Source organism: Streptomyces sp. NPDC058773 (genome assembly GCF_042746015.1).
Lineage (GTDB): Bacteria > Actinomycetota > Actinomycetes > Streptomycetales > Streptomycetaceae > Streptomyces.
This window is the reverse complement of record NZ_JBHYPE010000019.1, coordinates 82,005-133,970: the sequence shown is the minus strand read 5'-3', so window position 1 is coordinate 133,970 and position 51,966 is coordinate 82,005. Positions and strand designations below refer to the sequence as shown.

Sequence of the window (51,966 nt, the reverse complement as noted above, 5' to 3'; positions counted from 1 at the left end):
CAGTACACACTGTGTGTATACGTGGGGTGTGTACGCGAAGGATGCAGGCGGATGTGCGCGCGGGAGGGGGAGCGGGCGGCGGGGGCTGCGGGAGCGGGCGGACGGCGGGACCGCGGGGGCGTCCGCGGCCACCCCGATCGGACGCGTCCGGGGCGACACCCCGCCCCCGCCGCGATGGACTCGTACCGTGACCGCCCCGCCGCCGGACGACTGCCTGGCGCACAACGACTGGATCTGCGGCGACTACCTGAGCACCCGTCGGCAGATCCTGCTCGACGCGCTCGCCCAGCACCTCCAGCTGACGGTGCTCTCGGTGGGGCTCGGGCTGGTGATCGCGGTCCCGCTGGCGCTGCTGGCCCGCCGCCGACGCTGGACGGTCGGGCCGGTGCTCGGCATCACCACTGTCCTCTACACGATCCCGTCGCTGGCGATGTTCTCGCTGCTGCTGCCGGTCTACGGGCTGTCCGCCACCCTCGTGGTGGTCGGCCTCGCGCTGTACTCCCTCACCCTGCTGGTACGGAACATCCTGGCCGGGCTGGACGGGGTCCCCGCCGAGGCCAGGGAGGCCGCCCGGGGCATCGGGTACGGGCCGACGCGCCAACTGCTGACCGTCGAGCTGCCGCTGGCCCTCCCGGCGGCGATGGCCGGGCTGCGGATCGCCACGGTCTCGGCGGTCGCGCTCACCACCGTCGGCGCCATCGTCGGCTACGGCGGACTGGGCAACCTCATCTACGCCGGCATGAACACCTTCTTCAAGGCGCAGGTGCTCACCGCGTCCGTGCTCTGTGTGCTCATCGCGGTCGTCCTCGATCTGCTGCTGCTCGGCGTGGAACGGCTGCTGACCCCCTGGCGCCGGGCCGAGCGGCGGGCGCGGGGGCGGAGCCGGGCCGCCGCCGGGCCCAAGCGGCCGGCAGCGGTGCTCGGGCGGCGGACATGAGCACCGTCTCCGCGGTCTGGCGATGGCTGACCACCGCCGCCAACTGGTCCGGTGAGAACGGCGTCTGGCACCGCCTCGAACAGCACGTCGTGCTCACCTTCGCCTGCCTGGCCCTCAGCGCCCTGATTGCGCTGCCGGTCGCCCTGACCCTCGGCCACCTCGGCCGCGGCGGCGCGCCGGCCGTCAACCTCGCCAACGCCGGTCGTGCGGTGCCGACCTTCGCGGTCCTCGTTCTGCTGCTGCTCACCCCGATTGGACGGCACGGGCAGTGGCCGACGATCATCGCGCTCGTGTTGTTCGCGATCCCGCCGCTGCTGACGAACGCGTATGTCGGGATGCGTGAGGTGGACCGGAACGTGGTGCGGGCCGCACGGGGCATGGGGATGACCGGCACCCAGCTGGTGTGGCGGGTCGAGGTGCCGCTCGCCTCCCCGCTCATCCTGACCGGCGTCCGGATCGCCGCGGTCCAGCTGGTGGCCACCGCCACGCTCGCCGCGCTGGTGGGCGGCGGCGGACTCGGCCGGATCATCACCGCAGGGTTCAACCTGGCCAGTACCCCGCAGGTGGTCGCCGGGGCGGTGCTGGTCGCGGTGTTCGCGCTGCTGATGGAGGCCGTCTTCGAGCTGGCGCAGCGGTGGGCACCGGAGTGGGCGGGCGGACGGAGCCGATGAGGGCCGCCGTCGCGGCTGTCGTGGGCGCCGCCGTGCTCGGGCTCGCGGCCTGCGGCGGCGGCCCCTCCCTGGAGACCCGCTCCGCGATCACCGCCTCCCCCGGTGGCCGTGAACTGGTCATCGGCTCGGCCGGGTTCACCGAGAGCGAGCTGCTCGCCCAGATGTACGCGGCGCTGCTCGACCATGCCGGGTACCGGACCCGGGTGGTGACCGTCGGGAACCGGGAGCTGTACGAACCGGCGCTGGAGGCCGGGCAGATCGATGTCGTACCCGAGTACGCCGCCACCTTCGCGGACTGGCTCAACGCCAAGAACAAGGGCTCCAAGGCGCCCCCGGTGGCCTCGCCCGACATCGGTGCCACCATGGCCGCGGTGCGCCGGATCGCCGGCCCGCGCGGCCTGACCGTGCTCCCGGCCGGCCGGGCCGTCGACCAGAACGCCTTCGCGGTGCGCGCCTCCTACGCCCGCGAGCACGGCCTCACCACCCTCAGCGAGCTGGGCCGCGCCAAGCTCCCGGTGCGTCTCGCCGCGGGCGACGAGTGCGTCCAGCGGCCGTTCTGCGCGCCGGGGCTGAAGAAGCGCTACGGGATCAACGTCACCGCCCTTGACCCGAAGGGCGTCGGCACCACACCCGCCAAGCAGGCGGTGCAGAACGGGCAGGACCAGATGGTGCTGACGACCAGCACCGATGCCACCCTCGACCGGTTCGGCCTGGTGCTGCTGACCGACGACAAGAAGCTGCAGAACGCGGACTACGTCGTCCCCGTCGTCAACCGTGCCCGTGCGGGCGGCGAGGGGCCGGCCGCCGCGCTCAGCCGCCTCAACGAGGTGCTGACCACCGCCGACCTGGCGCAGCTCAATGAACAGGTGGACGGCTGGCGGCGGCTGCCGGCGGATGTGGCGCGCAACTACCTGAAATCCGAAGGGCTGTTGCCCCGGCACTGACCCGGGAGAGGGCGGGCGCGGCGTTTCACGTGAAACGCCCACCGTGGCTCCTCGCAGGCGTTTCACGTGAAACCGGTCGGCACCCTCACGCCGTGGGCACCGAGTCCACCTCGGCCCGTTCCCGCGACACCCCCTGCTCGCCCGAACCGATGGTGCGGCGCAGCGCCTCATGGAGCTTGGTCGGGGTGAGGACGCCCAGGAACCGAGGGCCGTCCAGTACCGCGATCCAGCCGGCGTCGTGTTGGAGCATCTCGCTGAACGCCGCTTTGAGGGTGCCGGTCACCGGCACCCAGGCCTCCATCCGGCGGGCATGACCGGCGACCGTGCCCTCCCCGCCCGCCAGCTCCTCCGTGCCCACCCAGCCGTGCAGTGCGCCCTCCTCATCGAGCACCACCGCCCAGCGGGCGCCCTCGGTCCGCAGCCGGGCCAGGGCGTCCGCGGCGGGTTCGCCGAGCCGGACGAACGGCGGGTGTTCGAGGTCACCGCGGTCGATACCCGTGACCGCGAGCTGCTTCAACGCCCGGTCGGTACCGACGAATTCGGCGACGTACGGGGTGGCGGGGGCGCCGAGGACACCGGCGGGGGTGTCGTACTGCTCGATCCGGCCGGCGCCGTAGACCGCGATCCGGTCGCCGAGCCGAATGGCCTCCTCGATGTCATGGGTGACCAGCAGCACCGTCTTGTGCAGTGTGGCCTGCAGCCGCAGGAACTCCTTCTGCAGCCGGTCCCGGACGACCGGGTCGACCGCGCCGAACGGCTCGTCCATCAACAGCACCGGCGGATCGGCGGCGAGCGCACGGGCCACCCCGACCCGCTGCCGCTGGCCGCCGGAGAGCTGCTCGGGGTAGCGCCGGCCGTGCACGGCCGGGTCCAGGCCGACCAGCTCCAGGAGTTCGGCGGCCCGCGCACGGGCCCTGGCCTTCTTCCAGCCGGTCAGCACGGCCACGGTCGCGGTGTTGTCGAGGACGGTGCGGTGCGGAAAGAGGCCGGTCTGCTGAATGACATAGCCGATCCCGCGGCGCAGGGTGACCGGGTCGACGCCGGCGATGTCCGCGCCGTCGACGCAGATCCGCCCGTGCGTGGGGTCGATGAGCCGGTTGACCATCATCATGGTCGTCGTCTTGCCGCAGCCGGACGGCCCGACCAGCGTCACCAACTCCCCCTTGCCGACCTCGAAGGAGAGGCCGTCGACGGCGGTGGTCCCGTCGGGGTAGCGCTTGGTGACGGACTCGAACCGGATCATTGCGCCATTGAATCCCGTGGCCCGCGGCCGGACCCGTCATGCGGGCAATCGGGTGGGCCCGGAGAGGGCGGAGCCGCGCCGCCTCAGACGGGCTCCCGCCGTGCGCCGGACTCCGCCTCGCCGCCCGCCCCCGGTCCGTCGGTCATCCGGTACCCGGCGTCCGGCACGGCCTCGATCACCGGCGGCTCACCGAGCTTGGCGCGCAGTGCGCCGAGGGTGACCCGGACGGCGTTGCCGCCGTAGCTGGTGTGCTCCTCCCACACCTCCTCGATCAGCTCGTCCCCGCTGACCACCGCGCCCTGTGCGCGCAGCAGCACTTCGAGCACCCCGAACTCCGTGCGGGACAGCGCCAGCGGCCGGCCGTCGCGGGCCGCCAGCCGGCGCGCGGTGTCGACGGTGACCCCGGCCCGCTCGATCAGCTGCGGCTCCGCGCGGCGGGCGGGCCGGCCCAGGGCCAGGACCCGGGCGACCAACTCCTCAGGCGCGACGGGCTTGGTCAGCCAGTCATCGGCGGCCGGACCCGGGTCGGCCGCCCGGTCGTCCGGGCCAAAGCCGCCGTCGGTGAGCAGCAGCACCCGGGTCGGCAGCCGCTCCTCCACCACGTACCGGCGGAGGACGCCGGAGTGCGGTGCGGGCAACTCGTGGTCCAGGACGAGCACGTCGTACGCGCAGACCCGCAGCCCGGCCAGCGCCGCGCGGCCGTCGTGGGCGATGTCCACCACGATCGCCGCCCGGCGCAGCTCCGCAGCGATCATGTCCGCGAGGCACTCCTCGTCCTCCACCACCAGAACGCGCATGGCGTCATATGTACCCGAGGCGGACCTTCCGGCGAGTGGAACTCCCTGCGCCGCGGCCCCCGGGCCGGGGAATTCACCAGGCTGGAGCCGAGCGGCGTCGCCGCGCCGGACAGCCGTGGCGTGCGGGCCGTACGAGTTGCTTCCGCCGCACCGCCTCTCCTCCTGCCGCCTCCCGCCCGGCCGGCGTGCTTACGATCCCCTTCGGCCACCGGTCGCAAGGGTGGAAGGGAGCGCCACGATGAGAGCCGTAGCAGTCAGCGCATTCGGTGCACAGCCGCAGCTCATGGACCTGCCGCAACCCGAACCAGGGCCCGGTGAGGTCCTGGTGCGGCTGTCCGCCGCCGGGCTCAACCCCGTCGACTGGAAGATCGCCGACGGGATGTTCGGCGATGCCGTGCCGGCCGTGTTCCCGCTCGTCCTGGGGTCGGACGGGGCGGGTGAGGTGCTCGCCATCGGGACCGGGGTGCGGCGGTTCACCATCGGCGACGCGGTGTTCGGCCAGTTCCAGCGGCCGGATCAGGGCGGCGGTTCGTACTGCGAACTCGCCGTCGCCGACGAGGACCGCATCGCGCACGCCGCCCGCAGCGTCACCTACGCCACCTCCGCGGCCCTGCCGACGGCCGGCATGACCGCGTACAACCTGGTCGAGGAGACCCGGATCGCCGAGGGCAGAACGGTGCTGGTCGTCGGCGCGACCGGCGGTGTCGGCACGTTCGTCACCCAGCTCGCGGCCGGCCGCGGCGCCGAGGTGATCGCCACTGCGCGCCCCGCGAAGGCGGAGCTGATGCGCACCCTGGGCGCCGCCGAGACCGTCGACCACACCGCGGGACCGCTCGCCGACCAGGTCCTCGCGCTCCATCCGGAGGGTGTCGATGTGCTGATCGACATGACCAGCGGTCCCGCGGAGTTCGCCGCGCTGACCCGGACCGTGCGCGACGGGGGCACCGCCGTCTCGCTGATCGGCTCGGCCGACGCGGACGAGCTCACCGAGCACAACCTCCGCGGCTTCAACTTCGTCAACCGCCCCTCCCCACAGCTGCTGGAGATCCTCGCCGGCCTCGCCGACGCGGGCCGGCTGACGGTCCTCGTGGGCCGGGAGGTCTCCCTGGAGGAGGCGCCGCAAGCCCTGGAGGCCAGCCGCACCGGCCGGGCACAGGGGAAGACGGTCCTGACGATCTGAGCGGCGGTCAGGAACCGGCGTCGGCGCGGGCGGCGCGCCGGCGCGTCCGCAGCGTCCGCAGGGCCGGCGGCCCCGCCGCGGCCAGCGCAGCGGTGAGCGCGCCCGCGCCGATGACCAGCCAGACCCCGGTGCGCAGCGGTCCGGTGAGGGCGTCGGCGTAGGCGCCCGCGGCCGGCCGGGACACCATGGCGGGCAGCGCGTCCAGGGTGCGGCTGCGGGCCAGCGCGAGCGCCCCGGCCAGCAGCCCGCCGGCCGCCGCACAGCTCAGCCCCGCCCAGATCAGCGCCCGCCGCCGGCGCCGCGCCAGCAGCAGCCCGCCGGTCAGACACAGCGCCGCGGCCGGCGGCAGCAGCAGCGCCCCGGTGCGGACGACCTTGTAGACGGCCCGGATGCGGGGCACGTCCGGGGCCTTCAGCAGGACGATCTCCACCCCGGCCCGCGGCACCCGCCGGACGATGTCGAGCCCCATGCCGTTGTGCGACACCTGACGCTTGACCCGTTCCACGACCGGGGTGAGATCCAGGGTGACCGCGGCGCGGCCGGACGCGGCCAGCCGGCCGTCCAGCCTCCGGTGGGCGGTCCGGTGCACCCCGTTCCACACCGCGGGGAATCCGCGTCCGGTGACGACCTGCCGCACCTGCTTGGCCACGAACTGGCGGATGCCGCGGGTGAAGTGCCGGCGCACCGCGGGACGCTCGGCGCGCGGCACCGCCTTCAGCAGCCCGTCGAGCCGGACGTGCGCCATCACGGCGTCCGTCACATCGTCGACGACCGCCTGCTGCACGGCGGCGTTCCCGGCCAGCGGCGCCACCGCCGCCACATAGCCGTCGGTCTCGGTCAGCTCGGCCCGGGCCCGGACCGCGGCCAGGCTCAACGGCAGCAGCAACGCCCCCACCAGCAGCAACACCCCGCCGGCCAGCGCCCGTCCGGGCCGTCGCGGCCGGTGCGGCGGCCGCTCCCCCTCCGCCACCCGCCCGTCCGGCAGCACGGGTGCGCTCGCTGACATCGCGTCCGGTCCTTCCTGCGCGGCGGGCGGGGGCGCGTCGCAGGGACCGGCCGGGCCGGAGGAGATCCGCAGGACGCGCGCTACGGCCACCTCCCAGGCAAGTGGGAACCGCCGCGGCCCGCGACCGGAGCCGGTGCCAATGGGTGACCGGCCGCGCGGGCCCCGCCCGCAGCCCGCCCGCGCCCCCGTCTCAGCCCGCCCGCACCAGGCGCCGCCGCCGGACCGCCCGTACCACCCCCGGCCCGAGCAGCGCGGTGGCCCCGGCGGCCACCGCCCAGCCCACCCAGCCGATGCCCCCGCTGTCCGGTTCGGTCTCCGGCAGGTCGTCCACATCGCCCGAGCAGGCCGTGGGCGCGTAGGACGTGCCGACGTAGACGCAGACCGTGGCGGCGGCGCGCAGGGTGCCGGGCGCGGCGGGGCCGGCGGTGGCGGCGACCTCGGCCCGGCCGCCGAGCACCGCGGTGGCGGTGAAGACCTGGATGTCGTGTGCGGGCAGATCGGAGCGCCAGATCACCTTCTGTTCGCCCACCCCGCGCCCTTCGACGGTGCCGCGGGGTGCGGTCGCCGAGGTCGTGGTGGCCGGCATCCGCTGTTCGATCCGGGCGTCGTGGACGTCGGTCGCGCCCAGGTTGTGCACGGTGATGCGGTAGTCGAGCCGTTTGCCGGACTCGGTGTCGTCGACGCCGTCGGTCACCGTGACCGTGACCGAGACGGCGGGCGGCGCCTTCGGGGCGTACGCGGCGGCGGGCGGTGCGGGGAGCGTGGCGGCGCACAGCAGCGCGCAGACAGCGGCGGTTCTCATGCCGTCATCCGAGCATCGCGGCTGCCGCCACCGGCGGCAGGCGGCTCCCTCCCGGCCCGGGTTCACCCGAGCGGCGCGCTGCCCCGGTCACGGCCCCGGAGTACCGCACCCCGCCCGGCCGCTCAGTGCCGGTGCGGCCCCGGCCGGTGCACCGGCCCGTGCGCGTCCTCGCAGTGACCGGCCGCCGGCTCCGGGCCGGGTCCGGGCCGCGGACTCAGGGTCAGCAGCTCGTCGGGCGCGCCCTGTTCGCCGACGTGATCGACCTGGAGGGTGGCGTGGGTGATGCCGTACTGGCCGCTCAGCAGCTCCTGGAGAGTGCGGCGGACCTTGTGGCAGTCGCCGCCCGGCGCCACCAGGATGTGCGCGGACAGCGCCGGGTGCCCCGAGGTGATCAGCCAGATGTGCAGATCGTGCACCTCGACGACCTCGTCAGCGGCCGCCAGATGATCGCCCAGCGCGTCCGGGTCGAGGCCGGCCGGTGCGGCCTCCAGGAAGATCCGGCCGGAGTCCCGCACCAGCCCCGTACCGGCCCGCAGCATCAGCCCGACGACCACGAGCGAGGCGATCGCGTCCGCCCGCTCGAAGCCCGTCGTCAGCACGATCAGACCGGCGACGGCGGTGGCCACGAACCCGAACAGGTCGGTGAGGATGTGCTGATAGGCGCCCTCGACGTTCAGGCTGGAGCGGTTCGCCCTGGACAGCAGCCAGGTGCAGATCAGATTGACCACGATCCCGGCCAGCGCGGTCACCAGCACCAGCCCGCCGGTCACCTTCGGCGGGCTGATCAGCCGCTCGACCGCCTCGTACGCCAGCCAGACCGACAGCAGCAGCAAGGTGATGCCGTTGGCCTGCGCGGAGAGGATCTCGGCGCGCTTGAGCCCGTAGGTGTACCCGCCGCGGGCCGGCCGTGCGGCCAGCCGCATCGCGATCAGTGCCAGCACGATCGAGACCGCGTCGGTGAGCATGTGCGCGGCGTCCGAGATCAGCGCCAGGGACTGCGCCACCACACCGATGACGACCTCGACCGCCATGTACGCGGTGAGCAGGGTCAGCGCGGCCCGCAGCCAGCGCCGGTCCGCGTCCGGTGAGACACCGTGCGTATGGCTGTGGCCGTGCCCGTGGCCGTGGGCGTGATCGGTCATCGGCGCGCTCCTTCCTGGCTCCTCGCTGCGAAGCAAACCGCACTTCGGCGAAAGATCCAAAGGCTGCACCGGTGACCGTTGTCATTACCGTCGAACGGACGATCGTGCCTGGTCAGAGCGGTGCGGAGGAGGCGGGGGCGGTACCGGGAAAACGGAGCCCGGTCATCCGCTCCCGGCTGGCGTGGGGAGCCGTCGGCGCTCCTCCTGCCGGGTAGCATCCGGCGCCATGAGCAACGCTACGGGGGACACCCGGCGGCCCGCACCCGGCAGGGGACAGCTCCTGGCACCGCTCGGCCTGCTGGGTGCCGTCGCCGTCCTGGCCACCCACCACGACGGCCTCCCCTTCTGGCTCGGCGCCCTGCTCGGCACCGTCGCCGTCCTCGGTCACCTGGCCTGCTTCGACTCCCCGCGCGGCCTCTGGCAGTGGCTTCCGGCGCTGGTGGGATTCTGCGCGGCGTTCCTGTTCGCGGGGCAGTTCCTGAGCGCGCTGCTGACGTGAGGGCGGGGTGCCCGGAGCGCCCTCACGGGTGAGCCCCGGAGGGCGTGGGTCCGGACGGCGGGGGCCTCCCCGCGGGACGGTGCGGAGCGACCGGTCAGTAAAGTTCGCCACCCGTCCCCAGGGCCGGTCATCGCCCCCGGGCCGGTCCCCGTCCCTTCTGACCTCCGAGGTATCCGGCAGTGAGCCCCGCACCACCCGCCCCGGCCGCTCCTGAACCCCTGACCGTCGTCGGCATCGGGGCCGACGGCTGGGACGGACTGCCCGGCGCCTCGCGGCAGGCGCTGTGCGTCGCCGAGGTGCTGATCGGCGGTGCCCGGCAGCTCGCGCTGCTGCCCGGGGAGTGCGCCGGGGAGCGGGTGCCGTGGCCGTCGCCGCTGCGCCCGGCCGTCCCGGGGCTGCTCGCCGCGCATGCCGGACGCCGGGTGTGCGTACTGGCCAGCGGGGACCCGATGTTCTACGGCATCGGGCGGACGCTGACCGAGGTGATCCGGGAGCAGGCGGCCATGGCGCCCGGCGGGCTCCCGGCCCCCGGACTGCGTATCCTCCCGCACCCCTCCTCCGTCTCCCACGCCTGCGCCCGCCTGGGCTGGCCGCTGGAGGACACCGAGGTCGTCACGCTCGTCGGACGCCCCGCCGGCAACCTGGTCCGCGCGCTGTACGACGGCCGCCAGGTGCTGGTGCTGTCCGCCGGGGCCGGCACCCCCGCCGAGGTCGCGGCCCTGCTGCGGGAGCACGGCTTCGGCCCGACCCGGATGCGCGTACTGGAGCAGCTCGGCGGCCCCCGTGAGCGGACGGTCGAAGGCACCGCCCAGGACTGGGACCTACCGCCCGGCGACCCCCTCAACGTGCTCGCCCTCGACTGCCGCCGCGCGCCCGGCACCCGGCCGCTCGGCACCGTCCCCGGCCTCCCCGATGACGCCTACGAGCACGACGGCCAGCTCACCAAGCGCCATGTCCGGGCCGCCACCCTCGCCGCGCTGGCGCCCGCCCCCGGTGAACTCCTCTGGGACGTCGGCGGTGGCTCCGGCTCCATCGCCGTCGAGTGGCTGCGGGCGCACCGTAGTTGCCGCGCCGTCAGTGTCGAGCGCGACGCCGTACGGGCCGAGCGGATCGGCCGGAACGCGCGCACCCTCGGCGTACCGGGTCTGCGCGTCGTCTCCGGTGCCGCGCCCGCCGCGCTGGACGGTCTGCCGACGCCGGACGCGGTCTTCATCGGCGGCGGGCTGACCGCCCCCGGTCTGCTGGCCGCGTGCTGGGCGGCGCTGCCCGCGGGCGGCCGGATCGTGGCGAACACCGTGACGCTGGAGTCCGAGGCGCTGCTCGCCGACTGGTACCGCCGGCACGGCGGCGAGCTGGTGCGGCTCGCGGTCGCCCACGCCGTGCCGGTCGGTGGTTTCACCGGCTGGCGGCAGGCGATGCCGGTCACCCAGTGGGCGGCCGTGAAGCCGCCGGCCGCCGCCCCGTCCCCGACCGCCCTTCCTCAGGAGACCGAGCAACCATGACCGTCCACTTCATCGGCGCGGGTCCCGGCGCCGCCGACCTGATCACCGTGCGCGGCGCCCGTACGCTCGCTTCCTGCGGGGTCTGTCTCTACGCCGGCAGCCTGGTGCCGCGCGAGCTGCTCGCCGAGTGCCCGCCCGGCGCCCGGCTGATCGACACCGCGCAGCTGGACCTCGACACCATCACCGCCGAGATGGTCCGCGCCCACGAGGAGGGTCACGACGTGGCCCGGCTGCACTCCGGCGACCCGTCCGTCTTCAGCGCGGTCGCCGAGCAGATGCGCCGGCTGGACGCGGCCGGTGTGCCCTACGACGTGGTGCCGGGCGTCCCCGCGTTCGCCGCGGCGGCGGCCGCGCTCAAGCGCGAGCTGACCGTCCCCACCGTCGGCCAGACCGTCATCCTGACCCGGGTCGCCCAGCGGGCCACCCCGATGCCCGAGGGCGAGGACCTCGCCACCCTCGGGCGCAGCGGTGCGCTGCTGGTGCTCCACCTGGCGGCGATGTACGCCGACCGGGTCGTCGGCGAACTCCTGCCCCACTACGGCGCCGACTGCCCCGCCGCGGTCGTCGCCATGGCCTCCCGCCCCGACGAACTCGTGCTGCGCGGCACCCTCGCCGACATCGCCGACCAGGTGAAGGCCGCGGGCGTGGTCCGTACGGCCGTCATCATGGTCGGCCGCACCCTGGGCGCCGAGCAGTTCCGCGACAGCCATCTCTACTCCACGGAACGGGAGCGGCCGCATCTGCCGTGCGACGCGGCGCCGTCGGACCCGGCGAGGCCGTAGCCGACGCGTACGGACCGAGACCCGTTCCGGGCGGACGTACGGCCGCCCGGGAGGCGGCCGGAATTCCGCCCGCAACTCCGGCCGGACATGCGAGAACCCCGGAACTGGAGGTTCCGGGGTTCGTCGATATCAGCCGCGGCCGGCCTCGCTCAGAGGCTGGTGATCCCCACCGTGGCCATACCGCCGACCTGCCCGAGGGGCGTGTTCGCCGCGAGGGACCCGCCGGCCTCGACGGCATGGCCGATGCTCACGCCGGCGCCGTGCCCGGCGATCTCGGCACCGGCGCCGGCGTTCCCACCGGCGATGTTGTCCAGCTCGCCGTCGGCGATCTCGCAGGTGTCGATCTCAGGGGTGAAGCCGTCACGCATGGCGTGCCCTTCCTTCGGAGCTATGGGTTCTGAACTCACACGGGCCGAAATGCCGATAAAGCAAATACGGCCGTAATGGGCCGTCCGGCGCCCGAATTGACACCCGTAATGACGGTCCGTGTGCTCGCAGAATGCAATCACGCTCAAGCGTCACCCGGCAACTTGCCGTTCATTTTTCAACCTGTATGTAATTGAGCGCCACTATCGCCTTGAGCTGCAGGTTTGCCCATTTCTTGGCGGTGCGGCGAGCGTGTGGCGGCTATCGGAAAGCTGTCCCGGAAAAGCCCTGCATGCGCATCCGGCAGGCATATTTGCGGGTACTGTCCACCGAACCCGCGGCGAGTGGCATGGGGGACATGTCTGCCTTCCCGGTATTCCTCTCCATCGGGTGTGCTTGGCGCCGGCCGACGGGCGGCGAAATGTGGAACACAACCGCTCCGTGAAGCCGTCGCCATGTCGGATCGCACTCCGCGGGGACCCCCATCCGCTGCCCCGATCACCGGCCACCACTACCGCTAGGGCCGGGCGACGCCCCACCGGGCGCCCTGAGGGCCGGCCCGGCACCCGGCCGGGCACCGTGCACCCCGGCCGTGAGACACCGGCGGAGGGAACGGAGCACACGGTCCGGACGGCACCGGCTCCCCCCGGGCCCGTCCGGATGGCTCTCCGACCGCATCAGGGTGAATACCCGTTAGCCCGCCACCGGGCGCCGGTAAGGAAGCTGCGACACCCTAGGGGGGCCGAAGCAAAGGAGTACGCCACGATGCGTACCAGACTGGCCGCCGGCGTCGTCGGCGCCGCAGCCCTGCTGACGCTCCTCGGCGGCAACGTCGCCGCGGCCGACGGCAAGGACCACGTCGCACAGGCGACGGACACCCCGGGGCAGATGCACGACAGCTCGCCGTGGATGCACGACAGCCCGCTCCGGATGAACGACCGGCCGGGCCGGCTGCACGACCGCCGGGAACGGCGCCACGACCGCCGGGAGGGCCGCTACGAGCGCCCTGGGCAGTTCCGCGAGAACCCGCTGCGGCTGACCACCTGTGCGCTCGGCACGGCGCTGGGATCGCTCACCGGCAGGACGGACGACTGCCTGGCCGAGCGGTCCGGCCGCAGCTACCGCGGCTGACGGCCGGCGAGGGGAAGCCCGTCACCGCTGAGGGCTTCCCTGCCGGGTGTCCCCCGGCCCGCGCGGCTCCGCCCGGCCCACCACCATCCCCGCCCGGTCGATACAGATGACATCGACCGCGACCGGCGCGCCCCGCAGCACGGCCAGCGACTCGTCCCGCGCGGTCGCCGCCACCAGGTCGCCCAGCGGGACCCCCGCCGCGCTGCACAACTGGAGCGCCGCCAGGCCCGTGTTGGCCTCCGCGACCGCCGCGGCGAGCGCCCCGTCCGCGCCGCCCCGCCGGGCCAGCTCCGCCAGGAACCCCTTGTCCACCTGGGACCGCGCCGAGTGCAGATCCAGATGCCCGGCCGCCAGTTTGGACAGCTTGGCGAACCCGCCGCAGATGGTGAGCCGCTCCACGGGATGCCGCCGGATGTACTTCAGCACCGCCCCCGCGAAGTCGCCCATGTCCAGCAGCGCGTCCTCGGGCAGATGGTGCAGCGCGACGGCGACCTTCTCGGACGTCGATCCCGTGCACCCGGCCACATGCCGCCGGCCCGCCGCCCGCGCCACGTCCACTCCCCGCCGGATGGAGTCGATCCACGCCGAGCAGGAGTACGGCACCACGATCCCGGTGGTTCCCAGGATCGACAGCCCGCCCAGAATTCCCAGCCGCGGGTTCCAGGTGCTGCGGGCGATCTCCTCGCCGTGATCGACCGAGATCTCCACCTCGGCATCGGCCGTCGCGCCGCTCCGGCCGTACCGCGCCGCGACCTCCGCCAGATGCTCCCGGATCATCTGCCGCGGCACGGGGTTGATCGCCGGTTCCCCCACCTCCAGCGGCAGACCGGGCCGCGTCACGGTTCCGACGCCCGGCCCCGCCTTGAAGACCACGCCCGACCCGGTGGGCAGCGCCCGCACCGTTGCCCGGACGAGCGCCCCGTGGGTGACGTCCGGATCGTCGCCCGCATCCTTGACGACACCCGCCATGGCGGCCGTCCGCCCCGGCGCCAGCTCCTCCACCGCCAGCGCGAACGCCGGCGTCTGCCCCTTCGGCAGCGTGATCGTCACCGGATCGGGGAACGCGCCGCTCAGCAGCGCCGTGTACGCGGCCGTGCTCGCCGCGGTCGCACAGGCACCGGTCGTCCAGCCCGGCCGCAGCCCGGTGTGCGCGAGCTGCGCACTGCGCCCGCCCGCGGCCTTCCCCGTGCCCGCCGACCCCGTACCCTGCGGTTGCGCCTCAGCCACGGAGGAACCCACATCCCATGCCCGACACACCCCGCCCGCCACGCCACGTACTGATCCTCGGGGGTACGACGGAGGCCCGGCGATTGGCTGCCGCGCTGACGTCGGGGGCCGCGCAGGTGCCAGGGGCCGCCGGGGCGGCGGAGCCTGCGCTGATGCCGGAGTCCGCCCTGCCACCGGTGTCCGCCGGGGCGCCCGAGCACGCCCTGACGCCGGCGCCCGCGCTCCGCATCACGACCTCGCTCGCCGGCCGGGTCGCCGCCCCGCGGCTGCCCGCCGGGGAGGTGCGCATCGGCGGGTTCGGCGGCCCCGAGGGCCTCGCCCGCTGGCTGCGCGCGCACGCGGTGGACGCGCTCATCGACGCCACCCATCCTTTCGCCGGCACGATCAGTCACAATGCGGCGCTGGCCGCCGCCACCGCCCATGTTCCCCTGCTCGCCGTCCGCCGGCCCGGCTGGGTGCCGGGACCCGGCGACAACTGGCACCGGGTCACCTCCCTGGACGAGGCCGCCGCGGCCCTCCCCGCCCTCGGCAGCCGTATCTTCCTCACCACCGGCCGCATGGGCCTGGCCCATTTCGCCCACCTCACCGACCCCTGGTTCCTGGTCCGCTCCGTCGACGCCCCCGAGGCACCGCACCCGCCCCGTATGGAGGTGCTGCTCGACCGCGGCCCCTTCACGGTGGAGGGCGAACGCGCGCTGCTCCGCGCCCACCGCATCGACGTCCTCGTGACGAAGGACAGCGGCGCCGCCGCGACGGCCGCCAAGCTGACGGCCGCACGGGAGGCGGGGCTGCCGGTGGTGGTCGTACGGCGCCCTCCGGTGCCCGCCGGAGTGCCGGTGGCGGCCGATCCGGACGACGCCGTGAACTGGCTCCGCGCCCTTTTCAGCGCGGCCGATTCACACTGAGCCGATTCGCTTGCCTAACCCTTTCCACTAATTCCTCCCGCCGCTTTGCGGATTCCTCCTGCTCCTCCTCGTCACCGGCCTCGCGGGCGGCGCCGGGGTGGGCCGTCTCGTCGCTCACGTCACGCACGTCCCCACCGCCTGCGCGAGCTTCCGGGCGAGCTGCGGCGTACACCGCCCGAGGTCCACCAGGGGGCGCGGAAAGTCCCCCACCAGCGACACCCCGTCCAGAGCCAGCGACGGCAGGGTGATGCCCGCCCCCTTCAGCGCCGCCCGCAGCTCGTCCCGCGCCTGCTCCGCATCCCTGATCCTCCCGGCCGCCGGACTGCGCTCCGCCAATCCCATTTCTCTTCTCCGTTCGAGTCCTGACTGGGCTGTCAATGCCCTTTCCCCGTCCTGGAGTTGTCACTCCGATCGGCTCCCGAAAGGGAGTTGACGTTGTCGTCGGCACGGGCAACAGGGGGTTCGGAGAATGGTCGAAAAGAATTCCGAGGAGGGCGATGAGGGCTCGGCCCGCTGGGTCCTCGCTGCGAACTCCGCCGCCTAAGGCAAGCGTCCGGCAGATCCCTGGCCCAACTGGCCGAAGAGGTCAACTACGACCGCACCTCCCTGCACCGCCTGGAAACCGGCGAACGCCTCTCGAAGCTCCCGGCCATGGAGGCCCTGGACACGGCGTACGGGACGGGGGGACTGCTGGTACGGCTGTGGGGGCCGGCGCGGCGGTGGCGCAATATCGGCTGGCCTACGACCGGCTCCGGGATGCGGCGCCCTCGCCGCCCGATTCGGCAGCATTCATGCGGCAGTTGGTGGAGGACAGCAGACCATGACGACATTCCCGTGCCTTGTCGGTGCTGCGTGGCGCAAGAGCAGCTACAGCGACGGCGGCGACAACAACTGCGTCGAGGTCTCCGACGGCTTCCCCGGCGCCGTGCCGGTCCCCGCCGAGGCATGGTCGGCGTTCATAGGTGGTGTGAAGGACGCTCGACTCGGCTGACCTGGCCGTTCGGGTACGAGTACAGGCGACCGGCGGGTGAGCGAGGGGCTCACCCCGGGGCGCGCTGTCGTCGGGTGGCCGCCACGATCACGAACGTGACGCTGATCAGGAGCGCCCATGAGCCGAACTTCTCCGGGGCGACCGGCTGCCAGCCGTGGAGCTGGTTCGGGTAGCGCCATGCGCCCAGGTAGGTGGCGATGTTCTCGGCCAGCCACAGGAAGAATCCGATCAGTGCGAAGGACAGGGCCAGCGGCATGCGGTAGCGCGTCGTTCCCACACTGAACCGGACCGACGTACCTCCCGTGACCGCGACGAGCAGCGCGGCGAGGAGCCAGCGCAGGTCGGGTAGCCAGTGGTGGCTGAAGAAGTTCACGTAGATGGCCACGGCCAGGGCCGTGGTGGCGCGGGGGCGGTAGCGGATGAGTTCCAGGTCCATCAGATGCCAGGCGCGGCAGACGTAGCTGCCCACCGCGGCATAGAGGAACCCGCCGTACAGGGGCACGCCCGCGACCTTGAACACCGCGGGCTCCGGATAGCTCCACGAGCCGAGCGAGACCTTCACGAGCTCGAAAGCCAGCCCGATCGCGTGACAGACGGCGATGACCAGGACATCCCTGCTGCTTTCCCACCCGCGTAGCCGGAATACGAGGGTGAGCAGCAGCCCGTAGACGAGCAACAGGTCGTATCTGGCCACGGGCAATTTCGGCAGCACGGTGGACAGCGCGACGCCCGAGAGCAGGGCGACGGCGAACGCGCAGCTGCTCGTCTGGAGCCGGGTGAAGATCAGTAGTTGCTGTACGCGGGCCAGATTCGCGTGCATGTTGCGGGAGACGCTGCTGTGACGGGAGGGGTTGCGAGAGGGGGCTGGTCTGCCCCCCCGGCCGCCCCCTGGACGGGGCTCCGGACCCGCATGGCGCGAGCCGGAGCCCCTGACTGGCCGCCGGCCTCACCCCTCCGGGTACCTCCGCGGTGTCCACACGACCTCGGCCCCGTTGTCGCGCCGTACTGCTTGCGTCTGGGACGACCCGACGATCAGGAGCGTCCGCATGTCGACCTGGTGCGGGTCGAGGTCGGCGAGGTGGACCGTGCGGACGGACTCCTCGGGGCCGCCGATGTCGCGGGCGAGGATGACGGGGGTGTCGGGGGCGCGGTGTTCCAGGAGGAGTTCGCGGGCCTTGCCGACCTGCCAGGTGCGGCTGCGGGAGCCGGGGTTGTAGAGGGCGAGGGCCAGGTCGGCGCCGGCCGCGGCGTGCAGGCGTTCGGCGATGATCTCCCAGGGCTTGAGCCGGTCGGAGAGGGAGATGACCGCGTAGTCGTGGCCGAGCGGGGCACCGGCGCGGGCGGCCGCCGCGTTGGCGGCGGTGACGCCCGGGAGGACCCGTACGGGGATGGCGCGGTAGGGCTCCTGGCAGGCGACCTCCAGGACGGCGGTGCCCATCGCGAAGATGCCCGGGTCGCCGCCGGAGACCACGGCCACCCGGCGGCCGCGCCGCGCCAGGTCGAGGGCGAGTTCGGCGCGTTCGGACTCGACCTTGTTGTCGGAGGCGTGGCGGCGCTGGCCGGGGCGCAGCGGGACGCGGTCCAGGTAGGTGGTGTAGCCGACGAGGTCCTCGGCGGCGGCCAGGGCGCCGCGGGACTCGGGCGTCAGCCACAGGGGACCGGCCGGGCCGGTGCCGACGACCACCACTTCGCCCAGGCCGGACGCAGAGGAGGGGGACGAGGGGGACGACGAGGACGCCTCGGCTGGTTCGGGCAGGCCGGATGGTTCGCCGGCCGTAGTAGCCGTAGCCGTGGTCGTACCGGGCGGGAGGTCGGCGATGCGGCTGGGGACGACGCTGACGGAGAAGTACGGAACGGTCTCCGCGTCGATGGCGGCGAGCTTCTCGGTGCGTTCGCCGGACATCGTGGCACGCTCGACGTAGTGGGCCTCCGGGAGGCGGCCGGAGCGTTCCATGGCGCGGCGGACCGTGGGGAAGGTGCGGCCCAGCTTCATGACGACGGCGGTGTCGGTGGAGGACAGGCGGGCGGTCAGTTCCTCCTCCGGGAGCGTGCCGGGGAGGATCGTCAGGACCTCGTCGGCCTCGGCGAGCGGCTTGCCCAGGCGGGCCGCGGCGGCGCTGATGGAGGTGACGCCGGGGATGACCTCGGTCGGATAGCGGTGAGCCAGCCGCTTGTGCATGTGCTGGTAGGAGCCGTAGAAGAGCGGGTCGCCCTCGGAGATGACGGCGACGGTGCGGCCGGCGTCGAGATGGGCGGCGAGGCGGGCCGCCGCGGTCTCGTAGAACTCGTCCAGCGCGCCCCGGTAGCCGCCGGGGTGATCGGTCGACTCCGTGGTGACCGGGTAGATCAGCGCTTCTTCGATGTGGTCGGCGCGGAGGTGCCGGGCGGCGATGGAGCGCGCGATGGAACGTCCGTGCCGGGCGCTGTGGTAGGCGATGACGTCGGCCTCGGCGATGACCTCGACCGCCCGGACCGTCATGAGGGACGGGTCGCCGGGGCCGAGGCCCACTCCGTAGAGGCGACCGGTCAGCTGCTGCTCGCTCACGCTCACTCTTCCTCGCTTGCCATGGCGTTGATCGCGGCGGCGGCCATGGCGCTGCCGCCCCGGCGTCCGCGCACCACGATGTGGTCCAGCTCCGACGGGTGGGCGATCAGCGCGTCCTTCGACTCCGCGGCGCCGATGAAGCCGACGGGTATGCCGATGACGGCGGCCGGACGGGGCGCGCCCTCCTCGATCATTTCGAGGAACCGGAAGAGGGCGGTGGGGGCGTTGCCGAACGCGACCACGGCGCCTTCCATCCGGTCCCGCCACAGCTCCAGGGCGGCGGCGCTGCGGGTCGTCCCCATACGGGCGGCGAGGTCCGGGACCGACGGGTCGGCGAGGGTGCACAGGACCTCGTTGTCGGCCGGCAGCCGCTTCCGGGTGACGCCGCTGGCCACCATGTTGGCGTCGCAGAGGATCGGCGCACCGGCGCGCAGCGCCTCGCGGGCGCGGGCCACCACCTGGGGGGTGAAGGCCAGATCGCGCACCAGGTCGACCATGCCGCAGGCGTGGATCATCCGGACCGCGACCCGGCTGACGTCGGCGGGCAGGCCGGCGAGGTCGGCCTCGGCGCGGATGGTGGCGAAGGACTGGCGGTAGATCGCCGCACCGTCCTTCTCGTAGTCGAACGCGGTCACTGTGGCCTCGGGGGTGTCGGGTACGGGGCGGTGGTGGGGCTGCTGGGACATGGAGCGGTGAGACATGGAGCCGTGAATCATGTAGCGGTGGGTCCGGGGTGGTTCATGAGGAGGCGGGGGTGGGTGTTGTCGCTGTGTGCGGTGGTGCGGGTGCGACAGTGGCTGCCGCCGGTGCCTGGTGCGGGGCGGGTGCGGTCTCCGGCCGTACGACCGTGACCCGGTAGCCCTCCGCCGTCGCCAGCACATCGACCCAGGCGCCGTGCGGGTGGCCACAGCGGCGTTCACAGCCGGACCAGTACACGGGCAGGTCACGGAGGGCGGTGGCGCTCTGTCCCGATGCGCCGGAATGCGAACCGGGGTTGGGGGCGAGGCCGGGGCCAGGGGCGGGGACGGGCGTGCCCGCCGTGACCGCGGCCGTCGCGTCGGCCCGTACGTCGGTAAGGGACTTGGCGCAGCCGGGGCGGCCGGTGCAGGCGCCGATGCGGCGCCAGGGGGAGTCCGGGGCGGCGATCAGCCCGGCGGCGGACAGTTCACGCAGGCGGGCGGTCGCCGTGTCCGCGGACAGTCCCGGGACGACGATGCCGCGCCAGGGAGTGAGCCGGAGTGTGCCGTCACCGTCCTCGGCGGCGACGGCGGTCAGCAGGCGCCACTGGGCCACCGACAGCCGCCCCAACGGCGCGAGGACGGAAAGCGAACGGGCGCCGTCACGCCCCTCGATGACACCGGGGACGGAGGAGTCGGCGTACGGGACGGAGGAGTCGGGGTCCGGCACGGAGGAGTCGGGGTCGGGCACGGAGCCCGGGTCCGGCACGGAGTCGGCGCACGGCGTGGCGGCGGCGTGAGCCACGGACGGCCTGGCCCCGGTCACACCCGCGCCCCCGCCCGCATCCGCGCCCTCGTCCACGCACACCGCCTCAATGCCCGCCGCACGCAGCCGCTCCGCGACGGTCCGGGCCGTCAGACGATGGCCGTCCGGGAGTTCGCGGACGCGCCAGGCGCCGCTGCCGCTCGCCCCGGCGGCGGTGAGAAAGGCTTCGGCGGCGGTGAGGGCGGCGCGCGGGGCGTCCGGGCCGGCGATGCGGAGCGCCGTCGGATCGTCGCCGACCCGCAGCAGAGCGGTGCTGCCGGACCCGGCCGGCCGCGCAGCCCGGTTCGGTCCCCCGCCCCCTTCTGCGACCAAGCTCACATCGCCGCCGAGCCGCGCCACATCGCCCCGCCCGTCGTCCAGGACGAAGAGGAAACGGCCCGACAGGGCGGTCGCGGACTCGCTCCCGCAGAGCACGGTGTCCAGCTCACGGGCCCACAACCGCACGTCAGATGGGGTGTGGCGGTCCAGTCCGGCCAGGGGGGAGGCGAGGATGTTGCGGATGCGTTCGTGGCGCTCGGAGGGGAGCAGACCGGCGTCGTGCAGCAGGGCGGCGAGCCGGGTGCCGCAGTCGTCCGGGAGGCCACGGAGTTCCACGTTGCCGCGGGAGGTGAGCGAGAGCCGGCCGTCGCCGAGCCGGTCCGCTGCGTCCGCCAGCGCCTCGGACTGACGGACCGTCAAGTTCCCGGCGGGTACGCGCACTCGGGCGAGACGGCCGTCGGCGGCGGAGTGCAGCCGCAGCGCTCCCGGGCAGGCGTCACCGCGGTCCCGTATGGGCGGTTCGGCGCCTTGGGGCCGTATCGAGGGGGTGGGCGGCATGGGCGCGAGCATACCCACGGGGGTGGGTGGCCCATCCGGGCCGGATCCGGCCAAGGTCCCGGCCCGGATTCGGCCACGGCACGGGTCCGGAGCAGGGCAAGGACGGGGACGCGCCGCTGCCGGGAGGACTGGTCCGGAGGCCCGCTTACCTCGTGCGGCCGCAGCCCTTACTATGCAGGTCGGTGGGTCGGACGGCCCGCCGACGCCAGCGACGGCGCAGGGTCTTACGGCCCCAGGGAGGAAGCCCGGTGTGAATCCGGCGCGGTCCCGCCACTGTGAACCCGGCAGCTGCCGGGTGAGCCAGGAACTCCCGCCGTCCCTACGACCACCCGGGGCGCGGATACCCCGAGGAAGGCCTGCGCTCGCATGCTTCTGCTGCTGTCGACCTCCGACACCGATCTGCTCAGCGCCCGCGCGGCCACGGGTCCCGTGCCGTACCGGCTCGCCAACCCCGCCCGCCTCGACGTCGACGGGCTGCCGGCCCTGCTGGAGGGCGTGGACCTCGTCGTCGTACGCCTCCTGGGTGGCATCCGCGCCTGGCAGGAGGGCCTGGACCTGCTGCTCGCCGAGGACCAGCACCGGCCGGTCGTCGTGCTCACCGGTGAACAGGCCCCCGACGCCCAGCTCATGGAGCAGTCCACGGTCCCGGTCGGCATCGCGGCCGAGGCGCACGCCTACCTCGCGCACGGCGGCCCTGCCAACCTCGACCAGCTCGCCCGCTTCCTCTCCGACACGGTGCTGCTGACCGGCCACGGCTTCGAGCCGCCGGAGCCCGCCCCGTCCTGGGGTCCGCTGGACCGGGAGAGCCGCAACGAGAGCGGGCCGCTGGTCGCCGTGCTCTACTACCGCGCCCACCACATGAGCGGCAACACCGGCTTCGTACGGACCCTGTGCGAGCAGATCGAGACGGCGGGCGGGCGCGCCCGGCCGCTGTTCGTGGCTTCGCTCCGGGCCCCCGAGCCGGAGCTGATCGAGGCGCTGCGGAGCGCCGACGCGCTGGTCACCACCGTCCTCGCGGCGGGTGGCAGCAAGCCGGCCGAGGCCTCCGCCGGCGGTGACGACGAGTCCTGGGACGCGGGCGCGCTGGCCGCCCTGGACGTGCCGATCCTGCAGGCCCTGTGCCTGACCGGGCCGCGCAGCGCCTGGGAGGAGAACGACGAGGGCCTGTCGCCGCTGGACGCCGCCTCGCAGATCGCGGTCCCTGAGTTCGACGGCCGGCTGATCACCGTCCCGTTCTCCTTCAAGGAGGTCGACGAGGACGGTCTGCCGGTCTACGTCGCCGACCCCGAGCGCGCCGCCCGGGTCGCCGGGATCGCCGTCCGGCACGCCCGGCTGCGCCACATCCCGGCCGCCGAGAAGCGCCTGGCGCTGGTGCTGTCCGCCTACCCGACCAAGCACTCCCGGATCGGCAACGCGGTCGGCCTGGACACCCCGGCCAGTGCCGTGGCCCTGCTGCGCCGGCTCCGGGCGGACGGCTACGACTTCGGGGACGAGGCCGCCGAGCCGGTCCCGGGCCTGGAGTCCGGCGACGGCGACGAGCTGATCTACGCCCTCATCGAGGCCGGTGGCCACGACCAGGAGTGGCTCACCGAGGAACAGCTCGCCCGCAACCCGGTCCGCATCCCGGCCGCCGACTACAAGCGCTGGTACGCCACCCTGCCGCAGGAACTCCGGGACTCCGTCGAGGAGCACTGGGGGCCGCCGCCCGGCGAGATGTTCGTCGACCGCAGCCGAAACCCCGACGGCGACATCGTGCTGGCCGCGCTGCGCCGCGGCAATCTGCTGGTCCTCATCCAGCCGCCGCGCGGCTTCGGCGAGAACCCGATCGCGATCTACCACGACCCCGATCTGCCGCCCTCGCACCACTACTTGGCGGCGTACCGCTGGATCGCGGCCTCCGCCGACGACGGCGGCTTCGGCGCGGACGCCATGGTCCACCTGGGCAAGCACGGCAACCTGGAGTGGCTGCCCGGCAAGAACGCGGGCCTGTCCGCGGCCTGCGGCCCGGACGCCGCCCTCGGTGACCTGCCGCTGATCTACCCCTTCCTGGTCAACGACCCCGGCGAGGGCACCCAGGCCAAGCGCCGGGTGCACGCCACCCTCGTCGACCACCTCGTCCCGCCGATGGCCCGCGCCGAGTCCTACGGCGACATCGCGCGCCTGGAACAGCTCCTCGACGAGTACGCGTCGATCTCCGCGATGGACCCGGCCAAGCTGCCCGCCATCCGCGCCCAGATCTGGACGCTCATCCAGGCCGCCAAGCTCGACCACGACCTGGGCATGGACGAACGCCCCGATGACGAGGGCTTCGACGACTTCCTGCTGCACGTCGACGGCTGGCTGTGTGAGGTCAAGGACGCCCAGATCCGCGACGGACTGCACGTCCTGGGCGGCGCGCCGGCCGGTGAGGCGCGGGTCAACCTCGTCCTCTCGATCCTGCGCGCCCGCCAGATCTGGGGCGGCACCTCCGCCCTGCCCGGTCTGCGCGAGGCGCTCGGGCTGGACGAGTCCGCGGCCACCCGTACGGCCGCCGACGACGCCGAGGCCACCGCCCGCGCACTGGTCCAGGCGATGGAGGACGCGGGCTGGGACCCGGCCGCGGTGGCCGCAACCGCCGAGGGACACCCGGCCGCGGTCGCCGACATCCTCGACTTCGCCGCCCGCCAGGTCGTCCCGCGCCTCGCCGCCACCACCGACGAGATCGACCACGCCGTGCACGCCCTCAACGGCGGTTTCGTCCCGGCCGGTCCCTCCGGCTCCCCGCTCCGCGGCCTGGTCAACGTCCTGCCGACGGGCCGGAACTTCTACTCCGTCGACCCCAAGGCCGTGCCCTCCCGGCTCGCCTGGGAGACCGGCCAGGCGCTCGCCGACTCCCTGCTGACGCGCTACCGCGACGACAACGGCGACTGGCCGCAGTCCGTCGGCCTGTCGCTGTGGGGCACCAGCGCCATGCGGACGTCCGGCGACGACGTGGCCGAGGCGCTGGCGCTGCTGGGCGTCCGCCCCGTATGGGACGACGCCTCGCGCCGGGTCAACGGGCTGGAGCCGATCCCGCTCGCCGAGCTCGGCCGTCCCCGTATCGATGTCACGCTGCGCATCTCCGGCTTCTTCCGGGACGCTTTCCCGCACGTCATCGGCCTGCTCGACGACGCCGTCCGGCTCGTCGCCGGACTGGACGAGCCGGCCGCGGACAACTACGTCCGCGCCCACACCCAGGCCGACCTCGCCGACCACGGCGACGAACGCCGCGCCACCACCCGCATCTTCGGCTCCCGCCCGGGGACCTACGGCGCGGGTCTGCTCCAGCTGATCGACTCCCGGGACTGGCGCACCGACGCCGACCTCGCCGAGGTCTACACGGTCTGGGGCGGCTACGCCTACGGCCGCGGGCTGGAGGGCCGGCCGGCCCGCTCCGAGATGGAGACCGCCTACAAGCGCATCGCGGTCGCCGCCAAGAACACCGACACCCGCGAGCACGACATCGCGGACTCGGACGACTACTTCCAGTACCACGGCGGCATGGTCGCCACCGTCAAGGCGCTCAAGGGCAAGGCCCCCGAGGCGTACATCGGTGACTCCACCCGCCCGGAGACGGTCCGCACCCGCAGCCTGGTCGAGGAGACCTCCCGGGTCTTCCGGGCCCGGGTGGTCAACCCCCGCTGGATCGAGGCGATGCGCCGCCACGGCTACAAGGGCGCCTTCGAACTCGCCGCCACCGTGGACTACTTGTTCGGCTACGACGCCACCACGGGTGTGGTCGCCGACTGGATGTACGACAAGCTCGCCCAGACCTACGTCCTGGACCCCGGGAACCGCGCCTTCCTCCAGGAGGCCAACCCCTGGGCCCTGCACGGGATCGCCGAACGCCTCCTGGAGGCGGAGTCCCGCGGGATGTGGGAGAAGCCGGACGCCGAGACGCTGGCGGCGCTGCGCCGGACGTTCCTGGAGACCGAAGGGGAGCTGGAGGGCGAGGACTGAGCCGCTGCGGGGCGGGCCGTCCGTGGACCGCCCCGTCAGGCGCCCTTCGCGGTGATGTCCCCGTTGCTGGTGGTCAGCTTCAGCAGGAAGCGCGCGGCCGGGTCCTGGGGGACGGCTATGTGCTTCTCCCCGTTGTCCGTCTCCGCGGCGACCCGGTAGGGGCCCTTCGGCAGCCGCAGCCGGATGGCACCGTTGGAGGTCTCCGCCCGGACGTTCTGCGCGGTCGCGGGGCTGAGGTCGATCGCCCCGTTGCTGGTCTCGGCCGCGATACTCGGGCCGGACAGCCCACGGCCGGTGATCCGGCCGTTGCTGGTCCGGGCGTCGACCGCGCCGCGCGCCCCGATCAGCCGGATGTCCCCCGAGCTGGTGGTCATCTTCACCGCGCCCACGTCGGTCAGCTCCACCGCTCCGGACGAGGTCCGTCCGCTGACCGGGATGCCGGCCGGCAGGTCGAGGGTGTAGTCCACGGTGCAGTTCGTGCCACAGCCGGAGAGCACCAGCACCCCGTCCTTGACGCGGTGGGTGGCGCCCTCGGGCCTGTCGCCGTGGTACGAGACCGCGCGGTGCACCGAGACCGCGCCGCCGCCCCGGCCGCCCTTAACGCCCTCGCCGCCCTTGCCGCCGTGCACCGTGAGGCCGCCCGAGCCGCTGTCCAGCCGGACGGACGTGATCTTCCGTGACACCGTGGCGTCGTCCTGGAAGGTCTTGCCGGGCAGCAGTCCACAGGAGCTGAGGGCGCACGCCCCGGTGACGGCCATCGCGACGACGCCGATGAAGCGGACCCGCTTACGCATGAATTCCCCCGGAAATGGTCGGCAGTTGGCGAGGCGCGGGCCCCCGCCCGCGGTTTCCTCCGCCATGACGAGGCTATGGCCGCGATCACGGCCCGACCATGGGGGCAGCCCCCGGACCGGGGTGGAGCTACCTCCAGGTGCGGCCCGCGGGCGCCGGTGCGACGATTTTGGTGGGGGTGGTTTCCGTGCTGCTCATGGGGTGGACGAGGAGGCTTCCGGTGACTGCCACGAAGACATGGAACGCCGAGATCAGCATCACCGAGACCGGCAGCGAGGTCCGGGCCGAGGCCAGGCTGCGGGGCAAGGAAGGCGGGCAGCTGGTCGGCCAGGGCGCCGCGCGCTGCAACCCCGCCGATGAGAACGTCCCGGCCATCGGCGACGAGCTGGCGGTGGCACGGGCGATGTCGGACCTCAGCCACCAGCTGCTCCAGCGGGCCGCGCACGACATCGAGGTACACACGGCCCGCCCGGTGGAACGCCTCCGCGCCTGAGCCCGGCGACGTCCCACGAAGCGCAACCAGCGACCCACAGCAACCCACAGCGCCCCACCGGCCGCCGGCCGACCGAAGCGCCCTACTGGCCGCCCGTCGCGAAGTCCGGCCCGACCGTGAGTGTCAGCGCGCCCGGTGCCGCGTCGGCGGACCGCGTCGCCTTGGTGCCGGGGAGGCGCCCGGCGAGGACCGCGCTCTGGGCCTTGAGGGCGGCCGGGTAGGTGAGTGTGGTCCGGTCCGTCGCCGGGGCGTTGCCGGTGGCGATGACCGTGAACCCGAGCTTGCGCAGCTGCTCGGCGACGGCCGCCGCCCGGCCGGGGGTGCCGGTCCCGTTGAGCACCCGGACCTGCACGGAACGGGCGGTCACCGGGCTCTTGGCGTCCTCGGCGAACTTCTTCTTCTGGTCGGCGCCGACCTCCCGGTCGTGCGCGAGATCGCTGAACAGCCCGCCGGCCTGCGGGTATTGCCAGACGACATTGGCCTTGTCGGTGGGGACGTCGGCCTCGCGTGAGTAGTTGGGGACGGTCAGGAACGTGAGGCGTTCGGTGGGGACGTCCTGGACGGTCGCGGCCAGGTCGTAGAGCGGCTTGATCCCGGCCAGGGCCTTGTCGGTGGTGATGGACTTCGTGGCCGACTCCAGGAAGTCGTAGAGCTCACCGGGGCTGGTGAGCTTCGACTGGGCCTTCGCGGCCAGCGCCTTCATGAACTCCTGCTGCCGGCCGATACGGCCGAGGTCGGAGCCGTCGCCGACGCTGTAGCGGGTGCGGACGTAGCCGAGCGCCTTCTCGTCCCGGACGTTCTGGCAGCCCGCCTCCATGTCGAGGTGGGCCTTCTTGTCGTGGATGGCGTGCTTGGGGCAGACCTCTATGCCGCCCAGGGCGTTGACCATCCCCTTGAAGCCCTGGAAGTCGACCGAGGTGAAGTGGTCGATACGCAGCCCGGTGTTCTGCTCGACGGTCTTGATGGTGCAGGCCGCGGCCTTGCGGATGTCGCCGGAGTCGCCGCCGATCGAGAACGCTTCGTTGATCTTGAAGTGGTGCGGGGACGACTTCGAGCCGTTGCCGCGGGTGCAGGCCGGGATCTGCACCCAGGAGTCACGCGGGAAGGACACCGCGGTGGCCCACTTACGGTTGGCGGCGATGTGCAGCACCATCAGCGTGTCCGACTGCATGGTGGTGAGGTTCCGGCCGTATTTGGAGTTGGCGCCGGCGCGGCTGTCGGAGCCGACGACCAGGATGTTCTTGGAGCCGGGGCTGAGGTTGGCCGGCCGGTCGCCGTCGACGCCGATGTCCACACCGCGGATGTTGCCGTCCAGCTTCTGGTAGACCCACGCACCGACGCCGGCCGTGGCCAGCAGCAGGACGCCGAGCACCCCGCCGGTCCAGGCGACGATGCGGCCCCGGCGCGTGATCCGGACCTTGCCCGCCTTACGGGAACCGCCCTCGGGCCCGCTGCCGGAACCGGCGGTCTTACGGCGCGGCCGGTCGCCGGACGCGCGCGAGCCGCGGGGCGCGCGGGAGCCGCCGGAGCCGTCGCCGGTGGGAGCGGACGGGCCGGGTGTGCCGTCGGCGCCCCGCCGGGCCGTCTGCTGGTGCGTCTGCCTGTCATGCACGCCGATGGCCCTTCTGGTCCTTCTGATGCTGGAGATGCGGGTGCTGCGGTGCGGAAGCGACGGCGGCCCCGGCGGCCGGGGGGACCGGCGTCGGCAGGGGGCGGTGCGTCGAGGACCGGCGCCGGACAGCAGCAGGGGCCCGGGTCCGTAACGCGGCCGTCCCAAGGCCCGGCCGCCACCGTCCCGGTAGGGGGCCTCCACCGGCTGACCGGCTCATCGCACCTCCGCTTCTGGAGGCGGGCAGTCCCGGGTCAGGAGTCCGCACCTCGTCGCCATCTCCCCTTCCGGCCGCGCCTGTTGCACAGCTGCGCGCACTCTACCGGCAACTTTTACAGGGGCGTAGAAGTTGCCTGGTGCGGAGCGTGCGCCGCGTGGTGCGCCGGCTCCGGCCCGTTGAGGTCAAGGAATCAGTGTGCACTCACAGCGGAGTTGCCGCCTTCGGAACGACGAACAGCGCAACCGCTGCGCTGAGCGCGGAGACCGCGGAGGCGGCCGTTCCCGCCGCGGCGACCAGCGTCACCCGCACCTGGGTGTCGGGCCAGCCGCCGGGCAGTGGACTGCCGGGCAGTTGGGCGGTGCCGACAACCACCAGCAGTCCCGGGCAGAGGGTGCTGCTCAGGCCGAGGGCCGCGGCGAGCAGGAGCAGCCGGGTGGTGACGCGGGTGGAGGTGCTGTTCCGCGAGCCGGTCGATCGGCGGCGCGGTGAGCGGCCGGGCCGGCGGCAGGGACACGAAGGCGCCCACCGCTCAGCCTCCGCGTGCTTCGTCCGAGGGGTGATCGCGGTGGGTGGCGGTGTCGTCGGCCGCCGGGCTGCCGGTCGCCGGGCCGTCGTCGGCGGCGCGGTCGAGGAGCGCGCGCAGCAGCTGCTCGTCGTGTGTGGAGAGCGCGGAGACGAAGCTGGTCAGTACGGCGTCGCGGTCCGGTTCGCCGTCCAGGACGCGGTGCATCCGCAGCGCGGCCAGACCGGCCTCGTCGGCGGCCGGGGTCCAGACGTAGGCCCGGCCGGACCGTTCACGGGTGACGGCCTGCTTGGTGTGCAGCCGGGACAGGATGGTCATCACGGTCGTGTACGCGAGGTCGCCGCCGAGCCGGTCCTGCACCCAGGCGGCGGTGGCCGGGCCGGACGCCTCGTGCAGCGCGGCCAGCACCTGGGCCTCCAGCTGGCCTTGTCCGCGCCGGCGGGCGCGCTCCCGTCCGGAGCCGCCGAACTCCCCCTGTCCAGGGGCGTCCCCGTCGCCCGGCGCCTTGCCGAAGGGCTTCCCGCCCACTGCCGTCGCCTCCCGTCGCGCCGGGTCGTGTCCCGCCGGCCGGGACGTCCGGGCATCTTACTGAGTGGCCGGTTCCGGACCGTGGTTCGTCCGGCCCGTAGCCGGCCCCGTCGATCCCCGCCGCCAGACTTCTACACCCCTGTAGATTTTGAGGCTCATCCGGAACGCAGGCAACACCTGGAGGGAAGCCATGGGAGTCTCGCTGGACAAGGGCGGCAACGTCTCCTTGTCGAAGGAAGCACCCGGACTGACCGCGGTCACCGTCGGCCTCGGCTGGGACGTGCGCACGACCACGGGCGCGGACTACGACCTGGACGCCAGCGCGCTGCTGTGCACCGAGGCGGGCACGGTCGCCTCGGACGCGCACTTCGTCTTCTACAACAACCTCACCAGTCCCGACGGCTCGGTGAAGCACACCGGCGACAACCTGACCGGCGAGGGTGCGGGGGACGACGAGTCCGTCGAGGTCGCGCTGTCGGACGTGCCCGCCGAGATCGCGAAGATCGTCTTCCCGGTCTCCATCCATGAGGCGGAGGGCCGGGCGCAGAGTTTCGGACAGGTCCGCAACGCCTTCATCCGCGTCGTCAACCAGGCGGACGGCGTGGAGCTGGCTCGCTACGACCTGAGCGAGGACGCCTCGACCGAGACCGCGATGGTCTTCGGCGAGCTCTACCGGCACGGCGCGGAGTGGAAGTTCCGCGCGGTGGGCCAGGGCTACGCGTCCGGCCTGGCGGGCATCGCGTCGGACTTCGGCGTCAACGTCTGAGGCCGGGACCTGCGGGCAGGGGAGGGCGGCGGCCGCCGGCGGCGCCGCCCCTTTCCGGCCCCGGCGGACCGCCGTCCCCGCCGCCCATCATCTACACCCTTGTAGAGGCTCCCTGGCCGCGGCTCCACACCGCCAGGGCACCGGCCCATACCCACCCATAACGGGATATGCCGCGCCGGTGCGGGGTACCGTGAAGACACCAAGGGACTCGGGGACCACAACACCGGGCGCGTCCGCTGCTGCGGCCCCCCGAGTGAGGTGAGCACCATGCAGACTCTGTGGACCGTGGTCGTGCTGCTGGCGCTGGTGGCGCTGGGAGCTGTGTTCATCGCCCGGGTCAATGCCCAGCAGGCGGGGCGGATGCACACCCATCGGTACGCGGACTGGAAGCGGTCCGTACGCCGGCGGAAGCACAAGCAGCCGCACGGCGAGGCCCACCCGGGGACCCCGGCGGCCGCTCCGCCGCCGGCCTCCGGCGAGGCGGGAAACGACCGGTGACGTCGACCGCCCGCACCGCCTCGTCGGGCCGGGACTACGACGGAACCTCCCCGTTCCCCGACGACGGCACCGACTCCCCGCCGAGCAGCGGCCGGCGGATGTACGTCACCGTGACCGGCATCATCGTCGCCGCCCCGTTCGTCGGCCTGGCCGTGGGGATTCCCCTTCTCTGGGGCAGCGTCGTCCGCCTCACCGACCTCGTCCTGCTGGCCGTCTTCTACGTCATCAGCGGCCTGGGCGTCACCATCGGCTTCCACCGCGGCCTGACCCACGGCAGCTACACGGCCGCCCCCGCGCTGCGCATCGCGCTCGCCCTCGCCGGTTCGCTCAGCTTCCAGGGCGATGTCATCGACTGGGTTGCCACCCACCGCCGCCACCACGCCTATACGGACCGGCCCGGCGACCCGCACTCCCCCTACCGCTACGGCACCAGCCTGCGCGGCCAGCTGCGCGGACTGGTCCACTCGCACATCGGCTGGCTCTTCGGCGACGACCCCACCTCGCACCGCCGCTTCGCCCCCGATCTGCTCGCCGACCCGGGAATCCGCGCGGTGGACCGGGCCTTCCCCGCGCTGTGTCTGCTCACCCTCGGCCTGCCGTTCGCGCTGGGCTGGGCGCTCGGCGGCTCCTGGGTCACCGCGCTGACCGCCCTGCTGTGGGCGGGATTCATCCGCATCGCGCTGCTGCACCACGTCACCTGGAGCGTCAACTCGCTCTGCCACCTCATCGGCGAGCGGCCCTTCCGCACCCGGCGCCACGACCGGGCGACCAATCTGTGGCCGCTGGCCCTGCTCTCGTTCGGCGAGAGCTGGCACAACCTCCACCACGCCGACCCGACCTGCGCCCGGCACGGCGTCGACCGCGGCCAGCTCGATGTGTCCGCCGCCGTCATCCGGCTCTTCGAACGCCTCGGCTGGGTACGGGACGTGCGCTGGCCCGACCCCGAACGGGTCGCCGCCCGCCGCCTCAGGAGCACCGCATGACCACCCCCGGGGACCCTCCCCAACCGGGCCGCCACCCGGCGCCGCCGCCCGTGGCCCGCCTGGCCATCGCCCCCCACTCCGCAACGGTCCGGCGGGTGAACGGCCTCTGGTGGCCGCACTCGACCGACCTGCTGCCCGAACTCCCGGAGCTGCTGGCCGCGTTGCCCTTCGACTGGCCCCGGATCACCCACGCCACGGTGAACGGCGCGGCCTGGTCCGCCCTCCCCTCGCACACCCTCGTCGCCGGTCACGTCGTCCGCCTCCGCAGAACCACCGGCCGCCCCGGCCCCGACACCATCTGCCTGGTCTCCGCCGGCCACGGCCGCTGGGACCTGCTGCTCATCCCGCCCAGCACCCCCGAGCCCGCGGCCGTCCGCATGATGGCGGAGATGGCCCGCCGCGGCGAGCCGACACCGGCCTGAGCGGGCCCGCACGGCACGCCCCACCAGGGATTCCGCCCCGTGCGCGGATCGGCATCAGCTGATCCGCCGACCGGGGTCCCGGCCTGTCGGCGGCCGGTTCCCGGCGGCCCCGGCTACTGCGTACGGGTGGTGTTCATCCGAAGAACGCCGATCCGGGGGCGTCGGTCCGTGAATCCGCTCATTACGTACTCATCATAAGAAAACGCAACAGAAGCGACGCCATCCCAGTGGTGCACCGGAGGCGACGCGACTGCGGCGAAGCGACACAGGAACACAGCGGAAGCAGACGCAACGGATCTCTCGGGGAGATCCCGACCGAAAGTGAGGGGCCATGGCTGCGACCAAGGTCATGAAGTTCTGGGCGGTGTGCCTTGCCGTGCTCGGCAAGCTGCTGGCATCGCTGGGTGTCTCCGCGACGGCATCGGCCGCGCGCCGGGACGCCGCACTGTACGAGCGGACCCTGGGCAAGGGGAGCGCGGGCACCGACGCCCCGGGCACCGACGGCCCGGAGCCAGGAGGCGGCGCCGTGCCGGACCCGCATCCGGAACGGGGAACCCACGCCGTACCCGCGCCGCGCTCCGTACCGCTCTACGGCCAGGCCGACCCCACCCGGCGGATGTTCGCCCGCCCGGAGCTGCCGCCGACGATCAAGCAGCGCATCAGGGCCGAGGCGCACGGCACCTCGCCGGGAATGCGCAGCCGCGCCTCCGCCGGCACCGAGCCGCTGACCGCCGCCGGCCACACCGTTGCGGCCGGAACCGCGCCGGGCGCCGGGCGGAAGGCCGCGGAGGCACGCTCCGCCGTCATTCCCGCGGCCCGCAACCGTGCGCACTCCGCCCGCTACGTCTGATCCGCCGCCGCCGCACACGGCGTGCGCCAGGCATCAACGCATGTGCTCCGCGCGGCAGTACGGACGCGCAGCGGACGCGGCGATGAACGACAGCGGCGATGAGCCGCAGCGATGAAGCACCCCGGCGATGAGCCGCAGCGATCACACCACCCCAGCGATGAAGCGCCCCAGTGGGTCACCACTCGCCGCACCTGCGGCAGTTGACGTGAGCTGAGTGGGTTGACGTGAATCGGCAGTGACCACTTCGGCCGGCGCAGGCACACCGGCCCGGCCGGTCGGCGCAGGCGAACCGGCCTGAATGACCCGACGTACCCGTGGCGCACGAGTGGCGCACAGTTCTTTCCGCGCGATGCGCGTTCTTTCCTCGCGTTGCGTTCTTTGCTTGCCTTATTGATCTGCCCTCTTTCTCTTCCCTATTTCTTTGCCCTTTTTCCGAGTCCGAGGAGCGCGAACAAGGCCTCCGCGGCACCGACGATCGCCAGTATCAGCCCGATCTTGTGCAGCGAGACGACCGGCGTCTCCACCTCTTGCGTGGTCAGCCAGAGGACCAGACCGGCGAGCGCCAGAACAATGCCCAGGGCAACACCCTTCATGGGTTTCCCTCGTTCCCGTGTGATGGTGTCGGACGTGTGCGTACGGACCAGGATTCCGTCCGCCCGGCACCCGTGGATCATCCGCAGGTAGGCACTTTTGCCCGCCGGCTGTCACTTTCTATGTACGGCCCTGCCGGGGCAGCGGGAGCACCGCCCGCACCCGCCACCGTCCCGGGGCGGCGGGGTCGGGGCCCGCGTCGAAGCTGCCGCCGGCCAGCGCGGCCCGCTCGGACATCCCGGTGAGCCCGGCGCCCGCACCGGTCGTCAGCCGCTCCACGGGGTCCTGCCGGGCCCGGCCGTCGGGGCGGGCCAGCGGGCTGTCGACCGAGAGGGTCAGCTGCCCGGCGCCGGCTTCGCAGCGGATCCGCACCTCCCCCGACGAGGCGTGCTTGAGGACATTCGTCAGCGCCTCCTGCACGATCCGGTACGCCGTCACCTCGATCACCGATGTCACCTCGGGGAACTGCGCGGGGAATTCGGTGTGCAGGGTCAGCGCCGCCGCGTCGGCGGCCGGCCGGGCCTGCTCGACCAGCGTCTCCAGCGCGTTCAACTGCGGCCGGTCCCAGTCGTCGGCCTCGCCCCGGTCGGACCGCAGCAGCACCACCATCCGGCGCATCTCGGCCAGCCCCTGCACGCTGTTCTCCCGGATCACCGAGAGCGCCTGCCGCACCGGATCGTCCTCGTCCGCACCGTCGTCCCGGGTCCGCCGGGCGTCGGTCAGGGAGAGCACGGCGCTGGAGTGGATGGCGATGGCGCTGAGGTGATTGGCCACCAGATCGTGCAGCTCACGGGCCATCCGGGTGCGTTCGGTCTGGAGCGCGGTCCTGCGGTCCAGCTCCGCCAACCGGTCGATCTGAGCGGCCCGTTGGCGCTCGGCGTCCGCCCGCTCCTTCTGGTTGCGGATCAGCACCGCGGTCCATACGGGGGAGACGAGCAGCACCGTGACGAGGAAGCCGATCGTCACGCCCTCGGCGCGGTTGCCCAGGAGGACCAGGGCGACGGTGGTCGCCACGGAGACCGCCACGCTCCCGGTCTGGAGGACCCGGCACAGCCACGGGGCTCCGTACAGGGCGGCCGCATAGAGCAGATCCGTATAGACGAAGAGCGGGCCCAGGCCACGGCCGGCCGTCATCTCCACGGCGACCGTGACGGTGCCGACGCCGAGCGCGGCCAGCGGCCGGGTGCTGCGGAAGGCGGTCGCGGTGCACAGCACGAGCACCGGCAACACGGCCCGCCAGACCGGGATGTCGCCGCCCCTGACCGGTGGCCCGCCCACCACGTACAGGATCAGACAGCCGGCGAGGAAGCCCACGGCGAGTCTGAGGTCACGGAGCGGCAGCGGGCCGCGGTGCGCGTGCGTACTGGGGAAGGGACGTAACCACACACAAGGACAGTACGTCGGCGGCGGCCTGCGTCGGCCGGGGTCCAGCCGGGTGAAACCCCCGCATGTCGCGGGCCCCGGACACGGCGTAAACCATATTGCCGGGTTAGTTGGTGCGTGCCCACCGGTCGTGGCGAGGAGCGCGTCACGGCGTTGCCGGAGCACAGCGGAGGAATGCCGTCATGCCGTCACCCCTCGCCAAACGGTCCGTCGAAGCGCTGCTGTCCCTGCTGCTGGTCGTGCTGAGCGTGCTGGGCGCGGCCGCCCCGGGCGCCGCGGCGGCCGGGGCGGCCACCGGCCCGGTGCCGGACTGGGAGCGCATCGCCGCCTGCGAGAGCAACGGCCGCTGGCACATCAACACCGGCAACGGCTACCACGGCGGGCTGCAGATCGACCCCGCCACCTGGCGCGCCTACGGCGGCCGCCGGTACGCCCCGCGCGCCGACCTCGCCACCCGCGACGAGCAGATCGCCATCGGGCAGCGCATCGCCCGGGACCGTGGGCTGTCCGCCTGGCCCAACTGCGCCCGGACCACCGACGGCGACGAGAGCGCCTCCCGTGCCGTGGAGCGGAGCCCGTCGGCCGATCCGGCCCCGCAGGCGGCTCCCCGTACCCGCGCCCTCACCTCTCCCCGCCACACCACGGCCCGCAGTTATGTGGTGCAGCCCGGGGACTGCCTCTCCGTCATCGCCGCCCGCACCCACACCCCGGGCGGCAGCAAGGCCCTGTACGACCTGAACAAGGACACCCTCGACCAGGGGCCGGACCACATCTACCCGGGGCAGCGGCTGCGGCTGCGGGCGTGAGACCGGCGGCGGACTCCGCCGCCGGGGTGGCCACGGACGGCCGACACGGTGAATCCGCTGATCGGTGCGGGTGAATGCGCGGGACGGGCCGTTGCTCAGGCTTGGTGGACGGGTGCCGGGCCGGTAGCAAGACCGCGGTATCAACCGCGACGTGCAGGAGCACACAGTGAAGAACATGGCACGCATCAATGGTGTGATCGCAGGGGCTTGCGGTCTGCTCCTGGCCGTCGGCGGGGCGTCGCCCGCCCAGGCGTGGGACGGGCCGTTCGACGGGGACGGGGTGTGGAACAGCGACACCTTCGCCAGTTTCCACGCCGGATTCAGCTGCCGCCACCGGGCCAGGATCTGCATCAACGGGCCGCTGAACAGCGGAAACGTCCGGAACTCGCAGAACGTTCACCTCTCCGGCAACAACAGCAACAGCGGTAGCCCGAAGAACGTCAACGGCAACACCAACGACGATGCCGGCGGCACGACCGGAGCCGAGAACAAGACCAGCAACAACCTCCAGCACATCGGCCGCAGCGGCCGGCAGAAGCTGTGATCCGGCTGCTGTGAGCGGCGAGCGCCCGGCGGAATCCGCCGGGCGCTCGGGGGAACGGCGCTCGAAGCGGCCACGGGCCGTGGCCGGGCCGGATCAGTGCAGGAGGCGTCCCAGGACCCGCTGCACACTGTTCCCGCTGCCCTGCGAGGCGCCGGTCGCGGAGTTGGCGCTGTTGGTCGACCCGTTGGTGTTGGCGATGTTGCCGCTGGCGTTCGGGTTGCCGTGGTTGATGAAGTTGCCGCTGTTCAGGCTGTTGCCGCTGTGCACCGCGCCGTTGATGCAGGGGTGCGGAGACCGGAAGACCGGCGAGTTGTAGTTGAAGTCGGCGAGGCGGTTGTTGCAGACCACTCCGGAGACCATGCCGGCCACGGTGCCGACGTCGGCGCCCACGACGGTGGCGAGCAGCGAATCGCTGGGAACCACCTGGGCCCGGGCGACGCCGCTGCCGAGCAGCACCAGCCCGCACGCCCCGACGATGCCGCCCGCCTGCGCAATTCTTCTCACGTCGCTCCTCGCCACTTCGTCGTCGGATGCCAGACGTATCGTGCTGCCGCGGTAGGTCCGCTTTCGTCTTCAACCCGCGGGGAGCGAAACCCCCGGCGGCCACAATCAGCCGGGTGGCGCAACACGTCGCGGGGCGGTTCGCGAGACGGCCGGGTACGGGCAGGCGGGAGGCGCCGGCGGCGGTCCGGGGCGGGCGGACCGCGGCGGCCGTGCCACCCGGCGCGGGCCGGTCGTCCGGCGCCCGGCGCACCGGAGGCTCAGAGCACCAGCCGCTCCGGCATCGGCTGCTCCACACCGTCCAGCTCCAGCGTGCACCGCGGGACGGACGGGACGAGATGCGGCTGGCGCAGCAGGATGCGGAACGGGTGGGCGGGCTCCTCGGGGAGCTCGCCGGTCAGCACGTTCATCCCGGCGCTGTGTTCCTTCCGGTACGCGATGACCTTGCCGTCGACCAGCAGCTCGATCTCCCCGGACCGGCCCGGCCCGACGTTCACGGTGATCGAGTGGTCACCCCGGTCCAGATGGAAGTGGTGGCGCTGGCCCATGACGCACCTCCGGCAGTCGTCGGTCACGACCGGCGCCGCCGTCCGTACCTGCCGCGGGCCGGTCCGTCCTTCCAGCGTAGGTTCCGCGAGCGACAATTGTGGTGGGTGCCGGGCGGCCGGTTCACGGAGCGCGGGTCGGCGAGGCCTGCCCGGGGAAACCGGGCGCCGGGCCGGCAGGAGACGACGATGAACGGCTCGGTCCGCGTCGGACAGGTGGTCGGGGTACCGCTGCGCATGCACTGGAGCGTGCCGCTGCTGGTGGGCCTGTTCGCGTACGGACTCGGCCGGCAGGGCCTTCCCGTATGGACGCCGGGGCGCTCGTCCGCGGTGTACGCGCTGGCCGGAGTGGTGGGCGCGGTGCTGCTCCTGGGCAGCCTGCTGCTGCACGAGACGGCGCATGCCGCGACGGCGCAGCGGAAGCAGATCTCGGTGCAGGACGTGACGCTGTGGGCGCTGGGCGGGACGACCCGGATGGGGCGGCCGCCGACCGCGGCGGCGGCCTTCGCGGTGGCGGTCAGCGGGCCGCTGATCAGCCTGGTCATCGGCGGGATCGCGCTGGGGGCCGGGATCGGGCTGCACGGCCTGTCCGGATGGGCGGTGCCCTCGGTCGTCCTGGCCTGGCTGGGCTGGGCGAATCTGTTCCTGGGGGTGTTCAACCTGCTGCCGGCCGTGCCGCTGGACGGCGGCCGGGTGGTGCAGGCGGTGCTGTGGTGGCGCACCGGCGACCGGGAGCGGGCGGATCTGGCGGCCTCCCGGGGCGGCCAGATCATGGGGATCCTTCTGGTGGCGGCCGGCTGGATCTCCGTGCTGCGCGGGTCGCCGGGCGGACTGTGGATCGTCTTCATCGGCCTCTTCATCATGATCGTCGCCGGTGCGGAGCGGCGCCGCGCCGGCCTGCACCGGGCGCTGCGCGGAATCCGGGTCGGCGAGGCGATGACCGAACCGGTGGCCACCGGCGCCGACTGGCTGACCGTGCAGCGCTTCATCGACGAGGTGGCCGTGCACTCCCGGTACTCCGCGCTGCCGCTGCTCGACTTCGAGGGCCGCCCCAGCGGCCTGGTGCAGCTGCGCCGGCTCGCGACGGTCCCGGCCGCGAGCCGGGAGACGCTGCGGGTGCGCGAGGTGGCGACCCCGCTGTCCCAGTGCGCGGTCGCCGCCCCCGAGGACCTGCTGACCGAGGCGCTGGACAAGCTCAGTCTGCGGACCGGCGCCCGCATCCTGGTCGTCGACGGAGGCCACCTGGTGGGAATCGTCACCGGCAAGGACATCTCCCGGCTGATGCGGCGCGACACCCTGGGCACCCGGGGGAGCCGCTGACCGGCGGGCGCGCGCCGCCGCCCGTCGGCGCCCACAATGGTGGTACGGAACGCCCCCCGGGGGATACGGGGCCTGCCGGAGCGGAGGCCCGGACGGGACAGGGGTATGGAGTACGTCACCGTGACCGCGCTGAGCCACCCCGGGCTGCTCCGCGACCACAACGAGGACAGCCTGGTGGCCGGCCCCTGGACGCTCTGCGGCACCATGACCGAGAACCCGCAGACCCTGGTGTTCCCGCTCGGCACCCCGCTCGTCGTGGCGGTGGCCGACGGTATCGGCGGGCAGCCGGCCGGTGAGGTGGCCAGCGCCCTGACCGTGCGGCAACTGGCGGCGCTGGGCCCGTCGCTGGACACCGAGGAGGCCCTCCGGGAGGCCCTGGCCCTCTGCAATGACGCGGTCTACGCGGCCGCCGGTCAGGACCCCGAGCTGAGCACCATGGGCACCACGGTCGCCGGCGCGGTCGTCCTGGCGGAGTCGCTGCTGGTGTTCAACGTCGGCGACAGCCGGGTGCTCGATGCCACGGCGGACGGGCTGCGCCAGGTGAGCGTGGACGACAGCCCGCCGCTGTCGCCGGGGCGGCGCACCACCTCGCTCGTCACCCAGGCGCTCGGCGGCACCCCGGACTTCACCGCCGTCACCCCGCACGTCAGGGAGGCGCCGCTGTCCGCGGGCGACCGCTACCTGGTGTGCACCGACGGGCTGACCGACCCCGTCCCGGAGGACGCCCTCAACGACACGCTGCAACTGCACAGCGGCGGCCGGGCCGCCTTCGAACTGTGGAAGTCCGCCATCGAGGCGGGCGGCCCCGACAACATCACGCTGGCGTTGATCGGGATCGGGGAGTAGCCGGGGCCCGTCCGGTCCGGGGCGGCGCCGCACCCCCGCACGACACCTGGGGCTACCCCCACCCCCGGATGTCGTGGCTGCCGGATGGGCGGCGGCGAACCGCTCAACCACCCTTGTCTCATGACGACTTACGCCCCACGCACCCTCCTTCTCGCGCTCTCCGCCGCCACCGTAGCCGCCACCCTGACCGCGCCCGCCCCGGCCGCCCGCGCCGCCGCCCCCGGCACCGACAGACCCACCCTCAGCTGGCGGCCCTGCGACCGGCCCGGCGGCCCCACCGGGCAGGAGTGCGCCGAGCTGCCCGTACCGCTCGACTACCGCGACCCGGACGGCCCGCGGCTCACCCTCGCCGTGACCCGGGTGCGCAGCGAGCGGCCCGCGGCGCGGCGGGGCACGCTGCTGGTGATCCCCGGCGGGCCGGGCGGGTCCGGTGTGCGCCAGCTGACGACGAAGGGCCCGGCGCTGCGGAAGGCCATGGCCGGGGCGTACGACCTGGTCAGCTTCGATCCGCGCGGGGTGGGCGGGAGCACCCGGGCGGGCTGCGGACTCGACGCCGCCGACCGGCATCTGGTGACCCTCCGGTCCTGGCCGGCGCCGGACGGCGGGATCGACGAGAACGTCGCCCGCGCCCGCCGGACCGCCGAGGCGTGCCGCCGCCACGGCGGCGCCGCGCTGCGCAGCATCTCCAGTGCGAACGAGGTGCGCGACATCGACCGCCTCCGCCGGGCTCTCGGCGAGGAGAAGCTGTCGGCCTGGGCGACCTCGTACGGGACGTACGTCGGTGCGGTGTACGCCCAGAAGTACCCACGGCACACCGACCGTTGGGTACTGGACAGCACCGGCGACCCCGACCCGTCCCGGGTGGAGCGCGGATGGCTGGCGAACATGGCGGCGGGCGCGGACGACCGCTTCCCCGACTTCGCGGCCTGGGCCGCCGATCCGGCGCGGGAGAGCGAGGGGCTGCGGCTGGCGCGGCGGCCCGAGGACGTCCGCCCGCTGTTCCTCGCGCTGGCGGCGAAGCTGGACCGCGAGCCGAAGCCGTCCACCACGCCGGGCGTCCCGCTGACCGGCAACCGGCTGCGGCAGGCGCTGCAGAACGCCCTGGCCGGGGACGCCATGTTCGCCCAGGTGGCCCGGCTCGTCCGGCAGGCCCAGGACCCGGCCGCCGAACCGGTGCTGCCGGACGCCGTCGCCGGGCCGATGCCGGACGAGGACGCGTCGGCCGTGATGGCGACCCTCTGCAACGACGTGCGCTGGCCCGCGTCGGTCCCCGCCCACCGGCGCGCGGTGGCCGCCGACCGCGCCCGGCATCCGCTGACGGCCGGGATGCCGGTCAACATATCGCCCTGCGGCTTCTGGAAGGCACCGGCGGAGCGGCCCACCCGGATCACCGCCGACGGCCCGTCCAACATCCTGATGGTCCAGAACCGCCGCGACCCCTACACCCCGTACTTCGGCACGCTGAAGATGCGCCGCGCCCTCGGCGACCGGGCCCGGCTGCTCACGCTCGAACACGGCGGCCACGGCGCCTACTTGGGCAACGGCACCCCCTGCGGCGACCGCACCGTCACCACGTTCCTGACGACGGGCCGGCGTCCGCAGACGGACACCCGGTGCACCGACTGAGCCGCGGGGGCGGGGCCGGGCCCCGCGGGGCCTCCCCTGAGGGCGGTGGTCCCTAGGCGTCGAGCCGAACGCCCTTGAGAGCGTTGTCGAAGACCGGCCGGTACTTGCTCCACTCCGCGCTCGGTGCGGACAGATAGACCACGTACCGGGTGCCGTCCGCACTGCTGAAGGCCAGCTCCACGCCCCGGAACTGCCGTGCCGTGCCTTGGAAGGTGAACTCCCAGTAGCCCGCGGGCCGTCCCTGGAATTTTGAGGGGTCCATCCTGACCCGCTCATAGCCCGGGTTGTCCCGGCGCGTCTGGGCCTCTTCGGTGTCCTTCCAGTGCCGGAGCGGATCGGAGGTGCCGGCGAACGGGAAGATGTTGATCCGCAGGCCCACCTTCGCGGGGTTGTCCACATAGGCGATGTCACAGCCGGGCGGATGGGCGACGGTCCAGCCCTCCGGTACGGGGAGTTGGAGTCCCTGGCCCGGCTTCTGGAGGCGATATCCGGCGGGAACCGGTGGCGGGGAGGAGGGGCGGGGAACCGACGGGTGGCCGGAGGTTTTGGCGCCGGGCGGGCTGGTGTCCGTCGCACCGGCACCGCTCCAGGGCCACAGCAGCACCCCACCGGTCACGGCGACGGCGACCGCCATCGCCCCCGCACTCCACAGCACCGCGCGGCGGCCGCGCCCGGACTTTCGGCCGGGACCGTGCGGAAGCTCAGGGAGATCGCTGCGCTGCGGTCGGGTGGGGGCCTCGACAGGAGTGGTTGCCGTGCCGCCCGTATGGCCGCCCAGGAGGGCTTCGGCCTCTTGGGCGGCCATCCGCTCCCCGGGTTCCTTCACGAGCAGCCCCGCGATCACCGGGGCCAGCGCACCGGCGTTGCGCGGGGGCGGGTACTCCTCGGCGGCGATGGCGTACGCGGTCTCGATGGCGGTGTCCCGGCTGAACGGGGGCCGCCCTTCGACCGCTTGGTAGAGCGTCGCGCCGAGGGACCACAGGTCGCAGGCCGGGCCGGGCTCGGCGATGTTGGTCCGCAGGCGCTCCGGCGCGAGGTACTGGATCGACCCGACCAGTTCGCCGGTCCGGGTCAGGGAGGGCGTCCCGGACTGCACGGCGATGCCGAAGTCGGTGAGGACGATCCGCCCGTCCTTCCCGAGCAGCACATTGGCGGGCTTGACGTCCCGGTGCAGCACCCCGGCGTCGTGGGCGGCGCGCAGCGCGGCGGCCATACCGCGGCCGATCCGGGCCGCCTCGGCGGGCGGCAGCGCACCCTCGCGCTTGAGCAGGTCGCCCAGGGTGACCGAGGGGATGTACTCCATGACGATGCACGGCAGGCCCTCGTCGTCCACGACGTCGTGCACCACGATCACATGGGGGTGGGTGATCCGGGCGGCGCTGCGGGCCTCGCGGCGGGTGCGCTCGTAGAGCGTCTCGATCTCGTCGTCGTTCAGATGCGGTGGCACCAGCAGCTTCTTCACGGCTACCGACCGCCCGAGCAACTCGTCCTCGGCCCGCCACACGGTGCCCATGCCACCGCGGCCGACCCGCTCCACCAGCCGGTAGCGGTCGGCCACGAGCCGTCCCGGATCGGACACCGTGAGTTCTCCTCCCCCGCACGGGTTGAACTGCCTGCGGGAGCACCATAGCCCGCGCGTTCGACGGGGCCGAGGGGCGGCGTTCGCCGGGATGGCGTCGCGGACCGGGGCGTTCCGGCGGGGCTGCGGCGTGCGGCGGCAACTGCTGTGGGGGAGGCCGTCGTTCGCCATCGGGCCGGGCGGCGGGACGGTGCGGGGCGGGGAGCACGAGGGGTGCGGAGCCCATGCCTGATGCCAGGATGGCGCCACTGGCGCCATCAATGCACCGCGACGGCTTGTCGTGGTGCCATAGTGATGCCACTATGGCGTTATGGACCTCACGCCGTGCGTCGGGAGGGACGGGACCGCCATGCCCACTGCTCCCACCTCCACCGGCGCCACCCTCACGACGATCACCACGACCACCACCACAGCCACCCCCGCCGCCCCACCGGCGATCAGCGCCACCGGATTAACCAAGTCCTACGGCGACAAGCGCGTCCTCGACGGCATCGACCTGCACATCCCCGAGGGCACGGTCTTCGCCCTGCTCGGGCCCAACGGCGCGGGCAAGACCACCACCGTGCAGATCCTCTCCACCCTCATCCCCGCCACCGCCGGGCAGGCCCGGGTCGCCGGCCGCGATCTGGTCCGCGAGGCCGACGCGGTACGCGCGGCGATCGGCGTCACCGGTCAGTTCTCGGCGGTGGACAACCTCCTCACCGCCCGGGAGAACCTGCTCCTCATGGCGGACCTGCACCACCTCGGCCGGCGCGAAGGCCGCGGCCGGGCCACCGAGTTGCTGCGCCGCTTCGACCTCACCGAGGCCGCCGCCAAGCCCGTCGCCACCTTCTCGGGCGGCATGCGCCGCAAGCTCGACCTCGCGATGACCCTGGTCGGGGAACCGCGCATCATCTTCCTCGACGAGCCGACCACCGGGCTCGACCCCCGCAGCCGGCGCACCATGTGGGAGATCATCCGCGGCCTGGTCGCCGACGAGGGCGTCACCATCTTCCTCACCACGCAGTACCTGGAAGAGGCCGATCAACTCGCCGGCCACATCGCCGTCCTGGACGGCGGAAAGCTGGTCGCCGAGGGCACCGCGGACGAGCTGAAGCGACGCATCCCCGGCGGTCACATCCGTCTACGGTTCGCCGACGCGTCCCAACTCTCCGCTGCCGCCGCCCTGTTCGATGCCACCGCACACGACAGCGAAGCGCTCACCCTGCACATCCCCGGCGACGGCAGCGTCCCCGCAGTGCGCGCCGTCCTCGACGCCCTGGACCGGGCGTCGGTCCGCGCCGAGGAACTGACCGTGCACACCCCCGATCTCGACGACGTCTTCCTCACCCTCACCGGCCGCGACCGGTCCGCAGGCGGGGCCGACTCCCCGAAGGAGAACGCCCGATGACCACCCTGTCCTACGCGGCCCGCGACGCCCGGACGATGCTGCGGCGCAATCTGCGGCACGCCCTGCGCTACCCCGCCATGACGATCTCGGTCGTCGCGATGCCCGTGCTGATGCTGCTGCTCTTCACCTGTGTCTTCGGCGGTGCGCTCGGCAGCGGCATCGGCGGGACGGCCATCGGCGGAACGACCGGCGGCGACAGCGGTGCGTACATCGACTACGTCGCCCCCGGCATCATCCTCATGGCCGCGACCTCCGGCTCGCTCGCCGCCGCGGTCGGCGTCTGCGTCGACATGACCGAAGGCATCGTCAACCGGTTCCGCACGATGGCGATCTCCCGTGCGTCGTTCCTGACCGGGCATGTCGTCGGCAGCGTCCTGCAGACGCTGGTCAGCATCGCCTTCGTCATCGCCGTCGCGCTCCTGATGGGCTTCCGGCCGCACGCCACACCCCTAGGCTGGCTCGCCGCCGCCGGTCTGCTCACCCTGCTGACCCTGGCGCTGACCTGGCTGGCGGCCGCCATCGGCCTGGTGGCCAGGAGTCCCGAGACCGCCAGCAACATTCCGCTGCCGATGCAGTTCCTCCCGTTCCTCGGCAGTGCCATCGTGCCGCCGGAGTCCATGCCCACCGGGCTGCGCTGGTTCGCCGAGTACCAGCCCTTCACCCCGGTCATCGAGACGCTGCGCGGCCTGCTGATGGGCACCGGGGCCGGCGCCGCCACCGCGATCACCGCCGTGGCCTGGTGCGTTGCCCTCACCCTGACCGGCTACCTCTGGGCCCGTACGGCCTTCCGCCGCAGCGCCAACCGCTGAGCGCGCTCCGTACGAGGCTCCGCCCGGCACATCATCTGCCGCTTCGCCCACCGCTTCGCCCGGTGCCGACGGCACGCCCCGCCGACGCTCCGTACGCCACGCCGCCCTGCCCTCATCCACCCCGTACCGACGGAGGACTCATGCAGCACGAAGAGCAGCACGAAGAGCAGCCCGGAACGCCGCGCACACCGTCCGCACCCGCCCTACCCGCCACCGAACAGGCCGCCCAGGAAGCCGCGTCGGCCGACACCGCGCCGGCCCCCGCACCGGTGACGGCCCTGCCCCTGACCCGTCCCGAACGCTGCCCCTTCGACCCGCCCGCCGAGCTGGCGGAACTGCGGGAGCAGCAGCCGCTGCGCCGGCTGCGCTACCCCGACGGGCACGTGGGCTGGCTGGCCACCGGCCACGCCGTGGTCCGGGCGATCGCCGCCGACCCCCGCTTCAGCTCCCGGTACGAGCTGATGCACTACCCCCTGCCGGGCGCTCCGCCCGGCGAGCTGCCGCCGGCCCCGCTCGGCGACCTCACCGGCATCGACGCACCGGAGCACACCCGCTACCGGCGGCTGCTGGCCGGCAAGTTCACCGTCCGCCGGATGCGCCAACTCACCAGCCGCGTCGAGCAGATCACCGCCGAGCACCTCGACGCCATGGAGCGCCACGGACCGGCCGTCGATCTGGTGCAGGCCTTCGCGCACCCCGTCCCGGCCCTGATGATCTGCGAACTGCTCGGTGTGTCCGCACCCGACCGCGCGCGCTTCCAGCAGCACACCGCGGTGCTCAGCAGCCCGGACGCCGCCATGGGCGAGCAGATCGCCGCCCTGACCGCGCTCGCCGAATGCATCCGTGAACTGGTGGTGGCCAAGCGCGCCCGCCCCACCGACGACCTGCTCAGCGATCTGACCACCAGTGACCTCACCGATGACGAACTCGCCGGCGTCGGCAGCTTCCTGCTGGCCGCCGGTCTCGACACCACCGCGAACATGCTCGGGCTCGGCACCTTCGCCCTGCTCAGCCACCCCGAGCAGGCCGCCGCCCTGCGCGGCGACCCCGGCCTCGCCGATCAGGCGGTCGAGGAGCTGCTCCGTTATCTGAGCATCGCCCCCACCGGAATACGGGCCGCCCTGGAGGACATCGAGCTGGACGGCCAGCTGATCAGGGCGGGCGAGACCGTCACCCTCTCGGTGGCGGCCGCCAACCGCGACCCGCTGAAGTTCCCCGCCCCCGACACCCTCGATCTGCACCGCAAGGCGACCGGCCATCTGGCGTTCGGCCACGGCGCCCACCAGTGCCTGGGACAGCAGCTGGCACGCGTCGAGATGCGGGTCGCCTTCCCGGCGCTGCTGCGCCGCTTCCCCACGCTCCGGCTGGCCGTCCCGCCCGAGGACGTACCGCTGCGTGACGCCACGAACATCTACGGGGTGCACCGGCTCCCCGTCACCTGGGACACCCAGGACACCTGTGACACCCGGGAGAAGGAGTAGCCCCATGGAGCTGAGCATCGACCGCGACCGCTGTATCGGCGCCGGGATGTGCGCCCTGACCGCCCCCGAGGTGTTCGACCAGGACACCGAGGACGGCCTGGTGCTGCTCCGCACCGCGGCGCCCCCGCCCGGCCTGCACGCCACCGCCCGGCTCGCCGCCGGGCTCTGCCCCGCCGCCGCCCTCACCGTCACCGAGCGGGAGCGGCCGGCCGGTTCACCCCCGGCCGAGCGGTAGCGGGCGCGGTCCCCGGAGCGCAGGCGGTCCAGAACGTGCCCTGCCCACGGAGCGGGGAACCCGGCCGCTCTCCCGCACGTCTTCCGGCGTGTTGGCACGCTCGGTCCCTGGAGGAACCCGGTGGAACACAGGATGTTGGGGCAGCGGTACGAGCTGGTGGAGCAGCTCGGGCACGGCGGCATGGGGACGGTCCACCGGGCCGTCGACCACCGGCTGCGCCGTACCGTCGCCGTCAAGACCCTCTCCGCCGAGCTGGCGATGCAGCCCGAGTTCCTCACCCGCTTCCAGCGGGAGGCGCATGCCGCCGCCGCGCTCAACCACCCCGGTGTGGCCACCGTGCACGATGTCGGTGAGGACGCGGGCGGCGGCGCGGCCGAGCCCTATCTGGTCATGGAGTACGTGGCGGGCCGGACCCTCAGCCAGGTGCTGCGGGACGGCCCGCTGACGGTGTCGCAGGCCGTCGACGTCACGGGCCAGGTGCTGGCGGCGCTGGCACACAGCCACCAGCACGCCATCGTGCACCGGGACATCAAGCCCGCGAACGTCATGCTCACCGCTTCCGGCGCGGTCAAGGTCGTCGACTTCGGCATCGCCAAGGCGCTGAGCGAGGTGGCCACCCGGCTGACCGGCACGGGAGTTGCGGTCGGCACCCCCGCCTATCTCGCCCCCGAGCAGATCAACGGCGGCGAGACCGACCACCGCACCGACCTGTACGCGGTGGGCTGCCTCCTCTACGAGCTGCTGACGGGGCGGCCCCCGTACACCGGCGACTCGCCGTTCTCCGTCATGCACCAGCATCTGGCCGCGGACCCGGTGCCCCCCTCACACCTGCGCCCGGAACTCCCGCCCGCCGTGGACACGGTGATCGCCCGGGCACTCCAGAAGCGCCGCGAGGACCGCTTCCCGGACGCCGCCGCCATGCAGACGGCGCTTACCACTGCGGCCCACACGGCACCGGCCCACACCGCACCGGCTCATCGTGCGCCGACGCCGACGCCCACTGCACTCGACCCTGCGGCGGGCGGGCCTGTAGCGGGCGGGCCTGCGGCGGGCGGCCCCGCCTTGGCTGCCGGCTCCGCCCCGGGCGCCGGCTCCGCCCCGGCGGCCGGCTCGCCCTCATCCCTGCCGTCGGCCGTCGGGGGCGCACCGGCGGCGCGGTCCGCCCGCCGGAGACCGGCGCGGGTGGTGTTCCGGCCGACGGCCGAAGGCGCGGTCGCCCTGCTCGGCTGCCTGCTGTCCCTGGTGATATCCCGCACCGACATGATCGAGGTCGGCCAGTTCTCCTGGGTCGCCCTGCTCGCCGCCGCTGCCGGTTCGGTGTTGCTGCTCTGGTCGGCACGGCTCGCCTGCGCGGTGGCCTGGGGCCCGGTGGCGGAGGCCGTGGCGGTGTGGTCCGAACTGGCACGCGCCAACATCGGCTGGGAAACCCACTACGTCATCATCGCCCTGGTCCTGGGCGTCGTCGGCGCCCTGTGCCTGGCCGCCGGCTACAAGGACGAGCACACGGGCGGCTTCGCACTCGTCGCCTTCTGGTTCACCTCCCTCGCGTCCGTCTGGTTCTTCCTCGACGACCTCCGCAAGATCGGTGTCTTCTACGTCCTGCTCCTGGCCGTCACGCTCACCATCGGCGCCCAGGTCCTCAAGTCCCGCACCCGCGCCCCGTCTCCGGACACCACCCCCGGCCCGCCCGCGCCGGAGATGCCCGGGAACGCCGTACGCCGAGCCACCCATGCCGAGCCCGCCGCGGCGGTTTCCGGCAGGCGGGGGAGGCGGTAGGCCGGACAGGCGGAAGGGGCGGAAAGGGGCGGAGAGCCGGAAGGCCGCCCGGCCGGGCACATCGGCCCACCGGACGGCCCGGCGTCGTCGTCGGCCTCAGCCGACGCACACCACTCCCAGCAGACACACATGCGTCGGCGAGGACTGGTCCGTCTCCGGCGCCGTCGGGGTGGACGGGGCGTCCGGCGAGGTGCGCTCCGGGGAGGTGTCCGCACCGGAGCTGCCGGAGTCGCCGGAGCCTCCGTCGGCGTCGGGGGCGGATGTCGCGGGGGCGCTGTCCGTGTGTGCGGGCTGCGGCTTCCGCTCCGGCGTGGGCGCGGTGGCGTGCGGTGCCTCAGCGGTGCGCGACGGGGTGACGGACCGCGGCTGCCGGGCCGTCGTGGCGGCCGGCGGCGTGGCCGTATCGGGGCGCGCATGCCGTCCGGACGGGAGGGACGGGCGGGCACCGGGATGCCGCGACGCCTCGCTGTCCGACCGGTCCGACGACGAGGCGGCAGGCTCCGTCCGGGGCGTGGACACGCTCTCCGGATCCGGCATCGCGGACGCGTGGGTGCCGTTGGTGGCGGGCTTGTTCTGCAGCATGCTCACGGTCAGACCGCCGCCGACGAGCGCGAAGGCGGTGGCCGCCGCGGCCCGGCGCCGGTGCTTCTTCCACCGCGCCAGCTGCCGCCGCCGGGCCGCCCGGCCCTGCCCGGTGGGCGCGGGAATCGCGGCATCGCCTGGCGCTTCGGCGTCCACGACCGCAGCGGTCTCCGCCGTATCGGCCACTGCGGCGGCACCCGAGGCACCGCCATCGGCCGAGGCGGCTCCCGAGACACCGCCACCGCCCCGCGCGGCGCCGGAGGCGCGGCCGGCGAACGGATCGGCCTCGGCGTACCGGTCCTGACGAGGCCCCGCGGCGGGGGCGTCCGCCGTCGGCCAGGCCTCCCACCGCGCGTCAGCGGCCGGCGCGCTCTGCCGACGGTGGCCGGGCGGGGCGATGTCCGGCGCGTAATCACCACAACCTGGACATACGAGCGCCCCGTTGAGGCTCCGTCGGCAGGACGAGCAGTAGTCCATCTGCGATCTTTCTGTGCTGGCTGCGCCGCCTGGGACGCCGGCGACCTGATCGGGCTGATCCAGTTCGCACGCGGGGATCGAGCGGGCAGTAACGCTAACCACGCCCGTCGGGGGCAACGCGGAGGCCGTGTGACGCTTCGGTGCAGATTCCGGCCCGGCGGCCCCGCACTCCGGACATGTCTCAAGAAACACGGGACTGCTAATCAAGTTTGACTAATCCTTCGGCCGGACATACGCTCCCGCGAGCGCCGCTAGTCAAACTTGATTACTCATCCTGCCAAAGACCGTGAGGAGATCCCCATGCCCTTCCTGCCGGATTCCGGGTACGTCCCGACCGCCGAGGACCGCGCGAGCGTGGACGCCTGGTTCGCGGAGTACGACGCACAGAGCGCGCGGCGCGATGTCGAGCGGATGGCCGACATGGCGGAGTTCCCCCTGAACCTCGTCAGCGACGACGCGGCCGGCAACGGCCGTTCGGCGCAGTGGGACCGTAACCAGTACATCGCGACGATGACGCAGGTGATGGGCGACGGAAGCGAGGACATCACCTTCGAGTCCACGCGGACGCCCGTCTTCCTCTCGCCCGCCCTGGTCGTGGTCTTCTCGGACTCGACGATGACGATGGAGGGCGAGACCCGGCAGCTGCGCTACGCCGACATCCTGGTCAGGCGGGACGGCACCTGGGCGTTCCAGACCATGATCCAGGGCGGCTGGGGCGACAGCCTGTAGCGCAAGCCCCCACCATCTGCCCGCTCTGCACGGCCGACCACACACCGGCCCCCGGTCCAATGACCTGGGGCCGGTGCTGTGGAGTGGTGGCCGGCAGGGCCGCGGGCGGGGCGAAGGGGGGTGCCCCTCAGTCCGCTCGCCCCGTCGCCGCCACCGTCACGCCCAGGCCGATCATGGCGAAGCCGCCCGCGCCGCCGACCAGGGAGAGGCGGCGGTCCGAGCGGGCGAACCAGGAGCGGGCCGCCGAGGCGCCCAGGCCCCAGAGGGTGTCCGTGATCATGCCGATGGCGACCGGGACCAGGCCCAGCACCATCATCTGGAACGGGACGTGGCCCGCGGCGTGGTCCACGAACTGGGGCAGTACGGCTGCGAAGAAGACGATGCCCTTCGGGTTGGTGACGCCCACGAGGATGCCGTCCAGGACCGTGCGCAGATCGCCGCGCTGCTCACCCGCCGGCGCCTCGATGTCCGCCGCGCGCATCTCCTTGCGGTGCCGGAAGGCCTGCACGCCGAGGTGGATGAGGTACGCCGCACCGGCCAGCTTCACGCCCATGAAGACCGCGGCCGAGGTCTCCACCAGCGCGCCGAGGCCCCATGCCACGGCGATCACCAGGGCGTACGAGCCGATCAGGTTGCCGAGGACCGTCGCGAGCGCGGTGCGACGGCCGTGCGCGAGGGCCCGGCCGATCACGAACAGCACGCTCGGCCCCGGAATCACGATCACCAGTAGCGACATCGCCGCGAACGCGAGGATGCTCTCCGTGGACACCATGTGTCCGTCACCTCCTGGAAAGTCTGGCCAGGGCTCATACAAACAGACGGCGGAACGTCCGCTCCAGGCTCATCCACATGCTGGTATTCCGGATGTTGAGGGCGCGGGCCGCGCGGCACGAACCGCGCGGCCCGTCCCCGTGAACGCAGATGCTCAGGCGCTGTGCTCGCCGCGGATCAGCTGGTGCGGTGCTGTGACCAGGAGCGGAGCTGTTCCAGGGCGGGCAGCAGGGCCCGGCCGTCGGCAGTGAGGGTGTAGAGGGCGGGGCCGGGCGGGAGCTGGGCGTGGGTGACGAGCCCGGTCTCGACCAGCTCGCGCAGCCGGTCGGCGAGCATCTTGGTGCTGATCGAGCAGATGGCGGTGTGCAGTTCGCCGAAGCGGGCGGGGCGGGTGGCCAGGGTGTGGAGGATGATGCCGTTCCACTTCTGGCCGAGGACCTCGAACGCGGCGATGAGGTCCGTATCGGCCGTCAGCGGCGCGAGGGAGGGCCGTGCTGCCATGGCTCGTGGTCCTTCATCGGTCGTCGTGCTCCTCGGTCCGGGTGGGGTGGATGCCGGGGAAGCCGTGGGCGGGTGGGGAGTCGCAGCCGGCCGGGGCACCGTCTGCCCAGCGGCGCCCGGTCAGCGTCAGGGCAGGAGAACGACCTTGCCCTTGTTGCGCCCGGCCTCGAGGTCGGTGTGGGCGGTCGCGGCCTGGTCCAGCGGGTACGTACGCCACACGGGGACGTCCAGCTCCCCGGCGGCGGCCCGCCGCACCAGCTGCGGCAGTGCATCCCCGGCCTGGTCGGAGGCGCCGGCGCTGAAGCGGACACCGTGCTGCGCGGCGGCCGGGTCGGCGATGGTGACCACGCGCGCGCTGTCACCGGTCAGGGCGACGGAGCCGGCGAGCACGCCGGCCCCGGAGGCGTCGAAGACGAAGTCGACTCCCTGGGGAGCCGCGGCCTTCACCCGCTCCACCCAGCCGTCGCCGTACCGGACCGCGGTGGCTCCGAGCGCGGTGACGCGCTCGATGTCGTGCCCGCCGACCGTTCCGATGACGGTGATGCCGCGGGCGGCGGCCAGCTGCACCGCGACGGTGCCCACGCTGCCGGCCGCGCCGTGGATGAGCAGGCTCTGCCCCGCCCGCACCCCCAGCTGCCCGAGGACACGGAACGCCGTACGGCCCACCGTGACCAGGGAGGCGGCGACCTCCCACGACAGCTCCCGGGGCTTGGCCACCGGTCGCTCCAGCAGGGCGTATGCGCCGTAGCCGCCGCCGACGGTGGCCCCGAGGACCTCGTCTCCGACAGCCGCCTCGGCTCCCTCGCCGACGGCCTCGACCACA

53 protein-coding genes, 1 pseudogene and 1 riboswitch (1 of these 55 cut by a window edge) are annotated in these 51,966 nt (G+C 73.4%); of the genes and pseudogenes, 29 read left to right on the top strand and 25 right to left on the bottom strand.

Translation table 11 applies throughout. The features are described from left to right. Positions 1-187: 187 nt before the first annotated feature. Genes ACFW5B_RS18935 through ACFW5B_RS18925 form a run of 3 tightly spaced genes read left to right on the top strand, consistent with a single transcriptional unit; the run spans position 188 to position 2,552 of the window. A complete protein-coding gene (locus tag ACFW5B_RS18935; RefSeq protein WP_386440344.1) occupies positions 188-937 on the top strand; it encodes an ABC transporter permease in 750 nt (249 codons plus the stop codon). Next, positions 934-1,608, top strand: coding sequence for an ABC transporter permease (locus tag ACFW5B_RS18930; RefSeq protein ID WP_386440342.1), 675 nt, complete (start codon positions 934-936; stop codon positions 1,606-1,608). Before ACFW5B_RS18935 ends, ACFW5B_RS18930 begins: the two co-directional genes overlap by 4 nt. After that, positions 1,605-2,552: an ABC transporter substrate-binding protein gene (locus ACFW5B_RS18925; protein ID WP_386440339.1), complete on the top strand. Its 948-nt coding sequence runs from the start codon at positions 1,605-1,607 to the stop codon at positions 2,550-2,552. The genes ACFW5B_RS18930 and ACFW5B_RS18925 overlap by 4 nt, the downstream gene beginning before the upstream one ends. Before the next feature lie 85 nt (positions 2,553-2,637). Here the strand turns inward: ACFW5B_RS18925 and ACFW5B_RS18920 are convergent, their stop codons facing one another. Together ACFW5B_RS18920 and ACFW5B_RS18915 are read right to left on the bottom strand one after the other, a co-directional pair. After that, positions 2,638-3,795: an ATP-binding cassette domain-containing protein gene (locus tag ACFW5B_RS18920; protein ID WP_386440336.1), complete on the bottom strand. Its 1,158-nt coding sequence runs from the start codon at positions 3,793-3,795 to the stop codon at positions 2,638-2,640. Positions 3,796-3,878: 83 nt separating this feature from the next. Further along, positions 3,879-4,592, bottom strand: coding sequence for a response regulator transcription factor (locus ACFW5B_RS18915; protein ID WP_386440333.1), 714 nt, complete (start codon positions 4,590-4,592; stop codon positions 3,879-3,881). A gap of 238 nt (positions 4,593-4,830) precedes the next feature. Here ACFW5B_RS18915 and ACFW5B_RS18910 point away from each other — a divergent pair, with 238 nt between their 5' ends. Continuing rightward, positions 4,831-5,772 (top strand): NADP-dependent oxidoreductase, encoded by a 942-nt coding sequence (locus tag ACFW5B_RS18910; protein WP_386440330.1) that lies wholly within the window; start codon positions 4,831-4,833, stop codon positions 5,770-5,772. Between the two features lie 7 nt (positions 5,773-5,779). Here ACFW5B_RS18910 and ACFW5B_RS18905 read toward each other — a convergent pair whose 3' ends face one another. The 3 genes from ACFW5B_RS18905 to ACFW5B_RS18895 all read right to left on the bottom strand — a co-directional run bounded on the left by ACFW5B_RS18905 (position 5,780) and on the right by ACFW5B_RS18895 (position 8,722). Further along, complete coding sequence (locus ACFW5B_RS18905; RefSeq protein WP_386440327.1) at positions 5,780-6,778, bottom strand: hypothetical protein; 999 nt, start codon at positions 6,776-6,778, stop codon at positions 5,780-5,782. Positions 6,779-6,968: 190 nt separating this feature from the next. Further along, the gene (locus tag ACFW5B_RS18900) at positions 6,969-7,580 is read right to left on the bottom strand and encodes a hypothetical protein (protein ID WP_386440324.1); all 612 of its coding nucleotides are present in this window, start codon (positions 7,578-7,580) and stop codon (positions 6,969-6,971) included. Between the two features lie 122 nt (positions 7,581-7,702). After that, on the bottom strand, positions 7,703-8,722 hold the full coding sequence (locus ACFW5B_RS18895; protein ID WP_386440321.1) for a cation diffusion facilitator family transporter: 1,020 nt from the start codon (positions 8,720-8,722) through the stop codon (positions 7,703-7,705). A 226-nt stretch (positions 8,723-8,948) separates the two neighbouring features. Between ACFW5B_RS18895 and ACFW5B_RS18890 the strand changes: the two genes are divergently transcribed. The 3 genes from ACFW5B_RS18890 (at position 8,949) to cobM (ending at position 11,505) form a co-directional block, all read left to right on the top strand. Beyond that, entirely contained in the window at positions 8,949-9,221 is a 273-nt protein-coding gene (locus ACFW5B_RS18890) for a hypothetical protein (protein WP_386440318.1), read from the top strand. 179 nt (positions 9,222-9,400) lie between these two features. Continuing rightward, a complete protein-coding gene (cbiE, locus tag ACFW5B_RS18885; protein ID WP_386440315.1) occupies positions 9,401-10,723 on the top strand; it encodes a precorrin-6y C5,15-methyltransferase (decarboxylating) subunit CbiE in 1,323 nt (440 codons plus the stop codon). Then, a complete protein-coding gene (gene cobM / locus ACFW5B_RS18880; RefSeq protein ID WP_386440313.1) occupies positions 10,720-11,505 on the top strand; it encodes a precorrin-4 C(11)-methyltransferase in 786 nt (261 codons plus the stop codon). The genes cbiE and cobM overlap by 4 nt, the downstream gene beginning before the upstream one ends. A 149-nt stretch (positions 11,506-11,654) precedes the next feature. Here the strand turns inward: cobM and ACFW5B_RS18875 are convergent, their stop codons facing one another. Further along, positions 11,655-11,873: a hypothetical protein gene (locus tag ACFW5B_RS18875; RefSeq protein ID WP_386440311.1), complete on the bottom strand. Its 219-nt coding sequence runs from the start codon at positions 11,871-11,873 to the stop codon at positions 11,655-11,657. 763 nt (positions 11,874-12,636) lie between these two features. Between ACFW5B_RS18875 and ACFW5B_RS18870 the strand changes: the two genes are divergently transcribed. Beyond that, a complete protein-coding gene (locus ACFW5B_RS18870) occupies positions 12,637-13,002 on the top strand; it encodes a hypothetical protein (RefSeq protein ID WP_386440309.1) in 366 nt (121 codons plus the stop codon). Positions 13,003-13,023: 21 nt separating this feature from the next. On the opposite strand, the gene ACFW5B_RS18865 is transcribed toward ACFW5B_RS18870, so the two are convergent. Next, on the bottom strand, positions 13,024-14,229 hold the full coding sequence (locus ACFW5B_RS18865) for a cobalt-precorrin-5B (C(1))-methyltransferase (RefSeq protein WP_386440306.1): 1,206 nt from the start codon (positions 14,227-14,229) through the stop codon (positions 13,024-13,026). Positions 14,230-14,246: 17 nt separating this feature from the next. Between ACFW5B_RS18865 and ACFW5B_RS18860 the strand changes: the two genes are divergently transcribed. Next, a complete protein-coding gene (locus tag ACFW5B_RS18860; protein ID WP_386440304.1) occupies positions 14,247-15,134 on the top strand; it encodes a cobalt-precorrin-6A reductase in 888 nt (295 codons plus the stop codon). A 114-nt stretch (positions 15,135-15,248) separates the two neighbouring features. Here the strand turns inward: ACFW5B_RS18860 and ACFW5B_RS18855 are convergent, their stop codons facing one another. Then, a complete protein-coding gene (locus ACFW5B_RS18855) occupies positions 15,249-15,476 on the bottom strand; it encodes a hypothetical protein (protein WP_386440302.1) in 228 nt (75 codons plus the stop codon). Positions 15,477-15,647: 171 nt separating this feature from the next. On the opposite strand from ACFW5B_RS18855, the pseudogene ACFW5B_RS18850 reads away from it, so the two are divergent. Then, positions 15,648-15,776, top strand: a pseudogene (locus tag ACFW5B_RS18850) (helix-turn-helix domain-containing protein); the annotation flags it as partial. Between the two features lie 178 nt (positions 15,777-15,954). Continuing rightward, positions 15,955-16,125: a DUF397 domain-containing protein gene (locus ACFW5B_RS18845; protein ID WP_386440301.1), complete on the top strand. Its 171-nt coding sequence runs from the start codon at positions 15,955-15,957 to the stop codon at positions 16,123-16,125. A gap of 49 nt (positions 16,126-16,174) precedes the next feature. On the opposite strand, the gene ACFW5B_RS18840 is transcribed toward ACFW5B_RS18845, so the two are convergent. The 4 genes from ACFW5B_RS18840 to ACFW5B_RS18825 form a co-directional block, all read right to left on the bottom strand. Further along, positions 16,175-16,945 (bottom strand): DUF817 domain-containing protein, encoded by a 771-nt coding sequence (locus ACFW5B_RS18840; RefSeq protein ID WP_386440299.1) that lies wholly within the window; start codon positions 16,943-16,945, stop codon positions 16,175-16,177. Positions 16,946-17,071: 126 nt separating this feature from the next. Further along, positions 17,072-18,676: a precorrin-2 C(20)-methyltransferase gene (locus ACFW5B_RS18835; RefSeq protein ID WP_386440297.1), complete on the bottom strand. Its 1,605-nt coding sequence runs from the start codon at positions 18,674-18,676 to the stop codon at positions 17,072-17,074. Continuing rightward, positions 18,673-19,305 (bottom strand): precorrin-8X methylmutase, encoded by a 633-nt coding sequence (locus tag ACFW5B_RS18830; RefSeq protein WP_386440356.1) that lies wholly within the window; start codon positions 19,303-19,305, stop codon positions 18,673-18,675. Before ACFW5B_RS18830 ends, ACFW5B_RS18835 begins: the two co-directional genes overlap by 4 nt. Before the next feature lie 103 nt (positions 19,306-19,408). Continuing rightward, positions 19,409-20,989, bottom strand: coding sequence for a cobalamin biosynthesis protein CobG (locus ACFW5B_RS18825; protein WP_386440295.1), 1,581 nt, complete (start codon positions 20,987-20,989; stop codon positions 19,409-19,411). A 237-nt stretch (positions 20,990-21,226) separates the two neighbouring features. Next, a riboswitch (cobalamin riboswitch) is annotated at positions 21,227-21,299 on the top strand. A gap of 56 nt (positions 21,300-21,355) precedes the next feature. On the opposite strand from ACFW5B_RS18825, the gene cobN reads away from it, so the two are divergent. Next, positions 21,356-24,967 carry a cobaltochelatase subunit CobN gene (gene cobN / locus ACFW5B_RS18820; protein WP_386440293.1) on the top strand — a complete coding sequence of 1,204 codons (3,612 nt, stop codon included), beginning with the start codon at positions 21,356-21,358 and terminating at the stop codon, positions 24,965-24,967. Between the two features lie 35 nt (positions 24,968-25,002). Here the strand turns inward: cobN and ACFW5B_RS18815 are convergent, their stop codons facing one another. Further along, positions 25,003-25,761, bottom strand: a complete 759-nt coding sequence (locus tag ACFW5B_RS18815) for a DUF4097 domain-containing protein (RefSeq protein WP_386440291.1) — start codon at positions 25,759-25,761, stop codon at positions 25,003-25,005. Between the two features lie 218 nt (positions 25,762-25,979). Here ACFW5B_RS18815 and ACFW5B_RS18810 point away from each other — a divergent pair, with 218 nt between their 5' ends. Continuing rightward, entirely contained in the window at positions 25,980-26,252 is a 273-nt protein-coding gene (locus ACFW5B_RS18810) for a DUF1876 domain-containing protein (protein ID WP_386440289.1), read from the top strand. An 82-nt stretch (positions 26,253-26,334) separates the two neighbouring features. On the opposite strand, the gene ACFW5B_RS18805 is transcribed toward ACFW5B_RS18810, so the two are convergent. The 3 genes from ACFW5B_RS18805 to ACFW5B_RS18795 form a co-directional block, all read right to left on the bottom strand. Further along, the gene (locus tag ACFW5B_RS18805) at positions 26,335-27,663 is read right to left on the bottom strand and encodes an LCP family protein (protein WP_386440353.1); all 1,329 of its coding nucleotides are present in this window, start codon (positions 27,661-27,663) and stop codon (positions 26,335-26,337) included. 619 nt (positions 27,664-28,282) lie between these two features. Next, positions 28,283-28,453 carry a hypothetical protein gene (locus tag ACFW5B_RS18800; protein WP_386440287.1) on the bottom strand — a complete coding sequence of 57 codons (171 nt, stop codon included), beginning with the start codon at positions 28,451-28,453 and terminating at the stop codon, positions 28,283-28,285. 157 nt (positions 28,454-28,610) lie between these two features. Beyond that, positions 28,611-29,132 (bottom strand): BlaI/MecI/CopY family transcriptional regulator, encoded by a 522-nt coding sequence (locus ACFW5B_RS18795; RefSeq protein ID WP_386440285.1) that lies wholly within the window; start codon positions 29,130-29,132, stop codon positions 28,611-28,613. Positions 29,133-29,322: 190 nt separating this feature from the next. On the opposite strand from ACFW5B_RS18795, the gene ACFW5B_RS18790 reads away from it, so the two are divergent. The 5 genes from ACFW5B_RS18790 (at position 29,323) to ACFW5B_RS18770 (ending at position 32,651) form a co-directional block, all read left to right on the top strand. Continuing rightward, the gene (locus ACFW5B_RS18790) at positions 29,323-29,898 is read left to right on the top strand and encodes a TerD family protein (protein ID WP_386440283.1); all 576 of its coding nucleotides are present in this window, start codon (positions 29,323-29,325) and stop codon (positions 29,896-29,898) included. A gap of 267 nt (positions 29,899-30,165) precedes the next feature. After that, on the top strand, positions 30,166-30,396 hold the full coding sequence (locus ACFW5B_RS18785) for a hypothetical protein (RefSeq protein WP_386440281.1): 231 nt from the start codon (positions 30,166-30,168) through the stop codon (positions 30,394-30,396). Further along, entirely contained in the window at positions 30,393-31,379 is a 987-nt protein-coding gene (locus tag ACFW5B_RS18780; protein ID WP_386440279.1) for an acyl-CoA desaturase, read from the top strand. The genes ACFW5B_RS18785 and ACFW5B_RS18780 overlap by 4 nt, the downstream gene beginning before the upstream one ends. Next, entirely contained in the window at positions 31,376-31,801 is a 426-nt protein-coding gene (locus tag ACFW5B_RS18775; RefSeq protein WP_386440277.1) for a DUF5994 family protein, read from the top strand. Before ACFW5B_RS18780 ends, ACFW5B_RS18775 begins: the two co-directional genes overlap by 4 nt. Before the next feature lie 331 nt (positions 31,802-32,132). Next, positions 32,133-32,651, top strand: a complete 519-nt coding sequence (locus ACFW5B_RS18770; RefSeq protein ID WP_386440275.1) for a DUF6344 domain-containing protein — start codon at positions 32,133-32,135, stop codon at positions 32,649-32,651. Between the two features lie 413 nt (positions 32,652-33,064). Here the strand turns inward: ACFW5B_RS18770 and ACFW5B_RS18765 are convergent, their stop codons facing one another. Further along, complete coding sequence (locus ACFW5B_RS18765; RefSeq protein ID WP_386440273.1) at positions 33,065-33,244, bottom strand: DUF5708 family protein; 180 nt, start codon at positions 33,242-33,244, stop codon at positions 33,065-33,067. A gap of 118 nt (positions 33,245-33,362) precedes the next feature. After that, positions 33,363-34,628 (bottom strand): sensor histidine kinase, encoded by a 1,266-nt coding sequence (locus tag ACFW5B_RS18760; protein WP_386440271.1) that lies wholly within the window; start codon positions 34,626-34,628, stop codon positions 33,363-33,365. 179 nt (positions 34,629-34,807) lie between these two features. Here ACFW5B_RS18760 and ACFW5B_RS18755 point away from each other — a divergent pair, with 179 nt between their 5' ends. Both ACFW5B_RS18755 and ACFW5B_RS18750 read left to right on the top strand, forming a co-directional pair. Continuing rightward, positions 34,808-35,431: a transglycosylase family protein gene (locus tag ACFW5B_RS18755; protein ID WP_386440269.1), complete on the top strand. Its 624-nt coding sequence runs from the start codon at positions 34,808-34,810 to the stop codon at positions 35,429-35,431. 166 nt (positions 35,432-35,597) lie between these two features. Then, the gene (locus tag ACFW5B_RS18750; RefSeq protein ID WP_386440350.1) at positions 35,598-35,975 is read left to right on the top strand and encodes a hypothetical protein; all 378 of its coding nucleotides are present in this window, start codon (positions 35,598-35,600) and stop codon (positions 35,973-35,975) included. Between the two features lie 93 nt (positions 35,976-36,068). On the opposite strand, the gene ACFW5B_RS18745 is transcribed toward ACFW5B_RS18750, so the two are convergent. Together ACFW5B_RS18745 and ACFW5B_RS18740 are read right to left on the bottom strand one after the other, a co-directional pair. After that, positions 36,069-36,479 (bottom strand): hypothetical protein, encoded by a 411-nt coding sequence (locus tag ACFW5B_RS18745; protein ID WP_386440267.1) that lies wholly within the window; start codon positions 36,477-36,479, stop codon positions 36,069-36,071. A gap of 257 nt (positions 36,480-36,736) precedes the next feature. Beyond that, positions 36,737-37,024 (bottom strand): hypothetical protein, encoded by a 288-nt coding sequence (locus ACFW5B_RS18740; protein ID WP_386440265.1) that lies wholly within the window; start codon positions 37,022-37,024, stop codon positions 36,737-36,739. Between the two features lie 186 nt (positions 37,025-37,210). On the opposite strand from ACFW5B_RS18740, the gene ACFW5B_RS18735 reads away from it, so the two are divergent. From ACFW5B_RS18735 to ACFW5B_RS18725, 3 genes are all read left to right on the top strand, one after another. Beyond that, the gene (locus ACFW5B_RS18735) at positions 37,211-38,341 is read left to right on the top strand and encodes a site-2 protease family protein (RefSeq protein WP_386440263.1); all 1,131 of its coding nucleotides are present in this window, start codon (positions 37,211-37,213) and stop codon (positions 38,339-38,341) included. 105 nt (positions 38,342-38,446) lie between these two features. Then, positions 38,447-39,187, top strand: a complete 741-nt coding sequence (locus ACFW5B_RS18730; protein WP_386440261.1) for a PP2C family protein-serine/threonine phosphatase — start codon at positions 38,447-38,449, stop codon at positions 39,185-39,187. Positions 39,188-39,307: 120 nt separating this feature from the next. Next, complete coding sequence (locus ACFW5B_RS18725; protein ID WP_386440259.1) at positions 39,308-40,813, top strand: alpha/beta hydrolase; 1,506 nt, start codon at positions 39,308-39,310, stop codon at positions 40,811-40,813. 52 nt (positions 40,814-40,865) lie between these two features. On the opposite strand, the gene ACFW5B_RS18720 is transcribed toward ACFW5B_RS18725, so the two are convergent. Beyond that, on the bottom strand, positions 40,866-42,392 hold the full coding sequence (locus tag ACFW5B_RS18720) for a serine/threonine-protein kinase (protein WP_386440257.1): 1,527 nt from the start codon (positions 42,390-42,392) through the stop codon (positions 40,866-40,868). 349 nt (positions 42,393-42,741) lie between these two features. Here ACFW5B_RS18720 and ACFW5B_RS18715 point away from each other — a divergent pair, with 349 nt between their 5' ends. The 5 genes from ACFW5B_RS18715 (at position 42,742) to ACFW5B_RS18695 (ending at position 48,083) form a co-directional block, all read left to right on the top strand. Beyond that, on the top strand, positions 42,742-43,782 hold the full coding sequence (locus tag ACFW5B_RS18715; protein ID WP_386440255.1) for an ATP-binding cassette domain-containing protein: 1,041 nt from the start codon (positions 42,742-42,744) through the stop codon (positions 43,780-43,782). After that, entirely contained in the window at positions 43,779-44,591 is an 813-nt protein-coding gene (locus ACFW5B_RS18710; RefSeq protein ID WP_386440253.1) for an ABC transporter permease, read from the top strand. Before ACFW5B_RS18715 ends, ACFW5B_RS18710 begins: the two co-directional genes overlap by 4 nt. Positions 44,592-44,731: 140 nt before the next feature. Continuing rightward, positions 44,732-46,072: a cytochrome P450 gene (locus tag ACFW5B_RS18705; protein WP_386440251.1), complete on the top strand. Its 1,341-nt coding sequence runs from the start codon at positions 44,732-44,734 to the stop codon at positions 46,070-46,072. A 4-nt stretch (positions 46,073-46,076) separates the two neighbouring features. After that, entirely contained in the window at positions 46,077-46,307 is a 231-nt protein-coding gene (locus ACFW5B_RS18700; RefSeq protein WP_386440249.1) for a ferredoxin, read from the top strand. Between the two features lie 120 nt (positions 46,308-46,427). Next, complete coding sequence (locus tag ACFW5B_RS18695) at positions 46,428-48,083, top strand: protein kinase (protein WP_386440247.1); 1,656 nt, start codon at positions 46,428-46,430, stop codon at positions 48,081-48,083. Between the two features lie 96 nt (positions 48,084-48,179). Here ACFW5B_RS18695 and ACFW5B_RS18690 read toward each other — a convergent pair whose 3' ends face one another. Continuing rightward, the gene (locus ACFW5B_RS18690; RefSeq protein ID WP_386440245.1) at positions 48,180-49,142 is read right to left on the bottom strand and encodes a hypothetical protein; all 963 of its coding nucleotides are present in this window, start codon (positions 49,140-49,142) and stop codon (positions 48,180-48,182) included. A 300-nt stretch (positions 49,143-49,442) separates the two neighbouring features. Between ACFW5B_RS18690 and ACFW5B_RS18685 the strand changes: the two genes are divergently transcribed. After that, positions 49,443-49,871, top strand: coding sequence for a nuclear transport factor 2 family protein (locus ACFW5B_RS18685; RefSeq protein WP_386440243.1), 429 nt, complete (start codon positions 49,443-49,445; stop codon positions 49,869-49,871). Between the two features lie 127 nt (positions 49,872-49,998). Here ACFW5B_RS18685 and ACFW5B_RS18680 read toward each other — a convergent pair whose 3' ends face one another. The 3 genes from ACFW5B_RS18680 to ACFW5B_RS18670 form a co-directional block, all read right to left on the bottom strand. Further along, positions 49,999-50,643: a LysE family translocator gene (locus tag ACFW5B_RS18680; protein WP_386440241.1), complete on the bottom strand. Its 645-nt coding sequence runs from the start codon at positions 50,641-50,643 to the stop codon at positions 49,999-50,001. A 176-nt stretch (positions 50,644-50,819) separates the two neighbouring features. Further along, positions 50,820-51,143 (bottom strand): winged helix-turn-helix transcriptional regulator, encoded by a 324-nt coding sequence (locus ACFW5B_RS18675; RefSeq protein ID WP_386440239.1) that lies wholly within the window; start codon positions 51,141-51,143, stop codon positions 50,820-50,822. A gap of 126 nt (positions 51,144-51,269) precedes the next feature. After that, positions 51,270-51,966, bottom strand: partial view of an NADP-dependent oxidoreductase gene (locus ACFW5B_RS18670; RefSeq protein WP_386440237.1) — the 3' portion only. 209 nt of this gene lie beyond the right edge of the window; the window shows 697 of its 906 coding nt (coding positions 210-906); its start codon lies beyond the right edge, outside the window; it ends in the stop codon at positions 51,270-51,272.

Bases quoted from the DNA above. Each gene is read 5' to 3' on its own strand.
- ACFW5B_RS18930 (WP_386440342.1), top strand. From the start codon at position 934: ATGAGCACCGTCTCCGCGGTCTGGCGATGGCTGACCACCGCCGCCAAC.
- ACFW5B_RS18925 (WP_386440339.1), top strand. From the start codon at position 1,605: ATGAGGGCCGCCGTCGCGGCTGTCGTGGGCGCCGCCGTGCTCGGGCTC.
- ACFW5B_RS18920 (WP_386440336.1), bottom strand. From the start codon at position 3,795: ATGATCCGGTTCGAGTCCGTCACCAAGCGCTACCCCGACGGGACCACC.
- ACFW5B_RS18915 (WP_386440333.1), bottom strand. From the start codon at position 4,592: ATGCGCGTTCTGGTGGTGGAGGACGAGGAGTGCCTCGCGGACATGATC.
- ACFW5B_RS18910 (WP_386440330.1), top strand. From the start codon at position 4,831: ATGAGAGCCGTAGCAGTCAGCGCATTCGGTGCACAGCCGCAGCTCATG.
- ACFW5B_RS18905 (WP_386440327.1), bottom strand. From the start codon at position 6,778: ATGTCAGCGAGCGCACCCGTGCTGCCGGACGGGCGGGTGGCGGAGGGG.
- ACFW5B_RS18900 (WP_386440324.1), bottom strand. From the start codon at position 7,580: ATGAGAACCGCCGCTGTCTGCGCGCTGCTGTGCGCCGCCACGCTCCCC.
- ACFW5B_RS18895 (WP_386440321.1), bottom strand. From the start codon at position 8,722: ATGACCGATCACGCCCACGGCCACGGGCACGGCCACAGCCATACGCAC.
- ACFW5B_RS18890 (WP_386440318.1), top strand. From the start codon at position 8,949: ATGAGCAACGCTACGGGGGACACCCGGCGGCCCGCACCCGGCAGGGGA.
- cobM (WP_386440313.1), top strand. From the start codon at position 10,720: ATGACCGTCCACTTCATCGGCGCGGGTCCCGGCGCCGCCGACCTGATC.
- ACFW5B_RS18875 (WP_386440311.1), bottom strand. From the start codon at position 11,873: ATGCGTGACGGCTTCACCCCTGAGATCGACACCTGCGAGATCGCCGAC.
- ACFW5B_RS18870 (WP_386440309.1), top strand. From the start codon at position 12,637: ATGCGTACCAGACTGGCCGCCGGCGTCGTCGGCGCCGCAGCCCTGCTG.
- ACFW5B_RS18860 (WP_386440304.1), top strand. From the start codon at position 14,247: ATGCCCGACACACCCCGCCCGCCACGCCACGTACTGATCCTCGGGGGT.
- ACFW5B_RS18855 (WP_386440302.1), bottom strand. From the start codon at position 15,476: ATGGGATTGGCGGAGCGCAGTCCGGCGGCCGGGAGGATCAGGGATGCG.
- ACFW5B_RS18845 (WP_386440301.1), top strand. From the start codon at position 15,955: ATGACGACATTCCCGTGCCTTGTCGGTGCTGCGTGGCGCAAGAGCAGC.
- ACFW5B_RS18840 (WP_386440299.1), bottom strand. From the start codon at position 16,945: ATGCACGCGAATCTGGCCCGCGTACAGCAACTACTGATCTTCACCCGG.
- ACFW5B_RS18825 (WP_386440295.1), bottom strand. From the start codon at position 20,989: ATGCCGCCCACCCCCTCGATACGGCCCCAAGGCGCCGAACCGCCCATA.
- cobN (WP_386440293.1), top strand. From the start codon at position 21,356: ATGCTTCTGCTGCTGTCGACCTCCGACACCGATCTGCTCAGCGCCCGC.
- ACFW5B_RS18815 (WP_386440291.1), bottom strand. From the start codon at position 25,761: ATGCGTAAGCGGGTCCGCTTCATCGGCGTCGTCGCGATGGCCGTCACC.
- ACFW5B_RS18790 (WP_386440283.1), top strand. From the start codon at position 29,323: ATGGGAGTCTCGCTGGACAAGGGCGGCAACGTCTCCTTGTCGAAGGAA.
- ACFW5B_RS18785 (WP_386440281.1), top strand. From the start codon at position 30,166: ATGCAGACTCTGTGGACCGTGGTCGTGCTGCTGGCGCTGGTGGCGCTG.
- ACFW5B_RS18775 (WP_386440277.1), top strand. From the start codon at position 31,376: ATGACCACCCCCGGGGACCCTCCCCAACCGGGCCGCCACCCGGCGCCG.
- ACFW5B_RS18770 (WP_386440275.1), top strand. From the start codon at position 32,133: ATGGCTGCGACCAAGGTCATGAAGTTCTGGGCGGTGTGCCTTGCCGTG.
- ACFW5B_RS18765 (WP_386440273.1), bottom strand. From the start codon at position 33,244: ATGAAGGGTGTTGCCCTGGGCATTGTTCTGGCGCTCGCCGGTCTGGTC.
- ACFW5B_RS18755 (WP_386440269.1), top strand. From the start codon at position 34,808: ATGCCGTCACCCCTCGCCAAACGGTCCGTCGAAGCGCTGCTGTCCCTG.
- ACFW5B_RS18740 (WP_386440265.1), bottom strand. From the start codon at position 37,024: ATGGGCCAGCGCCACCACTTCCATCTGGACCGGGGTGACCACTCGATC.
- ACFW5B_RS18735 (WP_386440263.1), top strand. From the start codon at position 37,211: ATGAACGGCTCGGTCCGCGTCGGACAGGTGGTCGGGGTACCGCTGCGC.
- ACFW5B_RS18730 (WP_386440261.1), top strand. From the start codon at position 38,447: ATGGAGTACGTCACCGTGACCGCGCTGAGCCACCCCGGGCTGCTCCGC.
- ACFW5B_RS18725 (WP_386440259.1), top strand. From the start codon at position 39,308: ATGACGACTTACGCCCCACGCACCCTCCTTCTCGCGCTCTCCGCCGCC.
- ACFW5B_RS18715 (WP_386440255.1), top strand. From the start codon at position 42,742: ATGCCCACTGCTCCCACCTCCACCGGCGCCACCCTCACGACGATCACC.
- ACFW5B_RS18710 (WP_386440253.1), top strand. From the start codon at position 43,779: ATGACCACCCTGTCCTACGCGGCCCGCGACGCCCGGACGATGCTGCGG.
- ACFW5B_RS18705 (WP_386440251.1), top strand. From the start codon at position 44,732: ATGCAGCACGAAGAGCAGCACGAAGAGCAGCCCGGAACGCCGCGCACA.
- ACFW5B_RS18700 (WP_386440249.1), top strand. From the start codon at position 46,077: ATGGAGCTGAGCATCGACCGCGACCGCTGTATCGGCGCCGGGATGTGC.
- ACFW5B_RS18690 (WP_386440245.1), bottom strand. From the start codon at position 49,142: ATGGACTACTGCTCGTCCTGCCGACGGAGCCTCAACGGGGCGCTCGTA.
- ACFW5B_RS18685 (WP_386440243.1), top strand. From the start codon at position 49,443: ATGCCCTTCCTGCCGGATTCCGGGTACGTCCCGACCGCCGAGGACCGC.
- ACFW5B_RS18680 (WP_386440241.1), bottom strand. From the start codon at position 50,643: ATGGTGTCCACGGAGAGCATCCTCGCGTTCGCGGCGATGTCGCTACTG.
- ACFW5B_RS18675 (WP_386440239.1), bottom strand. From the start codon at position 51,143: ATGGCAGCACGGCCCTCCCTCGCGCCGCTGACGGCCGATACGGACCTC.